35 protein-coding genes, 1 pseudogene and 1 other annotated feature are annotated in these 42,014 nt (G+C 67.7%); of the genes and pseudogenes, 7 read left to right on the forward strand and 29 right to left on the reverse strand.

Features of this window, described 5'->3' with window-relative positions; all coding sequences use genetic code 11:
• A pseudogene (locus tag D107_RS14210) lies at nucleotides 1-518 on the reverse strand (transposase); the annotation flags it as partial.
• Nucleotides 124-240, reverse strand: a sequence feature (AL1L pseudoknot). Its footprint overlaps the pseudogene before it by 117 nt.
• 254 nt (nucleotides 519-772) lie before the next feature.
• Between D107_RS14210 and treY the strand changes: the two are divergent.
• Genes treY through D107_RS0112515 form a run of 3 tightly spaced genes read left to right on the forward strand, consistent with a single transcriptional unit; the run spans nucleotide 773 to nucleotide 7,097 of the window.
• Nucleotides 773-3,496, forward strand: a complete 2,724-nt coding sequence (treY, locus tag D107_RS0112505; protein ID WP_018881612.1) for a malto-oligosyltrehalose synthase — start codon at nucleotides 773-775, stop codon at nucleotides 3,494-3,496.
• Nucleotides 3,493-5,271 (forward strand): malto-oligosyltrehalose trehalohydrolase, encoded by a 1,779-nt coding sequence (treZ, locus tag D107_RS0112510; RefSeq protein ID WP_018881613.1) that lies wholly within the window; start codon nucleotides 3,493-3,495, stop codon nucleotides 5,269-5,271. The genes treY and treZ overlap by 4 nt, the downstream gene beginning before the upstream one ends.
• Nucleotides 5,268-7,097, forward strand: coding sequence for a glycoside hydrolase family 15 protein (locus D107_RS0112515; protein WP_018881614.1), 1,830 nt, complete (start codon nucleotides 5,268-5,270; stop codon nucleotides 7,095-7,097). Before treZ ends, D107_RS0112515 begins: the two co-directional genes overlap by 4 nt.
• 53 nt (nucleotides 7,098-7,150) lie before the next feature.
• On the opposite strand, the gene D107_RS0112520 is transcribed toward D107_RS0112515, so the two are convergent.
• The 27 genes from D107_RS0112520 to D107_RS0112650 all read right to left on the reverse strand — a co-directional run bounded on the left by D107_RS0112520 (nucleotide 7,151) and on the right by D107_RS0112650 (nucleotide 33,258).
• Entirely contained in the window at nucleotides 7,151-7,717 is a 567-nt protein-coding gene (locus D107_RS0112520; RefSeq protein ID WP_018876253.1) for an SgcJ/EcaC family oxidoreductase, read from the reverse strand.
• A gap of 97 nt (nucleotides 7,718-7,814) precedes the next feature.
• Nucleotides 7,815-8,792, reverse strand: a complete 978-nt coding sequence (locus tag D107_RS0112525) for a LysR family transcriptional regulator (RefSeq protein ID WP_018865985.1) — start codon at nucleotides 8,790-8,792, stop codon at nucleotides 7,815-7,817.
• A 75-nt stretch (nucleotides 8,793-8,867) separates the two neighbouring features.
• Complete coding sequence (locus D107_RS0112530; RefSeq protein WP_018881615.1) at nucleotides 8,868-11,189, reverse strand: nitric oxide reductase activation protein NorD; 2,322 nt, start codon at nucleotides 11,187-11,189, stop codon at nucleotides 8,868-8,870.
• Nucleotides 11,190-11,207: 18 nt separating this feature from the next.
• Nucleotides 11,208-12,011: a CbbQ/NirQ/NorQ/GpvN family protein gene (locus D107_RS0112535; protein ID WP_018865983.1), complete on the reverse strand. Its 804-nt coding sequence runs from the start codon at nucleotides 12,009-12,011 to the stop codon at nucleotides 11,208-11,210.
• Between the two features lie 58 nt (nucleotides 12,012-12,069).
• Entirely contained in the window at nucleotides 12,070-12,459 is a 390-nt protein-coding gene (locus D107_RS0112540; RefSeq protein ID WP_018865982.1) for a hypothetical protein, read from the reverse strand.
• Nucleotides 12,456-13,091, reverse strand: a complete 636-nt coding sequence (parA, locus tag D107_RS0112545; RefSeq protein ID WP_018865981.1) for a ParA family partition ATPase — start codon at nucleotides 13,089-13,091, stop codon at nucleotides 12,456-12,458. The genes D107_RS0112540 and parA overlap by 4 nt, the downstream gene beginning before the upstream one ends.
• Before the next feature lie 58 nt (nucleotides 13,092-13,149).
• Complete coding sequence (locus D107_RS0112550) at nucleotides 13,150-13,431, reverse strand: 4a-hydroxytetrahydrobiopterin dehydratase (RefSeq protein ID WP_018865980.1); 282 nt, start codon at nucleotides 13,429-13,431, stop codon at nucleotides 13,150-13,152.
• 35 nt (nucleotides 13,432-13,466) lie between these two features.
• Nucleotides 13,467-13,889 carry a bacterioferritin gene (locus D107_RS0112555; protein WP_018865979.1) on the reverse strand — a complete coding sequence of 141 codons (423 nt, stop codon included), beginning with the start codon at nucleotides 13,887-13,889 and terminating at the stop codon, nucleotides 13,467-13,469.
• A gap of 10 nt (nucleotides 13,890-13,899) precedes the next feature.
• Nucleotides 13,900-14,214 carry a BMC domain-containing protein gene (locus tag D107_RS0112560; RefSeq protein WP_026181393.1) on the reverse strand — a complete coding sequence of 105 codons (315 nt, stop codon included), beginning with the start codon at nucleotides 14,212-14,214 and terminating at the stop codon, nucleotides 13,900-13,902.
• 67 nt (nucleotides 14,215-14,281) lie between these two features.
• On the reverse strand, nucleotides 14,282-14,575 hold the full coding sequence (locus D107_RS0112565; RefSeq protein WP_012982276.1) for a BMC domain-containing protein: 294 nt from the start codon (nucleotides 14,573-14,575) through the stop codon (nucleotides 14,282-14,284).
• Nucleotides 14,576-14,606: 31 nt separating this feature from the next.
• Nucleotides 14,607-14,906, reverse strand: a complete 300-nt coding sequence (locus D107_RS0112570; RefSeq protein ID WP_012982275.1) for a BMC domain-containing protein — start codon at nucleotides 14,904-14,906, stop codon at nucleotides 14,607-14,609.
• Nucleotides 14,907-14,947: 41 nt separating this feature from the next.
• On the reverse strand, nucleotides 14,948-15,280 hold the full coding sequence (locus D107_RS0112575; protein WP_017940627.1) for a carboxysome peptide B: 333 nt from the start codon (nucleotides 15,278-15,280) through the stop codon (nucleotides 14,948-14,950).
• Between the two features lie 4 nt (nucleotides 15,281-15,284).
• Complete coding sequence (locus tag D107_RS0112580; protein ID WP_017940626.1) at nucleotides 15,285-15,536, reverse strand: carboxysome peptide A; 252 nt, start codon at nucleotides 15,534-15,536, stop codon at nucleotides 15,285-15,287.
• A 17-nt stretch (nucleotides 15,537-15,553) separates the two neighbouring features.
• Nucleotides 15,554-17,110, reverse strand: a complete 1,557-nt coding sequence (locus tag D107_RS0112585) for a carboxysome shell carbonic anhydrase (RefSeq protein ID WP_051074737.1) — start codon at nucleotides 17,108-17,110, stop codon at nucleotides 15,554-15,556.
• A gap of 24 nt (nucleotides 17,111-17,134) precedes the next feature.
• Entirely contained in the window at nucleotides 17,135-20,080 is a 2,946-nt protein-coding gene (locus tag D107_RS0112590; protein WP_018881617.1) for a CsoS2 family carboxysome shell protein, read from the reverse strand.
• A 162-nt stretch (nucleotides 20,081-20,242) separates the two neighbouring features.
• Entirely contained in the window at nucleotides 20,243-20,575 is a 333-nt protein-coding gene (locus D107_RS0112595) for a ribulose bisphosphate carboxylase small subunit (RefSeq protein WP_018865976.1), read from the reverse strand.
• 68 nt (nucleotides 20,576-20,643) lie between these two features.
• Nucleotides 20,644-22,065 (reverse strand): form I ribulose bisphosphate carboxylase large subunit, encoded by a 1,422-nt coding sequence (locus D107_RS0112600; protein ID WP_018865975.1) that lies wholly within the window; start codon nucleotides 22,063-22,065, stop codon nucleotides 20,644-20,646.
• Between the two features lie 314 nt (nucleotides 22,066-22,379).
• Nucleotides 22,380-25,478 carry an efflux RND transporter permease subunit gene (locus tag D107_RS0112605; protein WP_018881618.1) on the reverse strand — a complete coding sequence of 1,033 codons (3,099 nt, stop codon included), beginning with the start codon at nucleotides 25,476-25,478 and terminating at the stop codon, nucleotides 22,380-22,382.
• A 13-nt stretch (nucleotides 25,479-25,491) separates the two neighbouring features.
• Nucleotides 25,492-26,601 carry an efflux RND transporter periplasmic adaptor subunit gene (locus D107_RS0112610; RefSeq protein ID WP_018881619.1) on the reverse strand — a complete coding sequence of 370 codons (1,110 nt, stop codon included), beginning with the start codon at nucleotides 26,599-26,601 and terminating at the stop codon, nucleotides 25,492-25,494.
• Nucleotides 26,602-26,660: 59 nt separating this feature from the next.
• A complete protein-coding gene (locus tag D107_RS0112615; protein ID WP_018881620.1) occupies nucleotides 26,661-27,434 on the reverse strand; it encodes a TetR/AcrR family transcriptional regulator in 774 nt (257 codons plus the stop codon).
• An 86-nt stretch (nucleotides 27,435-27,520) separates the two neighbouring features.
• On the reverse strand, nucleotides 27,521-28,195 hold the full coding sequence (locus D107_RS0112620) for a type 1 glutamine amidotransferase domain-containing protein (protein WP_026279176.1): 675 nt from the start codon (nucleotides 28,193-28,195) through the stop codon (nucleotides 27,521-27,523).
• A 156-nt stretch (nucleotides 28,196-28,351) separates the two neighbouring features.
• Nucleotides 28,352-29,359 carry an NAD-dependent epimerase gene (locus D107_RS0112625; RefSeq protein WP_018881621.1) on the reverse strand — a complete coding sequence of 336 codons (1,008 nt, stop codon included), beginning with the start codon at nucleotides 29,357-29,359 and terminating at the stop codon, nucleotides 28,352-28,354.
• Nucleotides 29,360-29,363: 4 nt separating this feature from the next.
• Entirely contained in the window at nucleotides 29,364-29,621 is a 258-nt protein-coding gene (gene minE / locus D107_RS0112630; protein WP_026142882.1) for a cell division topological specificity factor MinE, read from the reverse strand.
• A gap of 2 nt (nucleotides 29,622-29,623) precedes the next feature.
• Entirely contained in the window at nucleotides 29,624-30,433 is an 810-nt protein-coding gene (minD, locus tag D107_RS0112635; protein ID WP_018876243.1) for a septum site-determining protein MinD, read from the reverse strand.
• 101 nt (nucleotides 30,434-30,534) lie between these two features.
• Nucleotides 30,535-31,305, reverse strand: a complete 771-nt coding sequence (gene minC / locus D107_RS0112640) for a septum site-determining protein MinC (protein ID WP_018876242.1) — start codon at nucleotides 31,303-31,305, stop codon at nucleotides 30,535-30,537.
• A gap of 138 nt (nucleotides 31,306-31,443) precedes the next feature.
• A complete protein-coding gene (locus tag D107_RS0112645; protein ID WP_018881622.1) occupies nucleotides 31,444-32,205 on the reverse strand; it encodes a DUF1295 domain-containing protein in 762 nt (253 codons plus the stop codon).
• Between the two features lie 15 nt (nucleotides 32,206-32,220).
• Nucleotides 32,221-33,258, reverse strand: a complete 1,038-nt coding sequence (locus D107_RS0112650; RefSeq protein ID WP_018876240.1) for a cyclopropane-fatty-acyl-phospholipid synthase family protein — start codon at nucleotides 33,256-33,258, stop codon at nucleotides 32,221-32,223.
• A gap of 429 nt (nucleotides 33,259-33,687) precedes the next feature.
• On the opposite strand from D107_RS0112650, the gene D107_RS0112655 reads away from it, so the two are divergent.
• Together D107_RS0112655 and D107_RS0112660 are read left to right on the forward strand one after the other, a co-directional pair.
• Nucleotides 33,688-35,826, forward strand: a complete 2,139-nt coding sequence (locus D107_RS0112655; protein WP_018881623.1) for a DUF1631 family protein — start codon at nucleotides 33,688-33,690, stop codon at nucleotides 35,824-35,826.
• Nucleotides 35,827-35,927: 101 nt separating this feature from the next.
• The gene (locus D107_RS0112660; protein WP_018866564.1) at nucleotides 35,928-36,458 is read left to right on the forward strand and encodes a lipocalin family protein; all 531 of its coding nucleotides are present in this window, start codon (nucleotides 35,928-35,930) and stop codon (nucleotides 36,456-36,458) included.
• A gap of 138 nt (nucleotides 36,459-36,596) precedes the next feature.
• On the opposite strand, the gene D107_RS0112665 is transcribed toward D107_RS0112660, so the two are convergent.
• Nucleotides 36,597-40,265, reverse strand: coding sequence for a hydantoinase B/oxoprolinase family protein (locus D107_RS0112665; protein ID WP_038035402.1), 3,669 nt, complete (start codon nucleotides 40,263-40,265; stop codon nucleotides 36,597-36,599).
• 95 nt (nucleotides 40,266-40,360) lie between these two features.
• Here D107_RS0112665 and D107_RS0112670 point away from each other — a divergent pair, with 95 nt between their 5' ends.
• Nucleotides 40,361-41,449, forward strand: coding sequence for a metal-dependent hydrolase (locus D107_RS0112670; protein ID WP_018881625.1), 1,089 nt, complete (start codon nucleotides 40,361-40,363; stop codon nucleotides 41,447-41,449).
• A gap of 59 nt (nucleotides 41,450-41,508) precedes the next feature.
• Nucleotides 41,509-41,772, forward strand: coding sequence for a hypothetical protein (locus D107_RS0112675; RefSeq protein ID WP_018881626.1), 264 nt, complete (start codon nucleotides 41,509-41,511; stop codon nucleotides 41,770-41,772).
• Nucleotides 41,773-42,014: the final 242 nt, after the last annotated feature.

Consider the following 42,014-nt stretch of genomic DNA (forward strand, 5'->3'; position numbering starts at 1 on the left):
GTAGACCCTGAAGTTGTCTTCCCAGACGTCGCGGATCTTCACGTCCAGCGCCGCGTCCTGCCGGACGCGGGCGGGAAGCCGCCCGGGATCCCGTTCCCGGGCCTTGTGCTCGTAGTAGGTCGACGGGGCGATCGGCAACTCGCGGCAGATCGGCTCGACCCCGTAGGCCTCGCGATGGGCGTCGATGAACGCCACCATCACTTCTCGTGGCGGTCGAGCTCCGCCTGGGCGAAAAACGCCGAGGCCTTGCGCAGGATCTCGTTGCTGCGCTTGAGCTCGCGGTTCTCCCGCTCCAGCGCCTTCAGGCGTGCCCGTTCGTTATCCGACAACGCCGAGGCATCGTCCCGCTCGCGCTCCGCGCGGCGGACCCACAGCCGCAGCGTCTCGCCCGTGCAGCCAATCTTCGGTGCAATCGACTGGATCGCCGCATGCAGCGACGAATACTCCTCCTGATGTTCCCACACCAGCCGCACCGCCCGTTCCCGGACCTCCGGGCTATACCGTGTCGTCTCACTCATCGCTCTATCCTCCCAAGGATCAGAGCCTCCGGAAAAGTCGGTACGGTTCAACGCGAGTGTGTACATTGATCAGTGTTTGCCTAGGCACCACGCGAGGCCCGGCATGGGACCGATTCCACCCCCTGACCCTGCGCCGATCGGTTCTTGCGGCCGGACGTGCATTCCCTTCCCCCGGAATCTGGTCCATATTCACATGACGCAGTCGCTGAGCAGGGCCCCGTTCGCGGGCCGGTCGGGCGTCGGGGCGGAGGGCGATGCAGGAATCCTTCGGCAGCACAGCAAGCGCGGACGCCGCCGAGCGCCGCGAAGGGCAGCGCGTGCAGCCCGAACGCATCGCGACCTGCCGCCTGCAGCTGCACCCGGGCTTCACGCTGGACGACGCCGCCGAGGTCGTCCCCTATCTGGCCCGGCTGGGCATCTCGCACGTCTATCTCTCGCCGATCCTGCAGGCGGTGCGCGGCAGCACCCACGGCTACGACGTGGTCGACCCCTCCCGGGTCAACAACGAACTCGGCGGCGAACCGGCGCGCCAGCGCCTGTGTGCGGCGCTGGAGGCCGCCGGGATAGGGCTGGTGCTGGACATCGTACCCAACCACATGGCGGTGGCCGGGGACCAGAACCCGTGGTGGTGGGATGTGCTGGAGAACGGCCCATCCAGCCGGTTCGCGATGCATTTCGACGTGGACTGGGAGTCTTCGGAAGAGCGCTGGCCCAACAAGGTCCTGCTCCCGGTGCTGGGCGATCATTACGGCCGCGTCCTCGAGGCTGGCGAGATCCGGCTGCAATACGAGGGCGGACTGTTCGACCTGGCCTATTACGAGCACCGCTTCCCGCTGGATCCATCCTCGCTCAATGACCTGCTCGACCGCGCCGGTCGCGCCACGGGCATCGATTTTCTGGGCTTTCTCGCGGAATCCTGTGCCCGCCTCCCGCAGCCCTGGCTCACCGGGCCCGATTCCGCAGAACGCCGGCACCGCGACCAGGGCGTCATTCGCCAGTTGCTGGACGAAATCACCCGCGACGACCCGGCGGCCGGCGAGGCCATCGCGGCCGAGGTGGCCCGGATCAACGCCGATCCCGATGCGCTGGATGCGCTGATCGAGAAGCAGAACTACCGCCTCGCCTGGTGGCGCACCGCCGGGCGCGACCTCGGCTACCGCCGGTTCTTCGACATCAATGACCTGGCGGGGCTGCGCCAGGAGCGGGAGGACGTCTTCCAGGCCGTGCATGCACTGCCGGTGCGCTGGGTGGCGGAAGGTTCGGTGCACGGCCTGCGGGTCGACCATCCGGATGGCCTGCGCGACCCCGGGCAGTACTTCAGCCAGTTGCGCCGCGCCTGTCCAGGCACCTGGATCGTCGCCGAAAAGATCCTCGAGCCCGACGAGCCGTTGCCGCGCGACTGGCCAATCGCCGGCACCACGGGCTACGACTTCCTCAACCGCGTGCAAGGGCTGTTCGTGGACCCGACCGGCGAGGCCCCGCTGACGCGGCTGTTCGAGGAGATCACGGGCGAAGACGCCGACTACCCGGGGCTGATCTACGAATGCAAGCGCCAGGTGCTGAAGGACCTGCTCGGCAGCGAGCTGAACCGCCTGAGCTCGCTGTTCGTGGCGATCTGCGAGCAACACCGGCGCCACCGCGACTACACCCGCCACGAGCTGTACCTCGCCCTGCTGGAGGTGGCCGCCTGCTTCCCGGTCTACCGCACCTACCTCGCCCCGCGCGAAGGTGGCGTGATGGCAGCCGACATCGCCCATGTCGAGATGGCGATCGAGCAGGCCGCCACGCGCCGCCCGGAACTGGACAGCGAACTGCTGCAGTTCCTGCGCGACCTGCTCCTGCTGCGCATCCCCGGCGAGCGCGAGACCGAGCTCGCCCTGCGCTTCCAGCAGCTGACCGGCCCGGCGATGGCCAAGGGCGTGGAGGACACCGCGCTGTACCGCTTCCACCGCCTGACGGCCCTCAACGAGGTCGGCGGTAACCCCGGCCGCTTCGGGCTATCGGTGGACGAATTCCACGCGGCCAGCGCCCGCGCCCGGGCCCAACACCCCGAGGCCATGCTGACCACTTCGACCCATGACACCAAGCGCAGCGAGGACGTGCGCGCCCGGCTGCTGCTGCTTTCGGAGATCCCGGAGGCATGGGCCGCGGGCGTGCGCGGCTGGATGCACCAGAACGCACGCCACCGCACCGGTGAATGGCCGGACCCGGCGATCGAGTATCTCTACTATCAGACCCTGGTAGGCGCCTGGCCGATCGACGCCGAGCGCATGACGGCCTACCTGGAAAAGGCCGCACGCGAGAACAAGCAGCAAACCAGCTGGACCCAGCCCCAGGAGGACTACGAACAGGCCCTGCGCGCGTTCGTGGCCGGGACCCTGGAAGACCCCGGGTTTCGCGAGGCGCTGGAGTCATTCCTGCGGCCGCTGGTCGCCCCCGGCCGCACCAACAGCCTGGCGCAGACGCTGATCAAGCTCACCGCCCCCGGGGTCCCGGACCTCTACCAGGGCAGCGAACTGTGGGACCTGAGCCTGGTCGATCCGGACAACCGCCACCCGGTGGACTTCGCCACGCGTGCCCGGCTGCTGGAAGAACTTGAGCACCTGAGCCCGGCACAGATTCAGGCGCGCGCGGACGCGGGCCTGCCCAAGCAGTGGGTGGTGCAGCAGGCGCTGGCCCTGCGCCGACGTCACCCGGAATGGTTCGGCCCGGATGCCGCGCACACCCCGCTGCGCGCCAGCGGTGAACGCGCCAGTCACGTGGTCGCCTACCTGCGCGGCGAAGGAGCGCTGGTGCTGGTGCCGCGTCTGGTGCTCGGACTCGCGGGCGACTGGCGCGATACCCGGCTGATGCTGCCGCCCGGCACCTGGCACAACCGCCTGTGCGGCGCGACGCTGCAAGGCGGCGAGCATCCGGTCGCGGAGATCCTGGCGGCGTTTCCGGTGGCCCTCCTCGAACGCGAGCAGGCCGCGCCATGACGACCGTGCGCGTGTGGGCCCCGGAGGCGAATCGGGTCGAGCTGGAGTGCGTTGACAATCGCATGCCGATGGACCACCAGGCAGACGGCTGGTGGTCGCTGGAGACAGAGCAAGTGGTGCACGGCAGCGACTACGCCTTCCGCGTCGACGGCAACGGCCCGTTCCCCGATCCGCGCTCCGCCTGGCAGCCCCAGGGCGCGCACGGCCCGTCGCGCTGGCTGGACCATGCCCGCTTCGACTGGCACGACGCCGGCTGGCAGGCGCCGCCGCTGGCCGCGGCGGTGATCCAGGAGATCCACGTCGGCACCTTCACCCCGGCGGGCAGTTTCGACGGCGTGACCGAGCGCCTGGACCATCTGGCCGAGCTCGGCGTGACCCATCTGGAACTGATGCCGGTGGCGGAGTTCCCCGGCGCGCGCGGCTGGGGCTACGACGGGGTGAACCTATATGCCCCGCATCACGCCTACGGGGGCCCCGAGGGTCTGAAACGCCTGGTCGACGCTTGCCACCAGCGGGGCCTCGCGGTGCTGCTGGACGTGGTCTACAACCACCTCGGCCCGGACGGCAACTACCTGGCACAGTTCGGCCCGTATTTCACCGACCGCTACCAGACCCCCTGGGGCGAGGCGGTCAACCTCGACGGGCCCGACAGCGATGCCGTGCGCCGCTTCTTCATCGACAACGCCCGGATGTGGCTGCGTGACTATCACCTCGACGGCCTGCGCCTCGACGCGGTGCACGCGATCGTCGATACCTCGGCCACCCACTTCCTCGAGCAACTCGCCGCCGAGGTGCAGCGCCTGGGGCGCGCGCTCGGGCGGCATCTGGTGGTCATCGCGGAGAACGACCGCAACGACCCGCGCGTGACCCGGCCGGTCGAGGTCGGCGGCTACGGCCTGGACGCGCAGTGGAACGAGGACTTCCACCACGCCCTGCATGCCCTGCTGACCGGCGAGTCCGACGGCTACTACGCCGACTTCGGACAGCTCGCGGATCTCGCCCGGGTGCTGACCCGGGGCCTCGCCTACGACGGCCGCTACTCGCCCTACCGCCGGCGTACCCACGGCCGCCCGGCATCCGATCTGCCCGGGCGGCGCTTCATCGGCTGCCTGCAAAACCATGACCAGATCGGCAACCGGGCGCGCGGCGACCGCATCGGTGCGCAACTCGCCCCCGGCCTGCTGGAGATCGGGGCCGCACTGGTGCTGACCAGCCCCTTCGTGCCCCTGCTGTTCCAGGGCGAGGAATGGGCGGCCACAGCGCCGTTCCTGTATTTCACCGATCATGTCGATGCCGAGCTCGGGCGGGCGATTCGCGAAGGCCGCCGGCGCGAGTTCGCGGCCTTCCTGCGCGATCCCCGCGACATCCCCGATCCACAATCCCGCGAGACCTTCGTACGCTCCCGGCTGAACTGGGACGAGCGGGAACGCGCACCCCATGCCCGGATCCTGCGCTGGTATCGCGCGCTGATCGCCCTGCGCCACACCCACTGGACCTTCGCCGATGACCGCCTGGAGTCGATCGAGGTGCGCTTCGACGAAGCGGCGCGCTGGCTGGAGATACAGCGGCCGGGGCTGCTGCTGGCCTGCAATCTGACCCCGGCCCCGCAGCGCCTGCACTGCCCGGGGGCCCGGGGGCTGCACAGCCTGCTGTGTTCCGATGCGGGTATCGTGGTGGACTCGGATCGCCTGACCCTGCCCGGCGAATCCGTGGTCATCCTGGGGACTGACCGATCCACTTGGGCCACCTTGCGTGGCGAGGGAGTGATGCAGTGACGCTGTCCGACCGCCCCGTACAACGCATCGACGGCTACCTGCCCATCGAAGACCACGGCCTGATCGGGAATTGCACCACCGCCGCGCTGGTCGGCCGCGACGGCGCCATCCCCTGGATGTGCGTGCCCCGCTTCGACTCCGAGCCCCTGTTCTGCGCCCTGCTGGACCAAAAGCGCGGTGGTGCCTTCCGCTTGGCCCCGGAACCGCTGATCGCCTCGCACCAGCGCTACATCCCGGACACCGCCGTACTGATTACCGAGATGACCGGCCCGGAGGGCCGGGTTCGCATCACCGACTGCCTGCCCCTGCGCGCGGGTGCGGACCTTTCCGAGGACGCCCCCGCCGGGCGCAACGAGCTGCTGCGCCGGATCGAGGTGCTGGAGGGCCGGGTACGTCTGCGGGTGCAGATCGCGCCCCGCGGTGGCGCGACCGTTGCGCCGCATGGCGCCGGCCTGCGCCTGGCCCTGCACCACCAGCCGGAGCTGGACCTGGCGCTGAACACCTCCCTGCCACTGGAGGCGCTGGACAGCCTGCATGAACTCGAGGCCGGCGAGCAGCATCACCTGCTGCTCGGTTGGGGGCCGCACACGCACCGGTTCCAGGCCCGCACCCCGCAGGAACTGCTCGAGGCCACGCTGCTGGTCTGGAGACGATGGATGCGGCACTTCGATTATGAAGGTCCCCGGGAAGAGCTCGTCCGCCGCTCGGCGGTCACCCTCAAGCTGATGGACTACACCGCCACCGGGGCGATGATCGCGGCCCCCACCTCCTCCCTGCCGGAGGCGATCGGCGGCCCCCGCAACTGGGACTATCGCTACGCGTGGATCCGCGATGCGGCGTTTTCGGTCTATGCGATGAGCGATATCGGCATGACCCACGAGGCCGCCGGTTTCATCGGCTGGGCCCTGGACGCGGTCGATCGCGCAGGCTGGCCACGGGTGCTGTACGACGTGGATGGCCACCTCCCGCAACCCGAGCGCAGCGACCCCGAACTGGAGGGATACCGCGGCTCGGGCCCCGTACGCTGGGGGAATGGCGCGGTCGAGCAGCGCCAGCACGACGTATTCGGCGAGATCCTCGACTGCGCCTGGCGCTGGGTCCGCTGGGGCGGCACGCTGGACAATCACCTGTGGGGGCGCCTGCGGCGCCTGGTCGAATCCGCCAACACGGAGTGGAAAAACCCCGACCACGGGATCTGGGAAGTGCGCACGGCCGGGCGCCCCTTTACCTACTCCGCCGCCCTCTGCGCGGTCGCGCTGGAGCGCGGTGCCGCGCTGGCCGAGACCAATGGCATGGAAGGCAACAGCGCCCTCTGGCGGGCCGAGGCGCGGCAGATCCGCGAAGCGATCCTGGAGCAGGCCTGGGACCCCGAACTCCAGAGCCTCACCGAGCATCTGGGTGGCGGCGGCATCGACGCGAGCCTGCTGGCCCTGCCGGGACGCGGCGTCATCCCCGCGGATCACCCGAAGATGATCGCCACCACCAAGGCCGTCGTGCGACGCCTGGGTGCCGGAAACGGCCTGCTCTACCGCTATCTGCCGGAGGAGTCCCCGGACGGGCTGCCCGGACACGAGGGCGCGTTCGTGCTGTGCAGCTTCTGGCTGGTGGACAACCTGCTGGGACAGGGTCGCCTGGACGAGGCCCAGGCACTCTACGACTCGCTGTGCGAACGCAGCAACCACCTGGGCCTTCTGCCGGAACAGATCGACCCGGCCAGCGGGGCCTTCCTCGGCAACTTCCCGCAGGCCTTCAGCCACGTCGGCCTGATCGCGACCGGCATCAAGCTCGCACGGGCCTTAAAGAACGCCAGCACCGACGGGCCCTGAGGGCCCGAGCCACAGCCGGATGCAGAGCGGAGTGGAGCGGCGCCGGGCCCGGCTCAGTCAGTCGGCATCATCGAGGAGTGGTGGTGGACGATCTTCCACTCGCCGTCGCGGTTCTCGTAGACAAAGGTGTAGCGCGCGGGGACATCCTTGGTCTCGCCGCCGTCGGTGACGCGGAAGGTATAGGTGCCGGCGTCGGTCAGCTTGTTGCAGCCGAGCTTCACGTTGCGGGTGTTGATCGTCCCGAAGGGCTTCTTCTCGAGGAAGTGCTCGAAGTAGTCCTGGATCTCGGCGTGCGTGGTTCGCGGGACGTTGGAAACCGTCGGCAGCAGGACCGCGTCCTCGGCATAGCGCTCGGTGACCTTGCGCGCATCCCCGGTCTGCAAGGCGTCGTTCCACCCCTCGAACAGTTCCTCGGCCAGGCGGCGGGTCGCGGGGGCGCAGACCACGCAGCTCTCGTTCGGCGGGGTGTCGATGGCGCCGAACGCCGGATCGCCACCCGTCCCGGTCACCGGGTGGTGCTGGTCGCGATGCGAGGCGCTCAGGCTCAGGCGCGCGCGCGGCGACTCGTCGGCATTGATGAACTGGGTGCCGCTGATACGCGGCCGGCTGCTCGTGGTCACTGACTGATCTCCGCATACGGCCATTGCCGGCCGGATAAAACGTGAATTATAAGGGACCCTGGAGGGGCTGTCAGGGCGCCGGTCGCGGGCCGCCTGATCAGCTCGCCTGCGCCTTGAACGCGGCCAGCAGGTCCTCGACCTGACCGCGCACCCGCGCCTCGTCCTGGATGGCAAAATCCAGGAAGGTCTGGGCCACGACCGACAGAACCTTCTGCCTGGGGTGGACGATGTGCCACTGGCGGTGGATCGGGAAGTGCTCCACATCCAGCAGCGCGACCGGCCCCCCGGCCCCTTCCGCGCTGAGGGTATGCAGTGACAGCACCGCGATCCCCAGGCCCCCGATGACCGCCTGCTTGATCGCCTCGTTGGAGCCGAGCTCCATGCGCACGGTCGGGTTGATTCCGTGTTCCTGGAACAGCTTGAGGGTTGCCTCGCGGATGCCGGAACCCGGCTCGCGCATCAGGAAGGTCTCCTGCTCCAGGCGTTCGATCGGGATGTTGCGCTGCCCCGCCAGCGGGTGGTCGCGGCTGGCCATCACCACCAGGGGGTTCGGCGCGAACGGATACACCGCGATATCGGTCAGCCGCTCGGGCACGTGCCCGATGATGTACAGGTCATCGTCGTTGCTGGCCAGGCGATCCAGCACCCGGTCGAAGTTGCTGACCTCCAGCGACAGCTCGATATCCGGATAGCGCTTGGCGAACTGCCCGAGGATCGTGGGCGCGAAGTACTGCGCCGTGGTGATAACCGCCAGGCGCAGGCGCCCGCGCTTCAGCCCGTGCATCTCCGCGAGCTTCATCTCGAGATTGGTCAGCGCCCCGAGCATCTCGCGGCAGGTGTCGTACAGCAACAGCCCGACCTCGGTCGGGAAGGCCTTGCGTCCGACGTATTCGAACAGCGGCAGGCCGAGCGCACCGGAGAGCTTCTTGATCTGGATGGAGACGGTCGGCTGGGTCAGATAGAGCTCTTCCGCCGCCCGGGTGAAACTGCCCAGGCGCACGATCGCCTCGAACACCTGCAACTGGCGCAGGGTCGCATGCCGGATCAGATGCGCGGGCAGCTCGGACTTCAACATCACCTGCGGAAGGCTGGACTCCTTCGGCGGTGTCGAGCTGCCCCCCGTCTTGGCCATGCGAGTACCGTGTGCGCCCTAACGGGTCAGGCCGGCGTACAGCATCGGCAGCTTTTCCGGGAGCCGCTCGATGTGGTCCAGCACCATGAAGTGCTGCGCACCGAAGATGCGTTCCACGTACTCGTCGGCCTGCGGATCCAGGCTGATGCAGAAGCTGTAGACGCCGTTCTTGCCCACCTCTTCCACCGCGCGCTTGGCATCCTGGCGCAGGTACTGCGGGTCGCGCACATCCGTATCCGCCGGCTCGCCGTCGGTGACGATCAGCAGCAGCTTTTTCTGCGTGCCCTGCTGGTGCAGCAGGTGGCCGGCGTGCCGGATCGCCGCGCCCATGCGCGTGGACAACTGCCCCTTCATCCCGGCCAGTCGCGCCCGGGCGTGATCATCGTAGGGGGCATCGAAATCCTTGAAGCGGTAATACTCGACATCGTGGCGGCCATCGGAGGCGAAGCCGTGGATCGCGAAGGGGTCGCCGATCTTGGAGATGGCCCCGCCCAGCAGCGCGGTGGCCTCGCGCGCCAGCTGGACCACGGTCGTCTCGCCATCGGCGAGGGGCTCGTTGGTGGACTCGGACAGATCCAGTAGCACCAGCACGGACAGGTCGCGCACCTGACGGATATTGCGGACGTAGATCCGCTCGTCCGGCTGGCGGCGCATGCGCAGATCGATCTGCGCCTCGACGAGGGCGTTCACGTCCAGTTCGTCGCCCTCGGCCTGCTTGCGCATGCGCTGCACGCCCTGCGGCTGCATTGCCTCGATCAGGAACTTCAGACGCGAGATCAGCGGCTTGTGCTTTTCGTTGATGGCGTCGATCTCTTCCACGTCGCCCTTCTTCGGACGCCGCTCCAGCAGGGTGACCCAGTGCGGCCGTTCCAGCTGCATCTGGTAGTCCCACTCGTGGTAGTGGTAGGGCAGCGAGATCGGCTCCTTGCCCTCCTGCTGGTTGATGCTTTCGTCTTCACCGTCGCGGAACCACTCAGTCGCCAGCACCATGATCATCTGGGCATCATCCCCGGCCCCGGGGACATCCAGGGTGTTGATCATCTCCATGGGTGTGACGTAGACGCGCTCCTGGTTCGAGCCGCTGGCCATCAGCGTCTCGAAGTCGTCTTCCTCGCGGCCGAAGGCCCAGATATAGCGGTTGTCATCGCGGTAGAGCACATCCGGGGCCACCTGCCGCGGATTCATGTAACCCTTTTCCGGAAACTCGGGCGCCAGGGCTTCGGCCAGCTCGCGCGCCAGACCCGCGGCCTCGAGGTCCTCCGCCCGCTCCGCCAGGGCCGCGCGCGCCTTGCCCACAAACGGGTGGTCGTCGCGGTAGTCGGGGTCCAGCAGGGCCCGCGCGGTGCGGGCCAGCAGCGCCTGCGGGGCGTCACCATCGTCGGGCGTCGCGGTGTGCAGGGGGATCCACAAGTTGCGCAGGCCGGGGAAGCCGCGCGTCGCCAGGCCCTCGACGCGTGCATCCTCTAACAGCTCCGTCAGCACCCCGATGACGCCGCGCGGGGCCTCCTCCGGCTGCATCTCGCGGGTAAAGACCACGTGCGCCGCCGCATGCGCCGCCGCAGCACGATAGAGATCCAGGCCGGTCAGCCCCTCCCAGTCGTCGAAGGCGTCCGGCAGGAATATCGTGAAGCCCTCGATGTAGGGCTTGTAGCCCTCGCGCGACTCGAAGTCGCCACTGGTGGGGCGCATGAAGAAGTCGCGCGCCCACAGCGAGCGCAGATAGAGGTTGATGCGGCGCTGGACATCCACGAACAGTGTCCCGCGGCGTTCCTTCTGGAACACCGAACGGGACTCCGGCGACTCCAGGCCGAAATAGGCGATCTGAGCCTCCAGGTCCGTGCGGTGGGCCTGCGCCCCCCAGCTCGCCCAGCGACGCAGCCCCCCCAGCGTGAGGTGGGTGAGGAGTTCGTCGAGGTGTTCCAGCATCGGGCGTACGCCGCGCGGCGCCTGCCCCAGCAGGTTGTCCACCAGGCGCAGATAGCCCGAGAACAGACCCTGGTCCCCCAGTCGCCGCGCGGCGATGGGGCTGGTGGAGATCAGCAGGGTGATTACCGCGGCACTGGTTTTGGAGTACATCTTGATTGCCGAGCTGACCAGCTCGCCGACCGCGTCCTCGCCCAGTTCCTGCGCCACATCCGGCGTCTCCTGGACGAAGGCGATCACCATCTCCGAGCCACGCCCGAGAGAATGCAGGCTGCGAGCCCCTTCCAGGTAGTAGCGCTTGAGGCCCGCGGCACTGAACGCACGCGAGGCCTCCTGCCACGAGGCCTCGAGCACCTCGGCTGCCTGTCCCCCGAGGTCTTCGAGGAGGTCCTGGTAGTCCTCCAGATGGATGCTCATCGTATCCCGCGCGGGTGTCTAGAAGAACGTCGTGACGGCGGAGTCGAGGGCATCGCGCATGTCCGGGTCATCCGTGATCGGGCGCACCAGAGCCATACGGCAGGCGGCCAGCGGGGCCACCCCGTTGGCAATCAGCGATGCCGCGTACACCAGCATGCGGGTCGAGATGCCCTCGTCCAGACCGTGCCCCTTCAGGTTGCGGGCGCGCTCGGCCACGCTGACCAGTTTCCCGGCCATGTCCTCGTTGATCCCGCCCTCATGCGCCACGATGCGCGCCTCGGTCTCGTGATCGGGGTAGTTGAAGTCCAGCGCGCCGAAGCGCTGCTTGGTGGACTCCTTCAGATCCTTCATCAGGCTCTGGTACCCGGGGTTATAGGAGATCACCACCTGAAAGTCCGGGTGCGCCTCCACCATCTCGCCCTTCTTCTCCAGCGGCAGGACGCGGCGGTTGTCCGTCAACGGGTGGATCACCACGGTCGTGTCCTGACGCGCCTCGACAATCTCGTCGAGATAGCAGATCGCACCATGCCGTGCGGCCTGGGTCAGCGGCCCGTCCTGCCAGCGCGTTCCGTCGGCGTCCAGCAGGTAGCGCCCCACCAGATCCGACGCGGTCATGTCCTCGTTGCAGGCCACGGTGATCAGGGGCTTGCCCAGCTTCCACGCCATGTGTTCGACAAAGCGCGTCTTGCCGCAGCCGGTCGGTCCCTTGAGCATCATGGGCATGCGCACCGAATAGGCCGCCTCGTACAGCTCCACCTCGTCCGCGGTCGGCTGGTAGTACGGCTCTTCGGTGATAAGGTGATCGCGTAGTTCGTCCTGCATCTTTTCGACTCCTCAATCAGAAAGGCCGGGGCAAGCCCCGGCCGCCGGAACGCAGCCCTCAGTCGGGCCAGATCCGCTCGGGATGCAGTTCGGTTCCGGTGTTGTCCGCCTTGGGCGTCTTCTTTGCCGCCGGCTTTTTCGCTGCGGCCGACTTCCGGCTGGTGGACGTGGACTGCGCCGATGCGCCGGACTTGGGCGTGGCGGCCGGCTTCTTCCGCGTGGTCGTGCGCTTGCGCGCCGGTGCCTTGCGGGTTGTGGTGGCCGCCTTCTTGGTGGCAGCGGTCTTGGTGCTGGCCGCGGCCCGCGGCTGGCTGCTCGCCGGCTCCTGGCTGGTGTCCTTCTGGGCCGAGGCTTCGGGCTTGGCGGCCGCGTCCTGGCTCTTATCCTTGTCCTGATCCTCGCGTGCACTGCGCACGCCGGCTGCCAGCTTGTCTTGCAGATTGCTCATTGCGACACCTCCTCGATGATGGCTTCGATCTCCGCCGCCGCGGCCTCGCCGGGCTTGCCCAGATCAAAGACGGAACAGCCCTCGAGCGCCGAGCGCCGATAGATGGCCCGCCGGCGCAGCGTCTGCTCCAGGGCGGGGATATCGATCTCCATCAGTGCATGCTTCATCGCGCGCGACAGCGCACTGCGGACCTCGAGCTGATTGACCACGATAAACGGGCGCAGGCTGGGGTTCTTGAGGCGCGCCTCTTCCAGCCCCCGGCCCATCCGCACACTGCCCCACAAATCGACCGGAGACGGCAGCACGGGGATCAGCACCTCGTCGGAGGCTGCAAGCGCGCCATTGACCGCACCGCCCTCCAGGGTCGGCGGGCAGTCCACCACGATGTGCTCGTAGTCCTTGCGCAGCGCTTTCAGCTCCCGATCCAGGGGCCCGGCTACCGCGAAGACCGATGCGGGGAACGGCCGTTCATCCGAGGCCATGCGAGCCCACTGTGCGGCCGAGCCCTGCGGGTCGGCATCGACTACCAGGGTGCGACCCCGGCGCGCCAGCCCGGCCGCCAGATTCATGGTCAGGGTGGTCTTGCCGGTACCGCCCTTCTGATTGACTACCGCGATTACCCTCGAACCCACGCAACAGCCTCCTGCGGAAGGGGCCGGGACGGCCCGGCCCGTCAAGTATGCCCCCGGCTCAGCCGGTGGTGGCAGCGGCCAGGCGATCCACCTCCAGGGCAAAGGCCTTGTCGCCCTCTCCCAGTTGCTCGCCGTCTCGGGCGTCAATCGTGATGTTCACGTACGTGGTTCCGAAGCTTATGTTCGGATGATACCCGTCCTGTTCGGACAGCTCGGCCACGCGGTCGAGAAACTCCCGGGTGATGCCGTAGCGCTCGAACGTGAACTGCTTGCTCATGGACGCCGAGGTCCCCTTGCCGGGCTCCCACCCGGCCGGAACCACCAGATCGGTATCCGCCATTGCCTACTCCGCTCGTCTTGCCGCGTCCGCGTGCATCACGCGGGACTGCCCTGGGCGTCGATCTCGCGCACGTGTTCCAGCTCATCCTCAAGGATGCTCTCGAACAACGCGGCATCGTCCACCGCGCCTACGCGCCGGCAGTAGACAGCAGCCTCGTCATACAGACGGACTGCCTCCATCTCCAGCTCGCGGTTGCGGGCCATCAGCTCGGCCATGGAGCGGCCAAGCCGGACCGGCGCCAGCTGGCTGCCGTTCGGGGCGACCCCGTAGTGAAACATGCGGGTCATGAAGCGATCCGCATGATCCAGCTCTTCCTGGGCATCCCGACGCAGGCAGTCGCTCACGTCATTCATACCCCACATCGCGGTCAGCCGCGCCTGGGCCAAGTACTGCTGAACCGCCGACAGCTCGTGCGCCACCGCGCGGTTCAGGTATCCCACGATCCGTGGATCGGACATGGATGTCGCCTCAGCTGGCCGAACCGCTGGCGGTCGGGGCCGTCGGCAGGATGCCTTCCACTTCGGAATGCACACGCGCAATGATGTGCGCGGCCACCAGGCCGTCACCCACGCGTTCGCAGGAATCCGCACCCGCACGCACGGCGGCGTTCACGGCGCCGGTTTCGCCACGGACCAGCACGGTCACGTAGCCACCGCCGACAAACTGACGACCGATCAGGCGCACTTCGGAGGCCTTGGTCATCGCATCCGCGGCCTCGATCGCTGGGACCAGACCGCGGGTCTCGATCATGCCAAGGGCCACACCAGAAATTTCGCTAGCCATCATCTACCTCTTCTTGAAAAAAGCCGCCGGGACCCACCGGGGCCCGACGGCGTTCGACTACCGCGAGTTACGGCTTTTCCGGGAGGATGTTTTCCACCTCGGAATGGACGCGAGCAATGATGTGCGCGGCCACCAGGCCGTCACCCACGCGCTCGCAGGAATCCGCGCCGGCACGCACCGCGGCGTTCACGGCACCGGTTTCGCCACGGACCAGCACGGTCACGTAACCACCGCCCACGAACTGACGACCAATCAGGCGCACCTCGGAGGCCTTGGTCATCGCGTCGGCGGCTTCGATCGCCGGCACCAGACCACGGGTCTCGATCATACCGAGGGCCACACCAAAGTTTTCGCTAGCCATTACTCAACTCCTATCAAGCGTTACAGATGAATTACTTTTCAACCTGCTCGGGCAGGATGCTTTCCACCTCGGAATGCACGCGGGCGATGATGTGCGCGGCCACCAGGCCGTCACCCACACGCTCGCAGGAATCCGCACCGGCGCGCACGGCAGCGTTCACGGCACCGGTTTCGCCACGGACCAGCACGGTCACGTAGCCACCGCCCACGAACTGACGACCGATCAGGCGCACTTCGGAGGCCTTGGTCATCGCATCCGCGGCTTCAATCGCCGGCACCAGACCACGGGTCTCGATCATGCCCAGCGCCACACCAAAACGTTCAGTTGCCATTGTCTTCTCTCCTGGAGTTACAGTTTTTCAAAAAATGACGCTCACGCCGCCTTGCGGGAACCAGCAGAGCGCTGTGCATCGGTCTGGTCTCGTCCTGCCTCGTCCTTCGACCCTTCCGTCTTCTTTCCACCATCGTCCCAGTGGTCGATGATGCCGCCGATCGTCAGATCGGTCTGAATACTGTTGTCGTCCAGCGCGTAGCGCGCGGCCGAGCCACTGATGGTGAACACCCAGTTGCCCGGATGCGCCCCGACGGTGTCCACCGCCACGTTCAGGGCCCCTTTCTGGTCCACCAGCACGCGCAGCGACATGGTCTTGAGCCCGTCCACGCGACGGGTCACCACCAGTTCGTCCTGCACCTGCATGATTTCCATGGAGCTACTGCTCCTCCCAGTAATCGATGATCCCGACGATCGTCGCGTCACTGGGATAGGACTTGTCACCGGCCGCCTCACGTGCCGCCGAGCTACCGACTACGATCACCCAGTCACCCGGTACGCAGCCGACCGCGTCCACCGCGACGGTGCGCGGACCACCGGCCTTCTCCTGGACCACCAGCAACGGCCGGTGCCCCAGATCGCGGATGCGGTTGGTCGAAACCAGCGTCTTCTCAACCTTGCAGATCTTCATTCCCGTTCCCGTGTGCGTCAGGCGGCCAGCGGTTCCAGACGGCTTCCGCTACGCTTGTCGCGGATCACCATGTGGCAGCCAATCAGGCCCTTCTCGGCGAGGTCGCGATAGCGATCCATGATCTGGTCGCGGATGCGACGGCAGCGTGCCTCCACCCGCTCCCGCGATCCCGGCACCTTGCGGTCATAGCGGTAATGAATCACCACCGGCACCGGCAGGCCGCGCTCGACATTCAACTTCCGAAAAATCTTGTTCACCCCGACGTCCGTACCTTCGGAGCCCTCTTCCATCGTCTCCAGGTGCGCGAAGTATGCGAAGTTCCGCACCTGCATCTCCTCGATCTCCTGGCCGACGATGATCACCCGTTCCCGGTGGCCCACGTCGGCGTAGTGCCCCCCGTGGTAACGCGCCACATAGTCGAGCTGCGAAATATTGTTCAGCAGCAGTCGCGAGATCAGTCGCAGCATGCCCTCGTGCGGGGCCCCGTTCCCGCGTCCCCAGCCCTGCTGGTGGATCGCGTCCTGGATCGCCTGGTACACCCGCAGCGACGCCGCCTGTTCGTCCAGTCCCTGCGTCTCGCGGTACAGCTGCGCGCTGTCCACGAAGCGGTACAGGCTCATCCGCGTGTCGGCGTCCGGGATGTGGATCTTCACCGCATCCGTGTCCGTATCCACGCCGATCAGCAGCGTGTCCACCGAGGCCCCACAGCAGTAGGTGTTCTCGATCGCCTGGCGAAACGCGCGCAGCTGGTGCAGCGCGCCATCGGCCGCGTCGCGTTCGCTGTTTCCGTGCGCCGCGCAACCCTGATGCAGCGGATCCGCGCCACTGTAGTGGTAGGCCGCGATCTTCAGATAGCGGCTGGGGACATCGGCCGTCGTCGGCCGCCCCTCGCGGAAGCGCAGCAACTCGCGCTTGGTCCAGTGGCGCACATCCTCTTCGATGTCGAACTGCGCGCCGGCATAGCTCTTCACCCGTACCGCCAGATCCGGAAGGCGCAGGATGAAGCGCCGCAGGCCCAGCAGACGGCCATCGGAGCAGGGCGAGATGTCCACCTCGTGAAAGTCGCAGTCGAGGAAATACGCGATCGCGCTTTCCGCCTCCGCGACCAGGTCATCCCGACCCGCCCAGTACTCGTTCACGACCTGGTCAAACAGCTCGAACGTCCCGTGCAGGTACAGCTCCCGCGTGTCCAGGTCGTTGATCCAGGCATCTTCCAGCGCCTTCTCCGGCAGGCGGTAACCCAGCTGCTCCTGCACAATCGCCTGGGCCCGTTCCTCGAAGTCGCGCTCGTGTTGCAGCGCGTGCACTTCCTTCAGGACCGGCACCAGCTGCGCAAAGCGCTCGCGGAACCCCCGCTCGAAGGCATGCAGGCGCTCGTTCATCGCCACATCCGCCAGCGGATGGCCCGGCCGCAGCTCCCGGGTCGCCTCCATACCGGACGAGCCGGTAGGGGCCGCCGGTGGCACCGCGGAAACCGGTGCCGCCGGGGCCGGGGCCGCCGCGCGCGCAGCCACCGCCCGGGACTTCGCGAACCGCGAGCCCGGGGTGCTGTTCTTGCGACGACCTCGCACCATGGCGTTCTGTGCCCTCGCCCGGCCTTAGCCGCGCGCCCCGCCGGACAGCGTCACCAGGGAACCGGCGTCGCTGTTCCCGGAGGAACCCGTGATCTTGCTCGGCGGCACGTCCTTGCGTTCGAGTTCGCGATTCACGTAGGCACTGCGGCCTTCGCCGCGCGGATTGCCCTTCTGGGTCGCGTTACGGCGCGTGGAAAAGCCCTCGGTGCCGGTGACCCGGTCGCCGCGCTGCCAGTCATCGCCGGTAATGGATACGCCGTTGCTGCTGCCGTTCACGGTCACTCGGTCGGCCCCGACCTTCTGACCTTCCTCCACCGGGGCCGCCGCGACGGCCTGCTGGCCGCCGTTGTAGCGGAACTCCTCGGTACCGGACACCAGCCCCATGGCCTTGTTGATCGAGCCGGTCAGGCGTCCGCTCGTGCCATAGGCAGTGCCGGTCACACGCTCGCGGCGTTCCGCTGCCGACCGTGCCGGCGTCGCCACGCTGAACCCGGCATTCGGCATCGGACGCTCGGCAACCTGCGGTGCCGATTGCGCCGGAGCCGCAGCCTGCATCCCTTCCGGGCGCAGACGCGGGTGCAGACTGCCGGCCACGCTGGCGCAGGTCTGGGCAAACTCGTTGGCACCCACATACGGGGCACCGGAGACGTCCTGACAGGCACCGCGCTCGGTTCCGGTCACGCGTTCGTCGTAGCCCGGCTGGCTGCCGGAGACCGGATGGGCCGGCGTCGAATGACGCTCCGCCACGCGGGTCTCGGCGACCCGTGCATCCTGCGTCTCGCAGAACTGGTCGTACTGGTCGGGCCCGATGTACGCCGTGCCGCTGACCGGCTTGCAGGCGCCGTATTCGTCACCCGTCACGCGAGCGGAACGACCCACCGCAGTGCCGGACACCGCCTGCTGATTCCAGGTGCGGCCGACCGTCACCTTTTCCGGCGCCGCATCCGGACGCTGGCCGCCGCAGAAGGCGTCATAATGCTCGGAGCCGGCGTACTCGGTGCCGGTGATCGGCTTGCAGCCGCCGTACTCGTCACCCGTCACGTGGATGGAATGATCCACCTGGGTACCGGACACCTCGCGACCGCGCAGGGTATGCATCACGCCGACCTTGGGCACGCCTCCGGCTGCCGAACGATCACAAAGATCCCCGAAGTCGGACTTGTTGTAGTACGGCGTACCGGTCAGCGAGGCACAGGAGCCGCTCTCGTCGCCGGTGACCTTGGGGCTGCGGCCCACGGCCACCCCGGTCACGCTTTGGTCTTCCATGGTGTGCGACTCCTGGACCTTGGCCGGCGCCGGTTCCGGGCGGGTACCACAAAACCCCTGGAACTGTTCGGTGCCGAGATATTCGGTTCCGGTAACCGGCTTGCAGCTGCCGTATTCGTCACCCGTGACCTTGACGGAGCGCCCGACTTCGGTACCGGTCAGTTCACGACCGCGAAGGGTATGCATGACGCCGACCTTCATCGGCGCTCCGTTCGGCTTTCCCTTGTTGCAAGGGACCTCGCTGGCGGCGGTGTTCAGGTACTCGGTACCGGTGACATCGCGGCAGGACCCGGACTCGTCGCCGGTCACCTTGGGGCTGCGCCCGACCGACGTCCCCGACACGCCTTCACCATGCCGCGTCACCATCACACTGGTGCGCGCCGGACCCGCCTGCGGACGGGTGCCGCAGAAGCCTTCGTACTGCTCGGTACTGAGGTATTCGGTACCGGTGATCGTCTCGCAGGAACCCCGCTCGTCACCCGTTACGCGGGTCGAACGCCCGACCTCGGTCCCACTCACGGATTGGCCATGGGAGGTATGCGAGGTGCCGACCTTGGGCGGATTGCCCGCCGGGCGCACGCCGCAGTAGCGCTCGTAGTGCTCCAGGCCCAGGTACTCGGTACCGGTGATCGACGAGCAGCTGCCCGCCTCGGTGCCGGTCACATGGGAGGTACGCTCCACCTGGGTGCCGCTCACGTGGCTGCCGGCCAGCGTGGTGCCTTCCTCGACCTTCGGGGGCGCGTCGCCCTCCGCCGGACGCGGACGTCCGCAGGGGCGGCCCGGCTCGGAGGAGCCACGCCCCAGCTTGCAGAGTTCCTCGCGCCGCTGGCGCGCCACTTCGCGCGTGGACATGCCCTTGCGCTTGGCGGCCTTCCAGGCACCTTCCTGCGGCAGCGCGCCACGGGCCTGGCCACTCTTGAAGCGGCGGCGCAGGGCCTGTTTGCCGTTCTGCGCCATGGCATCGCGGCGGGCCATGCAGATCGCACGGACCTCGGAGATCATCGGGTGCGGACCGGCGGCCTCGCCTCCGGACTCGACCTTGTCGCACAGCTGATCGAGACCGCTCTCGACCACGGCGTTCTCCTGGGACGGGGCCGTGTCGCGGGCCTCTTCACGCCCGGACTTCTCGCCCTTGCAACCGCAGCCGCAGTCTTTCTTCGCATCGCTGCGCTCGGACGCGGTCGGCTCGGTGCCCTTGATGCGGTCTTCCCGCCGGGGCTCCGGCGCCACGGCCTTCTTGCCGTCGGTCGACAGGGCCTGGCGGCGCAGGCGGCAAATCTCGCGACCGCTCATGTTCGAGCAGTCGACCTCGACGTTCTGCGACTGGGCCAGTGCGTCGAGCTGGCGCGAACGCTCGGCGCCGGCGCGGGCCATGCCGCCGGATATCTGCGCTCGCGTGTTGGTGCGGCCTACGGCCTTCTTGCCCTGGCGCGCCATCTTCTGGCGGCGCTCGAGGGCGGCCTGGCGGCCGTTGGAGGCACCCGCGTGCGCGCCCGGCTCGGGGCGGCGCTCGGGGGTGGTGTCGCGGGTCTCGAAGGAGACCGGCGACGACGATTCGCTGGAGTGCGTCTCCGGCTCCCGCGCCTGGGGTGCCGGGGCGGGTTCCGCTTTCGCCTGGCGCGCCTGTTGCGCAGCCGCGGCGGAACGGCTGTTCCCCTTGTTTTGGCCGGTCGACTTCACGGCAGCCTTGCCATTACGAGACATGGCCTTGCGCCGTTCCAGGGCACGTTCGCGCCCCGAGAGACCTTCAGACGCAGATGTCGGATTACTCATGGCACTTCCTTACAGTTGGCGGCAGCAACGGTAAATAACGCTGAACTGAACTGCCGGGCCCGCAACCGGGCCCGGCAGGCACCGGGGCCTCTCTTAACGACCGCGGTCGACCACGAAGGCCATGCCCTGACTCTGGGCGTAGTTATCGTAGGCGATGAAGCGAACCATCATGCCCGGGTTGGAGCGGCGGCATTCTTCGATTTCCTGAAGGACCGCTTCCACGGACTGTTCGCCGAAAAACGGCAGTTTCCACATGTACCAGTAATGGGACATGGCGTTTTCCTTCTCGGAATATTCCACCGCCGGGTTCCAGCCCTGGGCGAGGCAGTATTCAATCTGCTTGCGCACCTGATCGGCGTTCATCTCGGGCAGGTAGGAGAAGGTCTCGTACTTCTGTACCGGCTTGAAGTTCTGAATATCGGACATGTCGGTAATCCTATGCTCTTGTTCTGTCAGGGTGCGGGCGACCCGTCAGGCCGCCCGCACTCGGGCGATCACTTGTGCTGGGTATCCAGCTTGTCGACGGTATCGAACTCGAACTTGATCTCCTTCCAGGTCTCCATCGCCACCTTCAGCTCGGGGCTGTGCTGGGCGGCCTGGGTGAGGATCTCCTTGCCTTCCTTTTCGATCTCGCGACCTTCGTTACGCGCCTGCACACAGGCTTCCAGCGCAACGCGGTTGGCCGTCGCACCCGGGGCGTTGCCCCACGGGTGACCCAGCGTACCGCCACCGAACTGCAGCACGGAGTCGTCGCCGAAGATGGAGACCAGGGCCGGCATGTGCCAGACGTGGATACCACCGGAGGCCACGGCGAACACGCCCGGCATGGAGCCCCAGTCCTGATCGAAGAAGATGCCGCGCGAGCGGTCTTCCGGCACGAAGGATTCGCGCAGCAGGTCGATCCAGCCCAGAGTCGCGGCGCGGTCACCTTCCAGCTTGCCGACCACGGTACCGGTGTGCAGGTGGTCACCACCGGACAGACGCAGGATCTTGGCCAGCACACGGAAGTGGATACCGTGCTTGGGATGGCGGTCGAGCACCGCGTGCATGGCACGGTGGATGTGCAGCAGCATGCCGTTGTCGCGGCACCAGTTGGCCAGGCCGGTGTTGGCGCAGAAGCCGCCGGTGATGTAGTCGTGCATGATGATCGGCGCGCCAATCTCCTTGGCGAACTCGGCACGCTTGTACATCTCTTCCGGGGTCGGCGCGGTGACGTTCAGGTAGTGACCCTTGCGCTCGCCGGTTTCGGCTTCGGCCTTTTCGGTCGCTTCCTGCACGAACTCGAAACGATCACGCCAGCGCATGAACGGCTGCGAGTTGATGTTCTCGTCGTCCTTGGTGAAGTCGAGGCCGCCACGCAGGCACTCGTACACGGCACGGCCGTAGTTCTTCGCGGACAGACCCAGCTTCGGCTTGATGGTGCAGCCCAGCAGCGGACGACCGTACTTGTTCATCTTGTCGCGCTCGACCTGGATACCGGAAGGCGGACCACCACAGGTCTTCACGTAGGCCATCGGGAAGCGCACGTCTTCCAGGCGCAGGGCACGAATGGCCTTGAAGCCGAACACGTTGCCGACCAGCGAGGTGAACACGTTCACCATCGAGCCTTCTTCGAAGAGGTCGATCGGGTAGGCGATGAACGCGTAGAAGGACTCGTCGTCACCCGGGACGTCCTCGATCATGTACGCCCGACCCTTGTAGTAATCCATGTCGGTCAGGAGGTCGGTCCACACCGTGGTCCAGGTACCGGTGGACGACTCGGCCGCCACAGCGGCTGCCGCTTCTTCGCGGTCGATGCCCGGCTGCGGGGTGATCTTGAAACATGCCAGCAGATCGGTATCCAGCGGCATGTATTCCGGCATCCAGTATGTTTCGCGGTAATCCTTGACACCCGCGGAGTACTTCTTGGCGGCCATGTGGCTTTCTCCTACGCGTTGGTTAATCGTGACGGTCGACTAGATTAGGGAGGGCAATCACTAATAACAAATAAATAATCTAGATACGACCAATAGACTATCGTTTATATAAAAGCCGGGCAGCGGGAGGGCCGCTGACCGGCAGGGGTTCGGTTCGCAGCGGCGCGGCCAGACCGGAATCCGTCGCTCGCGCCGCAATGCGGATTGCGATTGTAGTCCAAGACCGTAGTCCGTGCATGCCTTTGTCGCGACGGATTGCACAGACGGCTTCACCGACCGCCCGGACCCCGACGCCCGGGTCGGGGCGGACGGCTTCAGGAGGCGGCGTCCGCAGCGGGCTCGGCGCCGCTGGCCGTCTGGTGATCACGGGCCAGGTAGAGGTAGATGGCCGGCACCACAAACAGGGTGAACAGCGTGCCAATCGCCATGCCGCTGGCGATCACCAGCCCCATGGCGAAACGCGAGCCGGCGCCAGCCCCGGCGGCCATCAGCAGCGGCACCATAGCTACCACCGTCGCCGTGGTGGTCATCAGGATCGGGCGCAGACGCAGGGACGCGGCCTCCTCGATGGCCTCGCGCAGGCTGCGCCCCTGACGCTGCAGCTGGTTGGCGAACTCCACGATCAGGATGCCGTGCTTGGCGATCAGTCCGATCAGCGTCAGCAGGCCAACCTGGGTATAGATGTTCAGCGAGGTCACCCCGAGGCTGATGAAGATCAACGCCCCCGCGATCGACATCGGCACCGTGGTCAGGATGATCAGCGGGTCGCGGAACGACTCGAACTGCGCCGCCAGGACCAGGAAGATGACCAGCAGGGCAAAGAAGAAGGTGACCACGAGGTCCCCGCCCTCGGCCTTCAGCTGGCGCGACTGGCCGGCGTAGTCGACACTGACGTCCGGCGGCAGGACCTCCGCGGCGATCTCGTCGATGATGTCCAGCGCCTCGCCCAGGGTTACGCCCGGGCGCGGGACGCCGGAAAGCGTCACGGCGTTGAGCTGCTGGAAGCGCTTCAGCGAGCGCGGGGTCACCGTCTCCTCCAGCGTCACGATGCTGGACAGCGGGATCGGCTCGCCATCGCGGGTCCGGGTGAACAATTCCTCCAGCTGCTCCGGATTCAGGCGCTCGCTGCGCTGCACCTGCGGGATCACGCGATAACTGCGGTTCTCCATCGCGAAACGCCCGGCAAAGCCACCGGACAGCATGGTTGCGAGATCGGCATTCAGCGTGGCCATGTCGATGCCCAGCTGGGCGGCGCGCTCGCGGTCGATCTTCAGGTCCACCTGGGGCTGGTCGAAGTCGAGATCGGTATCCATGAAGATGAAGCGCCCGGTCTCCATCGCCCGACCCACGATCTCGTCGGCAAACTGCTCCAGCTCCTCGAACGAACCAGTCGACCCGAGCACCACGCTCACCGGCGCGCCATCGCCCGGGGTAGGCAGCTGCGGCGGCTGGATGGCGAACACCTCCAGCGCCGGGATCCGGTCCAGACGCGGCTGCAGCTCTTCCTCGAGGATGGTCTCGGTATCCCGCTCGCGCTGATCCCAGGGCGCGAGCACGAAGCCGCCCAGGGCCTGGTTGCTGGCACCGGCGATGCCCGGACCCCCACCGAACCCGTTCACGATGAAGATGTTCTCGAGCTCGGGGATCTCGTCAAAGAAGCGATCGGTCAGTGCGGTGTTGCGCTCCAGCCAGTCCAGGCCCATGTAGGCGTCGCCCTCCATGATGGAGAACGCGAAGCCCTGGTCCTCCGGCGGCTCCAGCTCGCTCTGCGAGGTCACGAACAGGAAGTAGCAGGACACCAGCACGATGACCCCGAACATCGCAATGGTGAAGCGGTCGTTCAGCGCCCCGTGCAGGCGCCGGCGATAGCGGCCCTGCAGGGACTCGAAGCGCGCATCCAGCCAGCTTTCGATGCGCCCGCGCTTCTCCACGGCCCCATCGCGCAGGATCTTGGAGCACATCATGGGCGACAGCGTGATCGCGACGATCCCGGAGATGACCACGGTCGCCGCCAGGGTGAAGGCGAACTCGATGAACAGGGTCCCGGTCAGCCCGCCAATGAAGCCCAGGGGCAGGAACACGGCCACCAGCGTGGTCGACATCGCGACAATCGGCCAGGCCAGCTCGCGGGCGCCCTGGATCGCCGCATCCATGCGCGACATCCCCTCCTCGATATGCCGCGAGATGTTCTCCAGCATGATGATCGCGTCATCCACCACGATGCCGATCGCCAGCACCATCGCCAGCAGCGTCAGCAGGTTCAGCGAGAACCCCATCAGCAGCATCAGCATGAAGGTGCCCACCAGGGACAGCGGCACCGCCACCGCGGGAATCAGCACACTGCGCAGCGAGCCGAGGAACAGGTAGATCACCACCAGGACGATGGCCAGGGCGAGCCCGATAGTGAGCAGCACCTCGTCGATCGCGCTCTGGATGTAGTCGGTCGAGTCGTAGACGATCTCGCCTTCCAGCCCCGACGGCAGCCGCGGCAGGATGCGCTCGTCGAAGACGTCACGCACCTCGGCGATCACGTCCAGCGCGTTCGCGTCCGGCGCCAGCTCGATGCCCACGAAGGTCGCCGCCTGGCCATTGAAACGCACCGAGGTGTCGTAGCTCTCCGAGCCCAGCTCGACCTCGGCGACATCGCCCAGACGGACCAGGTCGCCGTCGGTCTCGAACAGGATCAGCTGCTCGAACTCCTCCGGGCGCTGCAGGTCGGTGTCCGCGGTCAGGTCCAGCCCGACCATCGAGCCGCGGGTCTGCCCCACGGCGGAGAGTACGTTGTTGCGCTCCAGGGCCTCGCGCACGTCGCGCCCGGTTACGCCGAACGAGGCCATACGGTCGGCATCCAGCCAGGCACGCATGGCGAAGCTCTGGGCGCCCAGGATCTCGGCGCGCTGCACCCCGTTGACCGTGGCCAGCTCCGGCTGCACCTCGCGGATCAGGTAGTCCGTGGTCTGGTTGTTCGATAGCCGTTCGGAGTAGAACGACATGTACATCGCCGCCACGTCCTGCCCGACCGAGAGATCCACGACAGGGTCCTCGGCCTCGGCCGGCAAATCGCTACGGATCTTGTCGACCTGCGCCGAGATCTGGGTGAGCGCCTCGTTGGGGTCGTAGTCCAGCTCCAGGTGGGCCTCGACGATACTGATGCCGGCGCGGCTGGTGGAGACCAGATAGTCGATCCCCTCGGCCTCGGCCACCTCGCGCTCCATCGGCGTGGTGATAAACCCCTGCACCAGATCGGCATCGGCGCCGATGTACGCGGTGCTGATGGTCACCACCGCGTTCTGCACCTCGGGGAACTGGCGCACGTTCAGATCGAATACCGCGCGCACCCCGAACAGCAGGATGAACAGGCTGACCACCGTGGCCAGCACCGGCTTCTGGATAAAGATGTCGGTAAAGCGCATGGCCGGGCCCCGCTCAGCGATTCGCCGGGCGCGGATCGCGCTCGGCGTCGGGCTGGGCGTCCTCGGTGATCTCCACCGGCGTGTCGTTCTGCAGCTTCAGCAGCCCGCTGGCGGCAATGCGCTCGCCCGGCTCCAGTCCGTCCAGCACGCGCACCAGGTCACCCCGGCGCTCGCCGGTCTCGATCAGACGCTGCTCCACCCGCAGCTGGCCCTCGTCATCCTCCTCGATCACGAACACCGACTGTCCCCAGGGGGCGAAGCGGATCGCGGTCTGCGGCGCCACCACGGCCTCCTCCGCCTCGCCGCGATCCAGCGTGACGCGGGCGAACTGGCCGGAACGCAGACGCCCCTCCTCGTTCGCGAGTACGGCCTGCACGCGGAACATGCGCGAGGCCGCGCGAACCCGCGGCTCGATGGCCGTCACCTCGCCGGTGAAGGCATCACCGAAGGCATCCACCTCCACCTCGACCTGCTGCCCCAGGGCGACCTCGCCCAGACGCCGCTCGGGCAGGGTGAAATTCACGTACAGCGGCTGCAGGGCCTCCAGGACCACGATCGGTTCGCCGGGACCCACGAACTGGCCGACGTTCACCTCGCGTATGCCCAGCTCCCCGGCAAAGGGCGCGCGCAGGCTCTTCTGGCGAATGCGGGCCTCCTGAGCCTTCACCGAGGCGGCGGCCTGCTCGGCCTCCGCCACGCGCCGCTGGAACTCGGAGTCCGAGATGTCGTTGCGCTCGATCAATCCGCGCGCTCGCTGCAGCTCGCGCTGCGCCAGGCGCTCGGCCGCGCGCAGATTCTCCAGCTCGGCCTCGTCCAGGGTGGTGTCGAGATCCACCAGGGGATCGCCAGCCTCGACGCGGGCACCGTTCTCGAAATGAATGGCCTGCACGATGCCCTGCGCCTCGAAGCTCAGGGTCGCGCCCTGGACCGCCTCCAGGCTGCCGATCGCGCGCACCCGCGGGGTCCAGGTATCGGTCGCGACCTCGGCGGCATTAATGGTGACCACCGGCTCCGGCATGTCCTCGAAGTACTCCGCGATCTGCTGATCCACGAAGGTCTTGAAGCCGAAGATACCGCCCAGCACGATGGCGACCGCCACCAGCATCAGGATGAAACGCTTCATCGAAGTCTCCCGGGCCGGCGGGGCGACCCCCGTCGGCATCATGAATATACGCGGTCGGGTCAGTCCGCCGCGCTCAAGCCGTCCTCGGCGATCTGCTCGCCGATCCCGGCCGCGCGCAGCGACGCCCGCACACGGTCGGTCTCGGCGCGCACCACCGCGGGCTCGTCCGGATCCAGTCGCGGCTCCCAGCGCCAGCCGGTCATCAGGGCGTGGAAATGGCGGATCAGGTGGTCATAAGGCCGATGGATGTCATAGGCATCCAGCAGGCCCCGGGCATTGGCCAGGCTTTGCATCCCCACGTTCAGCGCCCAGGGCCCCAGCCCCATCTCCTCCTCGGAGATCTCCCGCGCCGGCGGCAGGTCGCCACGCTCGCGGGCCTCGGCCACTACCGCGTGGACCGCCTCGCTGATCGGACGCCCCGCCTCCAGCAACGCCTCGCGCCGGGCCACCGAGACATTCGCCCACACCACCTCGGTCACCAGGTACTGGGTAAGCCGGTAGTAGTCCGGATTCTGCGCGGCGAAATCGATATCGGTCAGAACGATCGCCAGCATCCGCGACCGCGTGCCCAGCGTCAGCCCCGGGATGACCCGGAATCGCCCGGCCCGCTCGCGGGTCGTGCGCGCCGCCACGGCCGCCAGCAGGTCCTCGCGGGACTCGAAGTGCTGGTACAGGGTCCCGGTGGCGTACTCGCAATCCGCCGCCAGCTTCGACATCTGCAGGCCCAGCAGCCCGTCCTCGCGGATCCGTTCATGGGCCCGTTCGATAAACAGCGCCTCGCGCGCCTCGCGCTCGCGCCTTCTGCGATCCTCGGTGCTCATGGCAGGCAGCATATCGAACCCAAGCCGATTTTTGAACCGGATTCACAAATCGGCACAGTAAAGGCCGGGGACCTGGCCCCGGCCCCGTTGGCGGAGGGTCAGCCCGCCTCGCGCAGCAGGCGTACGATCGCGTCGGCCACACTCTTGCTGGACTGCGGGTTCTGGCCCGTCACCAGCTTCCCGTCAACCACCACGTGATCCGCCCAGTCATCGGCGGTCTCGACCTCGCCACCCAGCTCCTGGAGCTTGTCCTGCAGCAGGAACGGCATCGCGCTGTCCAGCTGCACCGCCTTCTCCTCGCTGTTGGTAAAGGCAGCCACCTTGCGCCCCTTCACCGCCGAACTCCCGTCGGCCAGCATCGCGCCGACCAGGCAGGCCGGGCCGTGGCAGACCGCACCCACGACCTTGTCGTTCTCCAGGAACTCCGCGACCAGGCGCTGCACATGCGGGTTGTCCGGCAGATCGAACATGGTCCCGTGCCCGCCGGGGAAGAAGATCGCGGCATAGGCCCCGTGATGCATATCCGCATCGAGTGCGATCGTATCGTCCAGGGCCTCCTGGGCGGCCACGGCGGCCGCCCCCGGATGGCTGGCCTCCAGGCTCTTCGGATCCAGCGGCACCGGCCCGCCCTTCGGGCTCGCCACCTTGACCTCGAAACCGGCCTTGCGAAAGCGATCATAGGGCTCGGCGAACTCGTCGAACCACACGCCGGTCGCCTGGCCCGGGCCGATCTCGCCGTGGCTGGTGACGACCATCAGTATTGTCTGGCTCATCCCGATACCTCCTTTGCGTCCATGTCTGTGGTGGACTCACCGGAAGGTCACAGGTTCCTGGCACCCACCCGCTGCATGGGTGCGCGAAGGCTTAGGAAAGGTCCGGCGCAGGAAGGCCCTGGCGGGGCTCGCCATCCGGCAGGCCCCGCCCGGGAATCAGACCCGGTAGTACTCGCGATACCAGTCCACGAACCGGGCGATGCCGTCTTCCACGCGGGTGGCCGGGGCATAGCCCACATCCTCGCGCAGGGCCTCGACATCGGCATAGGTGTCCGGCACATCCCCTGGCTGCAGCGGCAGGAGGTTCTTCTCGGCCTTCCGGCCCAGACAGTCCTCCAGCACCTCGATGTAGCGCATCAGCTCCACCGGCTCGTGGTTGCCGATGTTGTAGAGCCGATAGGGCGCGGCACTGGTGGCGGAATCCGGCTCGGCCCCGCTCCATTCGGGGTTGCGCGGCGCCACGTGATCCAGGGTGCGGATCACGCCCTCGACGATGTCGTCGATATAGGTGAAGTCGCGCCGGTGGTGCCCGTAGTTGAAGACGTCGATCGGCTCGCCCGCCAGGATCTTCTTCGTGAACAGGAACAGCGCCATGTCCGGGCGGCCCCAGGGACCGTAGACGGTGAAGAAGCGCAGGCCCGTCACCGGCAGGTCGTAGAGATGGCTGTAGGTGTGCGCCATCAGCTCGTTGGCCTTCTTGCTCGCGGCGTAGAGCCACAGCGGGTGATCGACGTTGTCGTGCACCGAGAACGGCATGGTGGTGTTGGCGCCATAGACCGAACTGGAGCTGGCGTAGACCAGGTGCTCCACGCCGTTGTGGCGGCAGCCCTCCAGGATGTTGCCGAAGCCGACCAGGTTGGTATCGACATAGGCCGCCGGGTTCTCCAGCGAGTAGCGCACCCCGGCCTGGGCCGCCAGGTTCACCACCCGCTGCGGGCGGTGCTCGCGGAATACCCGCTCCATCGCGGCACGGTCGGCGATGTCCTCGCGCACCTCGGTATAGTTCGGATGGTCCTGGGTGCGCGCCAGGCGCGCCTCCTTGAGCGAGACGTCGTAGTAGTCGTTCAGGTTGTCGACGCCGATCACCTCGTCGCCGCGCTCCAGCAGGCGCAGGCTCAGCGCGCTGCCGATGAATCCGGCCGAGCCGGTGATGAGCACTTTCATCGTGCTATTCCTTGTCGTCCGGCAGGGTGATGTTCAGCTCTAGGACCTCGCAGTCCCCCTCGCGATCCACGTTCATCTGCACCGCGTCGTCGTCGACCTGCACATACTTGCGGATCACCTGGAGCAGTTCCTGCTGCATCGCCGGGAGGTAATCGGGCCCGGAACGCGCCGCGCGCTCGCGCGCCACGATGATCTGCAGGCGTTCCTTGGCGACACTCGCGCTCTTCTGCCGCGGCTGGCGGAAGTAATCGAAGATCCCCATGATCACCCCTTGAACAGGCGCCCGAAGAAGCCCTTCTTCGGTACGTCGACAAAGCGCAGCGGACGTTCCTCGCCCAGGAAACGATCCACGGCGTCCTGGTAGGCCTGCCCGGCATCGGATTCCTCGTCCAGCACCACCGGCTGCCCGGCGTTGGAGGCATTCAGCACCGCCTGGGATTCCGGGATCACGCCGAGCAGTTCGATCGCGAGGATCTCGCCGACGTCCTCGATGCTCAGCATCTCGCCACGTTCGGCGCGCTCGGCCGAATAGCGCGTCAGCAGCAGCTTGCCCTCGATCGGTTCGCCGCCCTGCTCCACCCGGCGCGTCTTGCTCGCCAGGATTCCCAGGATGCGGTCGGAGTCGCGCACCGAGGAGACCTCGGGGTTGGTCACCACGATCGCCTCGTCGGCGAAGTACGCAGCCATCAGGGCGCCACGCTCGATGCCGGCCGGGCTGTCACAGACGATGTACTCGAAATCCTCGGACAATTCGTTCAGCACCCGCTCCACGCCGTCCTGGGTCAGGGCGTCCTTGTCGCGGGTCTGGGAGGCCGGGAGGATGTACAGGTTGTCCACCCGCTTGTCGCGGATGAGGGCCTGCTTCAGGTTCGCATCGCCGTTGATCACGTTGACGAAGTCGTACACCACGCGCCGCTCGCACCCCATGATCAGGTCGAGGTTGCGCAGACCCACGTCAAAGTCGATCACGGCGGTCTTGTGGCCGCGCAGGGCCAGGCCGGTGGCAATCGCGGCCGAGGTGGTGGTCTTGCCCACCCCGCCCTTGCCCGAGGTAATCACTACGATACGTGCCATGTTGGCTGCAGCTCCTTGTCGTCTTGCCGGTACCCGGCGGTGCCGGGGACAGACGGACGGGTTCCTGTCATGTCGTGGCCGGCCGCCCTTCGGGCCGCCGTTCAGATCTCCGCGATCTTGAGGCTTTCGCCGTCCAGTGTCACCAGCCGATTCTCGCCACGCTCGGCTTCCGTGATGTCCTCGGCGATCCGGTAATGCCCGGCGATGGACAGCAGCTCGGCATCCAGACGCCGGCAAAAGATACGCGCCGTCACCAGGCCACGCACCCCGGCCAGCGCACGCCCTCTTAACGGCCCCAGCACATGGATGTGCCCGTCGGCCAGCAACTCGGCCCCCGGCGAGACCGCGCCGGTCACGATCAGGTCGCCGCCACGGGCATAGATCTGCTGCCCGGAGCGCACCGGCTGATCGACGATACGGGTCGCGCTGTGGACGGCCGCGACCTCGGCCGGTGCGCTCTTCTCCTGCGCCTCGGCGGCCCGCTCGGGCGCCGGGGTCTCGTCCTCCAGCGACACCTCGCCGGTGGGCGCACCGCCGCGCCCGCCCAGTTGCAGCACCGGCAGGACATCGAACAGTTCCGCATAGCTCTGCAGCCGCTCGGCGACCTCGCCGGCCTGCAGCCCGATCAGCTTGAAGCCCTCGGCGCGCACGCGCTCGATGGTCGCCTGCAGATCCGACTCCGGGCTCTCGGCCACCGCCTCCAGATCGAGCACGATCGGCATGTCGCGCATCAACTCCGGGGCCTGCTCGCGCCGCGCCGCCAGCACCTCGCCCAGGACCTGCGGATCGGTCTGGTACACGCGCAGCACGGAGACCAGCATCATGCGCCCTTTCAGCTCAATGGCCTGGACGGAACTCGGGGTCGCACTCATTGGATCGATCGACTCGCTCGCGGTTGGCTGCATCAATGAAGGCTGCGCCCGGCGGCGAAACCGCCCGGCGGGACGTGCGCTTTATAGCGCGGAGGGGGAAAGCACGGCAAGGGATCCGGGCCCGTTGCCACCCGCGGTTCAGGGGCGTGGCGGACCCGGGATCAGCGTGTTGGTGCGCCGCACGTAGTCCGCGTACCCGGGACGCGATTCGTGCAGGCGTCGCTCCAGCAACGTGACGCCGGACACACGCAGGATCAGCAGGATCATCACCACCGCCGACGGGACGGCCCACCAGCCCCCGGCGGCCAGGGCCAAGAGGCCGAACCCGACCCAGACCACGATCTCGCCGAAGTAGTTGGGATGGCGGCTGTAGCGCCAAAGCCCGCGATCCATTACCTGCCCGCGGTTACCCGGGTCGCGGCGAAAGCTTGCCATCTGGGCATCGGCCACCGCCTCGAACCACAACCCGACGGCCCAGGCCAGAAGCCCGGCAACAACCAGCGGCCACCACAGGCCATCCGCCTGTATAACGGCCAGCATCGGCAGGCCGATCACGGCCACCAGGGCCCCCTGCAGCCAGAAGATCGTCACCAGACTGCGGGCGGCGAAGGCCGTGTCGCTACGACCGGCGCGCATGTCGGTGTAGCGCCCGTCCTCGCCATGACCCCAGTTGCGCCAGGTGATGAAGGCGGACAGACGCACACCCCACAGCAGCACCGGGATCACGATCCACAGCCCCTGCGGCGGCCAGCCGGACAGCCCCCACCACACCAGTGTGACCAGCACGAAACCCAGCCCCCAGTAGCGATCCACCAGGCTGGCATCGCGGCGGGCAACACTCGCCGCCCAGACCCCCGTCATCAGGAGCAGCGCCGCGGCCAGCCCGGCGAGGAACAGCATCCAGCCCGCCACGGGTCAGGCCTCGGGCCGCCGGAAGAGGACGTGCGACACGAACCACTCGTTGCCACCGCGATAATCGAACAATTCGGCGCAGGCCATGTAGAACATGCGCCAGCGCTGGAACCACAGCGCCGCGTCCTGCTTCCCGTAGGTCTGCTCGAACAGCGGCATCAGCTCGTCCCGCGCGGCGTCCTGGCGGCTCAGCCAGGCGTTCAGGGTGCGCGCGTAGTGCTGGCCGTTCACCCGCCACTGGCGGACCACCCGCAGGTCGTCCTGGAAGTGCCGCGCCAGGTCGTCCGCCGGCATCAGCCCGTCGCGGAAGAAGTACTGACCCATCCAGTCGTGGGCGCCCTCGCTCTCGAAGAGGTAGGCAAACTCGCGATGGGCGAATACATGCATGAAGAACTGTCCGCCCGGTCGCAGCCAGGTCGAAATGCGCCGCAGCAGCTCCGGCCAGTTGCGCATGTGCTCGAACATCTCCACCGAGACCACCCGGTCGAACCCCGTCTGCTCCGGGGCAAAGTCATTCATGTCGGCGGTCACGATCGTCAGGTTGTCCAGTCCGCGTGCATCCCGGCGCGCCTCGATGGAGGCCCGCTGGGTCGCGGAATTGGACACCGACACAATGCGGGACTGCGGATACTGCTCCGCCATCCACAGGGACAGCGACCCCCAGCCACAACCAAGCTCCAGCACCTGCTGACCGTTCTCCAGACCGGCCCGCTCGCAGGTCAGTTGCAGCATGCCCGCCTCGGCCGCACGCAGGTCATTCACACCGTCGGGCCACCAGGCACAGGAGTATTTCAGCCACGGCCCCAGACAGCGCTCGAAATACTCGGTGGGCACCTCGTAGTGCTGCTCGTTCGCCACCTCGGTCGACAACGCCACGGGCGCCTTGCGCATCGCCTCGATCAGCGCATAGCGCCGTTCCATCGCCTCCTCGGCCGGCGCACCGCTTTCGCGCAAGCGTTCGGCCAGCAGGCGACGAATGCCCGCGCGCACAAACGTATCCGGCAGTCGTCCCTGCTCCGCCCACTCGATCATCTGCTGCATGAATGAAGGTCCCCCGCGTCGATGCAAGGTTGACCCGGGTATCCGCGGGCGGTTCCCCGCCCGACGCGCACCAAGGCGGCATGGACGGTCACACCCGCGGCCGCAGGGGTGCTAGATTGGGGCCTGGACCAGCTGCCTAGGGAAACACTGATTGATGTACACACTCGCGTTGGCACCCCAGGTTTTCCGAGACAAGGCGCGTCGTGCAGCGGGTAGTGGTTCTACCCGCAAGCGGCGCAACGCAGGATCGGGGAACCTGGGGTGCCAACCCCGCAACCTAATCAACGAAGGGGCTCGGCCGCTTTTGCGCGCGAACGGCGTTGCGGTTCCCTTGTGCAGAATGACTGCACGGCAGTCACCGCGCCTTGCTCGCACGCAAAAGCGACTCGAGCGCGAGTGTGTACATCAATCAGTGTTTCCCTAGCGATCATGGCGCAACGTCACCGGATTCCGGCCCGAACCCTGCATCGCGTCTGGGGCCCCTTCTCCAAGGGCGTCCAGACGCGCCTCGAGACCTTTCTGGGCGAACTCGACGACCGCCTGATGGAGGCCTCCGAGCGCGCGATCGACTCCCAGCGCGCGGCCCAGAACCTCGCCCTGTCGCGCCAGATCCGCATGGCCAGCGCCGCCATCCTCCAGCATTTTCGTGACCGACTTCACAATGCAGTCACACCCGAGGATGCCGACAACACCGAGGCGGCGGGCGAGCACGAACTGAGCCTGATGGACGCCGCCGATACCGAGCGCGAGGTGGCCCTGCGCAAGCTGGTCACCGGCGCGCGCTCGGTGATGGCGGCGGAGATCGATGCCCTGGAGACCGTCACTCGGGATTACCACCTGGCGCCCGCGCCCGAGGACGCCCCGTGGCACCCGCATGCCCTGGGCGAGGCCTTCCTGGAAGCGCTCGAGGCCGTGCCCCTGCCACCGGAAGACTGCCTGCTCCTGCTGCACTGGTTCGACCGCGACGTGATCCGGGAACTGCAGCCGGAAATGCAGGCGCTGCTGCAGGCCTTCCGCGATGCGGGTTTCACGGTACCCGAGGCACGGGCCGGCACCCGCCCCCACCCGGGCGCGGCCACGGCGACGGGTCCCGTGCCGCAGGGTGCTCCCGGCGGTGGCGGACCACCACCTGCGGGTGCGGGTGCGCCCGCCGCCGGCGCCGCGGGCAACTGGGCGCAGTTCGGCTACCAGGTCCCGGTCGCCGGCCAGGTCGTCGCGGCCGCCGGAGGGGCGCCAGCGGCCGGGGCTGGTTACGGCTCGCCGGCGGATGCGGTCACCACCGTGCTGAACAGTGCCTCGCCCAGCACCCTGGAACCCTTCGTGATGGACCTGCTTCAGGGCCTGTTCGACATGATCCTGAAGCGCGACGACCTCAATCCCGCGTTGCGCGAACCGCTGTCGGATCTCCAGCTCCCGCTGGTACGGATCGCCATGCGCGAGACGCACTTTTTCCGTGACCGCGGCCACCCCGCGCGGCAAATGACCGGGCTGCTGCTGAACATCGCCCTGCGCATCGACCCCGACCTGCCGCTGGACGAGGCTCGCCAGCTGCCGCTTAGCCGTCTGGTCTTCGAGAACGTGGAACGCGTGCGCAACGAGGGCCTTGGCGACAGCGACGCCTACGACCAGGCGCTCGCGCGACTGCGGGACGACCTCGCCGAAGTCGAGGAACAGATCGCCCATCAGGCAGCCAGTGAACAGGCCGAGGCGCAACAGGAAGAACGCACGCTGGAGATCACCTACAACGTGGAATCCACGGTCGAGCGCACCGTGATCTCCATGGGGCAGGACATCCCGGACGAGGCCCGCGAGCAGCTGATGGATGCCTGGGTCCCGCTGATGACCGCGCAAAAGACGGCGGAGACAGATGCCGGGGATGGGAGCGAAAGCACCGGAGCCGAAGCCGCAGGCGACACGGAGGCCGACAACGACGGCATGGCCCTGCTGCACGAACTCCTGGCCCTGATGCAGGCCGAGCCGGATTTTCAGGCCTCGGCCCCCCTCCTGGCCCGCATCCGCGCCTTTCTCGACAAGGCCCCCCTGTCCAAGGAGGAACGGGCCCGCATCAAGCAGGACCTGGTCAGTGCCCACCTGGTGGCCGCCGGAAAACGCCGCTCCACGCCCGCCGAGCCGACCAAGCCCGACACCAGTCCCGCGACCGGGTCGTCCGACGAAACGGCGGCCGCAGACGAGCGCATGGAACAGGCCCGGAAACGGGCCGGCAGCCGGTCGAGCTCGGTGTTCGGCACCTCGCCGCGTCATGCCGACGACGACCCGTCCCTGATGCGCGATCACGCCGACGAGCACGTCGAATACGCCGACAACCTGGTTTCCGGCACCTGGATCCAGTTCACCTCGCCTGCGGGCACCAAGGTCACCCGGATGAAGCTGGTCTGGCGCGGCAGTCACGCCGGACGCCTGCTGTTCACCGATGCCGCCGGCCGCGCCAAGCGCCAGCACAGCATTCAGGGACTGGCCCACGAATTCCGCAGCGGACGCGCCCAGATCATCCCCGAGGAATCCCTGTTCGACCACCTGATGGACCAGCGCCTCGGTCAGACCGCCTGAGGCCCGCCCCTCCGGGGCGCCCCTCCGGGGAATCCGTCGCCGGGCCGGACCTTTTTCACGCCCCCGTGGTCCATTTCCCGACGCCACCCGGGAAGACGACGATGACACGCTCACTGGCGGCCCTTTGCGCGGGCCTGGTACTGGGGATCCTGATGACCGGATGCAGCACCCCGCAGAAGATGCCCACCGTGGATCACGTGGATCTCGACCGCTACATGGGCGACTGGTACGTGATCGCCAACATCCCGACCTTCCTCGAGCGCGACGCCTATAACGCCCTGGAGCAGTACGCCCTCAACGAGGACGGCACCATTGCCACCACCTTCTCGTTCAACAAGGGCGGCTTCGACGGCCCGCGCCGCGAATACAACCCCACCGGCTTCGTGAAGAGCGAGGACAACGCCGAATGGGGCATGCGCTTTCTGTGGCCATTCAAGGCCGAGTTCCTGATCGTCTACCTCGACGAGGATTACAGCCAGACCGTAATCGGCCGCAGCAAGCGCGACTACGTCTGGATCATGGCACGCGAACCGGAGATGGCCGAGGAGGACTACCAGGCCATCCTCGCCCGCCTCGACGAACTCGGCTACGACACCGACGAGATCCAGCGCGTACCCCAGCGCTGGGATTGAACGTGCGCTGACGCCGGGCGAGAAACGGGAGATTGCCACGGCGCCTGCGGCGCCTCGCAATGACCCAGCGGGCGGTTTCCCGTCATCGCGGCGCGCCGCGCCGAAGCGATGATCGCACGTATTTATGAAACATCAGGGCTAGCTGGGACCGTAGCCGCCCCCGCCAGGCGTATGGATCTCCACTGCATCGCCCGGGCCCACGGCGCGGCGGTCACAGCCCGCCAGCGGCTCGCGGCCGCCATCGGCGCGCAGGATCACGTCCTCGCCCGGCGCCCCGGGCTCGCCCCCGGCCAGCCCGAACGGTGGCACGCGGCGCCGGTTGGCCAGCAGCACCACCTCCATCGGCGCATCGAAGCCCAGTCGGCGGATCACGCCATCGCCACCGCGGTACTGCCCGGCGCCACCGGAGCCCCGGCGATAGCCGAATCGCTCCACCCGCACCGGGAAACGACTCTCCAGCACCTCGGGGTCGGTCAGGCGGGAGTTGGTCATGTGCGTCTGTACGGCGCTGGCCCCTTCGTACCCGGGACCGGCCCCGGCACCGCCGGCGATCGTCTCGTAGTACTGCCGCCCGGCATCGCCAAAGGTCAGGTTGTTCATCGTGCCCTGAGCCGCGGCCTGCACGCCCAGGGCCCCGAACAGCGCATCGGTCACCACCTGCGAGGTCTCGACGTTCCCGGCGACCACGGCGGCGGGCGGCAACGGATTCAGCAGGCAGCCCTCCGGGATCGCCAGGTCCACCGGCGCCAGGCAGCCATCATTCAGCGGGATCTCGTCTTCCAGCAACGTGCGCAGCACGTACAGCACCGCCGCCCGCACGATGGAGCCCGGGGCATTGAAATTGTCCTCGCGGGCCGGCGAGGTCCCCGCGAAGTCGATCCGCAGGCGGCGCGCCCCCGGATCACGCGTGACGGCCACCTGAATCTCGGCGCCGTTGTCCAGCACATATTGGAACGTACCGCCCTCCAGACTCGGGATCAGCCGCTCGACCGCCTCGGTGGCATTGTCCTGTACGTGCTGCATGTAGGCCGTGACGGTCGGCACGCCATACTCGTCCAGCAGCCGGCCCAGCTCCTCCAGCCCCTTGCGATTGGCCGCCACCTGGGCCTCCAGATCCGCCAGGTTCTGATCCGGGTTGCGGGCCGGCCAGTCACCCGACCCCAGCAGTGTCCGGATACGCGATGTGGCAAAACGCCCGTCGCGGACCAGGCGGGTCGGGGCGATCAGCACGCCCTCCTCCTCCAGCCGGCGAGAGAAGGCCGGCATCGAGCCCGGGGTGATGCCGCCGACGTCCGCATGGTGCCCGCGCGAGGCCACGAAAAATGCCGGGGCCGCCACCTCGGCCTTCGAATCCTCGGTCACCGCGCCGCCCGGCCCGACAAACACCGGCGTGACCACCGTGATGTCCGGTAGATGGGTCCCGCCGTTGTAGGGGTCGTTCAGCACCCAGGCATCCCCGGGGCGGAGGTCGTCGCCCGCGGCCGCGACCACCGCGCGCACGCTGGCCCCCATCGACCCCAGATGCACCGGCATGTGCGGGGCATTGGCCACCAGCTGGCCGTGGGCGTCGAACAGCGCGCAGGAGAAATCCAGGCGCTCCTTGATGTTCACCGAATGCGCAGTGTTGCGCAGGGTAAAGCCCATCTGGTCGGCGATCGCCATGAAGCGGTGATTGAAGACCTCCAGCAGGACGGGATCGCGCGGGATCGCATCCGGATCCTCGACGGCCGGTTGCCCGCGCCGCTCGGCACCGCCCTCGCGCACGAGCCGCAGCGTCCCTTCGTGCTCGACCCGGCCGTGCCAGCCCGGCTCCAGCACCAGTGTCGCGGTGGTCTCGATCACCAGCGCGGGACCCGCCAGGGTCATCCCCGGGCTCAAGTCCTCGCGCCGGTACAGCGGTACGTCGCGCCGCTCGCCCGCCACCACCATCGTGATCGTATCCGTCTCCGGGGCAGGCGCCTCGCGCGCCCCCTGTAGCGGGATCGACGTATCCGCCGCCTCACCCCCGGTCGCGATCGCCTCGGCCGCCGCAACCGCCACCACCAGCGGACGATCCGGCGGCGCGAACCCGTACCGCCCGCGCCAGGCCGTGGCGAAGGCCTCCATCAGTGCCGCGGGCGAACCGGCCGGCACCTCCAGCGCGGTATCCGACCCCGCCAGCCGCAGATGCAGACGCCGCTCGATGCGCATGGCGTCCGCGGCCACGCCCTGCTCCGTCAGAGCCGCGATCGCCGCGCCGGCCTGATCCTCCAGCGCCGCATCGATCGCCTCGGCATGCGCCTCGTCCAGCGGCCATTCCAGGCTGCGCTCGCGCAGGGCGCGCAGCTCGCCCAGCCCCATGCCGTAGGCCGACAGCACCCCGCCCAGCGGATGGAACAGGATGTGTTCCATGCCCAGCTGCTCCGCCACCCGGCAGGCATGCTGCCCGCCCGCGCCGCCGAAACACACCAGGGCGTAGCGCGACACATCGTGGCCGCGCTGCACCGAGATGGTCTTGATGGCCTGGGCCATGTGCTCCACCGCAATCTGCAACAGCCCCTCGGCCAGCCCTTCCGGCGTCGCCGCCTCCCCGGTCGCGGAACGGACGGCCTCCACCAGCGCATCGAACTGTCGGCGGACCGGTTCCGGATCCAGCGGCCGGTCGCGCCCGGGGCCGAACACCGCCGGAAAATACTCGGGACGCAGGCGCCCCAGCAGCACGTTGCAGTCGGTCACTGTCAGCGGCCCGCCCTGGCCATAGCAGGCCGGACCCGGCTGCGCCCCGGCCGACTCCGGCCCGACCCGCAGGCGGATACCGTCGAAGCGACAAACCGAGCCGCCGCCCGCCGCGACAGTGTGGATGTCCAGCATCGGCACGCGCAGGCGGGCGCCGGCCACCTCGCTCTCCTGGCGGCGTTCGAGCTCGCCGGCCAGATGCGCGACGTCCGTGGAAGTCCCGCCCATATCGAAGGTGATCAGGCGCTCGAAGCCGAGCGGCGCGGCGGTCTTCAGGGCCCCGACGATCCCGCCGGCCGGCCCCGAAAGGATCGCGTCACGCCCGCGAAACCGCGCCGCATCCACCAGCCCGCCATGCGACTGCATGAAGCGCAGGGGCACATCGCCCAGTTCCGTGCTGACCTGTGCCACGTAGCGGCCCAGCACCGGCGACAGATAGGCATCCACCACCGTGGTCTCGCCACGGGGTATCAGCTTGATCAGCGGGCTGGTCGCGTGGCTGGCGGCCACCTCGGCAAACCCCATCTCGCAGGCGAGTGCCGCTATAGCCTGTTCATGCGCCGGATAGCGATAACCGTGCATGCAGACAATCGCCAGCGCACGAATCCCGTCCTCCAGCGCCGCCTGCAGTCGCGGGCGCAGGGCCTCGAGGTCCACCGGCTGGAGGATCTCGCCGGCCGCGTTCACCCGCTCGCGCACCGGTTCCACGCGGGCATACACCGGCGACGGCAGCCGAATGGCCCGGGCGAACAGGTCCGGCCGCGCCTGGTGCCCGATCGCCAGCGCATCCTCCAGACCCTCGGTGATCACCAGCAGGGTGGGCTCCCCCTTGCGCTCGAGCAGGGCGTTGGTGGCCACCGTGGTCCCCATGCGCACCTCGTGGATCACCCCCTCGGGGATCGGTGCGTCAGGCTCGAGGCCGAGCAGGTCGCGCATCCCCTGTACCGCCGCATCGGCATACGCCTGCGGGTTATCGGACAGCAACTTGCGGGTATGCAGCCGCCCCGTCGGATCCCGCGCGACCAGGTCGGTGAACGTCCCGCCCCGGTCCACCCAGAAATGCCAGTCTTTCGCCGCTGTGGCTTGAGTCATGTCCACCGCTCTGGTTTGATCGCCCGAACTCGCGCCCCGCGGTCCGGTCGCAGGCTCGGTAATCGTCGAGCCTCTGAATGAAGGAATGATCACGCATGGATCCCGTTACCCACGCCAGTCTCGGCGCCGTGATCGGCGGCCTCGCCCTCGGCTCCCGCCTGGGGCGCAAGGCCGTGGTGCTGGGGGCCGGCGTTGCGCTGCTGCCCGATCTGGATGCGTTCATAGCTTACGGGGACGCGGTATCCGAGTTCATCCACCACCGGGGCTTTACCCACTCCTGGCTGGTACAGCTGCTGGTGGCCACCGGTGTCGCGGGGCTGCTGGCGAAGGTCCCGGCGACGCGGGAGATCGGCTTTGGCCGCTGGTGGCTGTTCTTCTTCCTGATCTGGGCCACGCACTCGATGAATGACCTGCTGACCACCTACGGCACCCAGGTGTTCTGGCCGCTGCCGGTCGGCCCCCTGTCCACGGGCTCGATCTTCGTGATCGACCCGCTATACACCCTGCCGCTGCTGGTCGCGGCCATCGGTGCCCTGTTCTACCGTTTCGCGCCACGCCTGCTGGTCGCCGGACTCGTGCTGTCCACCGCCTACGCCGGTTCCGGTCTCGCGCTGAAGGCCTGGCTCGACCATCGCATCCAGCCCACGCTGATCGCAATGGACCTGCAGGACCAGCCGCGCATGATCCAGCCCACCCCGTTCAACCTGCTCCTTTGGCGCGTCACCGTCATCGACGACGGCCACTTCCTGGAGGCCTGGGTCGGCATCCTCGATCAGCCCATCCGGCCGGACTTCGAGGTCTTCGAGCGCGGCGCCCATTTGGAGGATGCCGCGCTGGCCCTGGAGGACGGGCAACGTCTGCAGTGGTTCGCCGGCGACTTCCTGCGTTTCCATCGTGCGGAGCGAGACGACGAACCCGACCGGCTGGTCGTCACCGACCTGCGTCTGGGCGCCCCCGGCTACTTCCCCTTCGGCTTCGAGATCGCGGAGGAACGCGACGGCGAATGGCAGCCCGTCGCCAGCCGCCAGGTCCGCGAGGCCGGCTTGCGTGGCGATGCGATCCGCGCCATCGCCACGCGCATTGTCGACCCGGAGGGGGCGCCCTGTCTGATGGACCTGGCCGAGCCCGACTATGCTATCGCCCGGCCGCCGCCGCGCTGTCGCCTCCGCCAGCAGACGCCGTGAACGGATCCGGCCCTCCCGACGGCAGCCCACCGCACGGATGCGAGCTGTGCGGGCGCCGGATGGATACGCTGACACGCCACCATCTGATTCCGCGCAAGCAGCACCGGCGCAAGCGCATCCGGCGACGCTTCAGCCGCGCGGAGCGCGAGGGTCGCATTCTCTGGGTCTGTCGTCCCTGCCACGATCACATTCACAAGCACTTCGACGAACAAGCCCTGGCGGAACGCCTGAACACGCGCGATGCGCTGCTGGCCGAGCCGGTGATCCGCGACTTTGTCGCCTGGATCGCGCGCCACCCGCCCGGCTTCAAGCCGCGCGGCTAATCCGCCAAGCGCGGGGGCCTACGACGATCCGGGTCTGGTTCGTCGTTCGCTGGTAACGGTGGCTTCGTTCGGCCGCCTGCCTTGTTGTGGCTGGCCCTGGTTCGTCGCTCGGTGTTTACGGTGGCTCCGGTCCGCATACTGCCCGGCGCTGACTCGCCAGCGCGCCGCGAGGTCCTTTCTTGCTTGCCCAAGAAAGGACCCAAAGAAGGGCACCCGGATTTCGCCCGGGAACCTCGCTCCGG

Origin of the sequence: Thioalkalivibrio sp. ALE30, from assembly GCF_000377465.1 — a bacterium.
Lineage (GTDB): Bacteria > Pseudomonadota > Gammaproteobacteria > Ectothiorhodospirales > Ectothiorhodospiraceae > Thioalkalivibrio.

What these genes read in the sequence shown, in the direction of transcription:
- treY (WP_018881612.1), top strand. Translation starts at nt 773, where the DNA reads ATGCAGGAATCCTTCGGCAGCACAGCAAGCGCGGACGCCGCCGAGCGC.
- treZ (WP_018881613.1), top strand. Translation starts at nt 3,493, where the DNA reads ATGACGACCGTGCGCGTGTGGGCCCCGGAGGCGAATCGGGTCGAGCTG.
- D107_RS0112525 (WP_018865985.1), bottom strand. Translation starts at nt 8,792, where the DNA reads ATGTTGAAGTCCGAGCTGCCCGCGCATCTGATCCGGCATGCGACCCTG.
- D107_RS0112530 (WP_018881615.1), bottom strand. Translation starts at nt 11,189, where the DNA reads ATGAGCATCCATCTGGAGGACTACCAGGACCTCCTCGAAGACCTCGGG.
- D107_RS0112535 (WP_018865983.1), bottom strand. Translation starts at nt 12,011, where the DNA reads ATGCAGGACGAACTACGCGATCACCTTATCACCGAAGAGCCGTACTAC.
- D107_RS0112540 (WP_018865982.1), bottom strand. Translation starts at nt 12,459, where the DNA reads ATGAGCAATCTGCAAGACAAGCTGGCAGCCGGCGTGCGCAGTGCACGC.
- D107_RS0112550 (WP_018865980.1), bottom strand. Translation starts at nt 13,431, where the DNA reads ATGGCGGATACCGATCTGGTGGTTCCGGCCGGGTGGGAGCCCGGCAAG.
- D107_RS0112555 (WP_018865979.1), bottom strand. Translation starts at nt 13,889, where the DNA reads ATGTCCGATCCACGGATCGTGGGATACCTGAACCGCGCGGTGGCGCAC.
- D107_RS0112560 (WP_026181393.1), bottom strand. Translation starts at nt 14,214, where the DNA reads ATGGCTAGCGAAATTTCTGGTGTGGCCCTTGGCATGATCGAGACCCGC.
- D107_RS0112565 (WP_012982276.1), bottom strand. Translation starts at nt 14,575, where the DNA reads ATGGCTAGCGAAAACTTTGGTGTGGCCCTCGGTATGATCGAGACCCGT.
- D107_RS0112570 (WP_012982275.1), bottom strand. Translation starts at nt 14,906, where the DNA reads ATGGCAACTGAACGTTTTGGTGTGGCGCTGGGCATGATCGAGACCCGT.
- D107_RS0112575 (WP_017940627.1), bottom strand. Translation starts at nt 15,280, where the DNA reads ATGGAAATCATGCAGGTGCAGGACGAACTGGTGGTGACCCGTCGCGTG.
- D107_RS0112580 (WP_017940626.1), bottom strand. Translation starts at nt 15,536, where the DNA reads ATGAAGATCTGCAAGGTTGAGAAGACGCTGGTTTCGACCAACCGCATC.
- D107_RS0112585 (WP_051074737.1), bottom strand. Translation starts at nt 17,110, where the DNA reads ATGGTGCGAGGTCGTCGCAAGAACAGCACCCCGGGCTCGCGGTTCGCG.
- D107_RS0112590 (WP_018881617.1), bottom strand. Translation starts at nt 20,080, where the DNA reads ATGTCTCGTAATGGCAAGGCTGCCGTGAAGTCGACCGGCCAAAACAAG.
- D107_RS0112595 (WP_018865976.1), bottom strand. Translation starts at nt 20,575, where the DNA reads ATGTCCGATATTCAGAACTTCAAGCCGGTACAGAAGTACGAGACCTTC.
- D107_RS0112600 (WP_018865975.1), bottom strand. Translation starts at nt 22,065, where the DNA reads ATGGCCGCCAAGAAGTACTCCGCGGGTGTCAAGGATTACCGCGAAACA.
- D107_RS0112605 (WP_018881618.1), bottom strand. Translation starts at nt 25,478, where the DNA reads ATGCGCTTTACCGACATCTTTATCCAGAAGCCGGTGCTGGCCACGGTG.
- D107_RS0112610 (WP_018881619.1), bottom strand. Translation starts at nt 26,601, where the DNA reads ATGAAGCGTTTCATCCTGATGCTGGTGGCGGTCGCCATCGTGCTGGGC.
- D107_RS0112615 (WP_018881620.1), bottom strand. Translation starts at nt 27,434, where the DNA reads ATGCTGCCTGCCATGAGCACCGAGGATCGCAGAAGGCGCGAGCGCGAG.
- D107_RS0112620 (WP_026279176.1), bottom strand. Translation starts at nt 28,195, where the DNA reads ATGAGCCAGACAATACTGATGGTCGTCACCAGCCACGGCGAGATCGGC.
- D107_RS0112625 (WP_018881621.1), bottom strand. Translation starts at nt 29,359, where the DNA reads ATGAAAGTGCTCATCACCGGCTCGGCCGGATTCATCGGCAGCGCGCTG.
- minE (WP_026142882.1), bottom strand. Translation starts at nt 29,621, where the DNA reads ATGGGGATCTTCGATTACTTCCGCCAGCCGCGGCAGAAGAGCGCGAGT.
- minD (WP_018876243.1), bottom strand. Translation starts at nt 30,433, where the DNA reads ATGGCACGTATCGTAGTGATTACCTCGGGCAAGGGCGGGGTGGGCAAG.
- minC (WP_018876242.1), bottom strand. Translation starts at nt 31,305, where the DNA reads ATGAGTGCGACCCCGAGTTCCGTCCAGGCCATTGAGCTGAAAGGGCGC.
- D107_RS0112645 (WP_018881622.1), bottom strand. Translation starts at nt 32,205, where the DNA reads ATGCTGTTCCTCGCCGGGCTGGCCGCGGCGCTGCTCCTGATGACGGGG.
- D107_RS0112650 (WP_018876240.1), bottom strand. Translation starts at nt 33,258, where the DNA reads ATGCAGCAGATGATCGAGTGGGCGGAGCAGGGACGACTGCCGGATACG.
- D107_RS0112655 (WP_018881623.1), top strand. Translation starts at nt 33,688, where the DNA reads ATGGCGCAACGTCACCGGATTCCGGCCCGAACCCTGCATCGCGTCTGG.
- D107_RS0112660 (WP_018866564.1), top strand. Translation starts at nt 35,928, where the DNA reads ATGACACGCTCACTGGCGGCCCTTTGCGCGGGCCTGGTACTGGGGATC.
- D107_RS0112665 (WP_038035402.1), bottom strand. Translation starts at nt 40,265, where the DNA reads ATGACTCAAGCCACAGCGGCGAAAGACTGGCATTTCTGGGTGGACCGG.
- D107_RS0112670 (WP_018881625.1), top strand. Translation starts at nt 40,361, where the DNA reads ATGGATCCCGTTACCCACGCCAGTCTCGGCGCCGTGATCGGCGGCCTC.
- D107_RS0112675 (WP_018881626.1), top strand. Translation starts at nt 41,509, where the DNA reads ATGGATACGCTGACACGCCACCATCTGATTCCGCGCAAGCAGCACCGG.